This is a genomic window from Methylobacterium sp. V23 (assembly GCF_002917135.1).
Taxonomy (GTDB): Bacteria; Pseudomonadota; Alphaproteobacteria; order Rhizobiales; family Beijerinckiaceae; genus Methylobacterium.
In genome coordinates this window covers 1-54330 of sequence record NZ_PDHT01000019.1, presented here as the reverse complement: position 1 = coordinate 54330, position 54330 = coordinate 1, and the positions used below count along the sequence as shown (strand labels likewise).

Sequence of the window (54330 nt, the reverse complement as noted above, 5' to 3'; positions counted from 1 at the left end):
CCACGCCGTCGACGCGGGTGAAGCTCGAGGGCAACGACCGCCCGCTGTTCTGGTGCCACATGGGCCAGGCCCAGGGCTCCTACGTGCTGCGGGTCGACGAGGCCATCGCACAGGACAAGGAAGGCACACCCGATGACACCGTGGGTTGACACCATTCTGCTCGTGGCCCTGGTGGCGACGAGCGCCTGCGTGGTGCCGATGTACCTCAAGCTGAAGCGCCTCGACCGGACCCAGGCCGAGTACGGCCGCATCCTGACGCAGTCGGGCCAGGCCCTGGCCCAGGCGGGCGATGCGGTCCGCAACTTCAGCACCGAGGGACGCGAGATCCTGGAGGCCCTCGACCAGCGCATCGGCGAGGCGCGCCAGACCCTCGCCGAGCTGGAGGCCAGCCGACGCGATCTTGCGGCCACACGCGCCACCCAACTCGGCTGAGGCCGGCCGATCGGCTTGCGCCCCGGCCGACTTTCCCCGATCCTTTCCCTTCCGCTGCCAGACGACTCTTCCCCTGACGTTCGATTGCAGCCCCTGACGAGCGGACGATGAGCAACAGCCCCTTCGACGATGCGGACCTCGCGTCCACCGGCACCGCCCCGGTCTTTCCGACCGTTTCGCCGACCGTCTCACCCGGCGTCGCCTCCGCGGGGCCGGAGGCGGGCGACGCGCGGATCGGCGATGGCCGCAACCTCGATTCGATCCTGCGCATCCCGGTGCTGATCCAGGTGGTCCTCGGCTCGGCGACGATGCCGGTGGCCAACCTGATGAAGCTCGGGCGCGGCGCCATCGTGCCCCTCGACCACCGGGTCGGCGAGCCCGTGGACGTCACCGTCAACGGCCGCGTCGTGGCCCGGGGCGAGATCGTCGTGGTCGAGGAGGACAATTCCCGCTTCGGGGTCTCCCTGACCGAGATCGTCGGCCCGGCCGATGCCGGCCAGAACGGCTGAGGACGAACCCGTGGCGAGCGTGCCGATCCCCCACCGGACGCAGGGCGTCCTCCGGCACCTCAACCCCGTGGACGAGGTCGCGGCCCTGCTGCTCGCCATGGGCAAGCCGGCGGCCGGACGCCTGCTGAAATACTTCGATCCCGACGAGATCCGGCGCATCACGCGCTCGGCGACCCAGCTCGGCACCGTCAGCGCCCACCAGCTCGACGACATCGTCGAGATGTTCTCGCACGAGTTCGCCGCGGACGGGCGCCTCGTCGGCACCGCGTCGGAGGTGGAGAAGCTCCTCACCGGCCTGCTCCCCGCCGACCAGGTCGCCGAGATCCTGGCCGATGTCCGGGGCGATGCCACGCGCTCGGTCTGGGAGCGCCTGACCACGGTCTCCGAGGGGGTGATCGCGAGCTACCTGATCAAGGAGCACCCCCAGACCGCGGCCCTCGTGCTGTCCCGCCTGAAGCCCGCGGCGGCCGCCAAGGTGATGGCCCACCTGCCCCAGCCCACCCGCAACACGGTGATGCGGCGGATGCTGAGCTTCAAGCCGGTCTGCGACGAGGTCATCGCCACCGTCGAGCGCGCCCTGCACGAGGACCTGCTCGCCAGCGGCGCCCGCAACGGCGGCGCCGACACCCACGCGAAGATGGCCGACATCATCAACAAGATGGAGCGGACCCAGATCGACGAGGTGCTCACCAGCCTGTCCGAGTCGCGCCCGAAATCCGTGGAGATCCTGAAGGGCCTGCTCTTCACCTTCGACGACATCGTCAAGCTCCAGCCCCGGGCCCGGACCACGCTGTTCGACGCCGTGCCCAACGACCGCCTGGTCCTGGCGCTCAAGGGCACCGACACCGAGTTCCGCAGCGTCATCCTCAGCGCCCTCTCCGCCCGCGTCCGCCGCATGGTCGAGCACGAGCTGAACGGCGGCGAGCCGGCGGCGCAGAAGGACGTGACGGAGGCCCGCCGCAGCATCACCGACCTCGCCCTCGAGATGGCCGGGCGCGGCGAGCTGGAAATCAATTCCGGGGACGAGGTCGAGGCCCTCGTCCGCTAGGGACGGAGGCCTGACCCGGCACCGCGATGTCCGACGAGGATCAGGAGAGCAAGACCGAAGCCGCCTCCGAGCGGAAGATCCGGGAGGCCGTCGAGAAGGGCGACGTCCCGTTCTCCCGGGAGGCCCCGATCTTCGCCTCCATCCTCGGCCTGCTCATCGTCCTCAGCTTCGTCGTGCGCGACGCGGTCACGCCCCTGCTGCAGTCGCTCGCGCCCTTCCTCGACCATCCCCGCGACTTCGCCCTGGAGAACAACCAGGACGTCGCCCGGATTCTCGAAGGAACCGCGATGGCGGCCGCGCGCTTCCTGATCCCTGTGGTCCTGATCCTCGGACTCTGCGGCCTCGTCTCCGCCCTGATCCAGAACGTGCCGAGCCTCGTGGGCGAACGCATCCGTCCGCAATGGTCGCGCATCTCGCCGGCCGCGGGCTGGGGACGAATCTTCGGAAAATCGGGTCAGGTCGAGTTCCTGAAATCGGTCCTTAAATTTTTAGGCATCAGTCTCGTCTGCCTGCTGCTCCTGCGCTCGGAGGGCCGCAAAGCCGTGAGTGCCATGTTCGCCGACCCGAGCCAGATCCCGGATCTCATCCTCACCGTCTCGATCCGGCTGGTCTCGGTCGTCTGCATCGCCACCATCGTCATCGTGGCCATCGACCTGGTCTGGTCGCGCCTGCGCTGGCAGCGCTCGCTGCGGATGTCGAAGCAGGACCTCAAGGACGAGCACAAGCAGACCGAGGGCGATCCCCTGGTGAAGAGCCGCCTGCGCTCCCTGGCCCAGGACCGCTCCCGCAAGCGGATGCTTGCGAACGTGAAGCAGGCCACTGTGGTCATCGCGAACCCGACGCACTACGCTATCGCGCTCCGGTATGCGCGAGATGAGCAACCTGCGCCTCTCGTTCTCGCCAAGGGGAAGGACCTCGTGGCGCTCCGCATCAGAGAAATCGCCGAAGCGAACGGCATTGCGGTCGTGGAAGACAAGCCTCTCGCAAGGTCCCTGTACGACAGTGTCGAGGTGGACCAGATGATTCCCGCGGAGTTCTACAGCGCAGTGGCTCAGATCCTGTTCTTCCTGTTCTCGAAGGCTCGCTGATGACCGAAGCGTCCTCTTCCCCCGGAGCCCTCTCCGTGGACGTTCCGGACGTGCTCGCCGATGCCGAGCGCGTGTTCGCCAACGCGATCCGGGACTTCATCGCCGAGCTGTGCCTCCTCGACGGCGGCATCCTGATCGGCTGGGTGCAGGCCGCCCGGCACGGGAACATCGCCGACCTCGTCGCCTCCTCCGCGGAGCCGTATTTCAAGGAAGCGACCATCGCCTACGCGGATGGGGCCGACGTCCGGTTCGACTGGGGCCGCTCGCTCACCGTGGTGCTCGACATGGAGTTCGTCAGCGAACCCGTGACGGTGTTCTTCAAGCTCATCCTCGACGGCGTCTACGTCGGCGTCGCGATCCAGCGGATCCTGGCCGACCAAGGCCCGAGCTTCTGCCTCGACGGCTTCGAGACCGCCCTGGCCGAGGCCCGACTGACCCGCGCCGCCGCCTGAGCGACGGCCGGGCGGACAGCCTGGTTCGACTCCGCAGAATCAACTCCGCAGAATCGACCCGGCAGGATCGAACGGGTCCGGCCGCGCCGCCCCTCACCCGCACCGCGACAGTTTGCCGACGCACCGATCGCGCGATCACATCTGCGTGTGATCCGAACGTCATTGACGGTGCCGGCGATGCCCGACATTGCTGAATGATGGGCGACTCGATCAGTCGGGCTGGACTTGCGGAGTGAAGTGCAGGCTCCGCAACGACCCCTGATTGTTTCGCTTCCTGACCGTAACCCAGCACACACCCTGACCGTCGCAAGATCATCCGGAGATTGCCGATGTATGTCCTGGTCGACGAGCGGCCTTCGGTGAATTCCGGCTACAAGGCGAGCTTCGACCGCGAGGGCATCTCTTCCCTCGGCCTCGACCCGCAGGAATTCACCCACTGGTTCCAGTCCTCCTCCCGGGTCGACCGCGAGGCGATCCAGGGCTTCCTCCTGGGCGATTTCGAGGGCCGGGCGAAGTGCGCCACCCTGATCCGCAAGCTGTCGCGCGCACCCATCATCGCCCTGAGCGACGTGCGCTCCCTCGACCAGACCCTGCAGCTCTTCGAGGCGGGCATCGACGACGTGCTGCCCAAGCCCGTCCATATCCGTGAGATCCTGGCACGCTCCGAGGCGATCTGGCGCCGGGTGAATGCCCAGGCGGGCCCGGTCCGCGAGGCGCCGCCCGAGCCCGAGCGCCTGAAGGTGCATTTCGACGGCCGCGACCCCGAGGTGGACGGCGAGGTGCTGCCCCTGCCGCGGCGCGAGCGCCACATCCTCGAGTGCCTGGTGCGCAACCGGGGCCGGCGGATGACCAAGTCGCAGATCTACAACATCGTCTACGGCGTCTACAGCAACGGCGTCGAGGAGAGCGTCATCGAGGGCCACGTCAGCAAGCTGCGCAGGAAGCTCAGCCAGCGCCTCGGCTACGACCCGATCGAGGCCAAGCGCTTCATGGGCTACACCTTCGTCGGCTGAGGCCGGCGCGGCGAGCGGCCGGCGCCTGAGCCGCGCGCATCAAGGGCGCCCGCGCGACGCGGGTTTGCAACGCAACGGGCTCACCGAGGCGGATCCCGGGGGGATCGCGCGATGAGCCCGTGTTCGACGACGTCAGCGAACGGACCGCAGGGTCCAGGCCGTCGGTCGCGGCTTCAGAAAGAACCGGTCGTCTCGACTTCGCTGCCGGCCTGCGCGCTCTGCGCGGCGGTGCCGGACTTCGCCGGAGCGACGGGCTGAGGCGTGGTGGTCAGGTCGCCGAGGCTGCGCACCTGCTGGGTGTCGCGTGCCTGCTCGCGGAACAGCGGAGGCGTCAGGTAGAGGGCCTCACCCGCCATGGCCGCGCCCGTGGCGAAGGTGGCGGAGGCGAGGACGGTCAAGGCGAAGAGGCGGGTCGCGCGCATCTGAAATCTCCGGTTTGGCTGGCAACGTGCCCGCCGTTGAGGAGATAGAACCACATTTTTGTGCGCTGCGACTTGCTGATTTTGCAACGCACCATAATGCGCGCCCCGAGAAGTCCAGCCACTATAGCGCATGCTCCAGAGGAGGGGTCGCCGGGGATATGGGCCCGGAGCCATGTTATGGGCGCATGGTCGTCAAATTGAGGAATTGGCCGGCCAAATTTAATTTTCGCGCGCTTCAATTGTATTTTGATGTTTGCCGGTGAGAAACAGCACACGCCCCGGCTTTACTTAGCATCCACCGCGTCTTGCGCCGCCCCGTGCTTGCATCGGGGGCCTCGAGCACCGGCCGCTGATCTCGCGGCGCCTGCGCGGTGATTCAGCCGGCAGGCACGGACGCATCGTCGGCCCCGAACGTCGATGGGCTGGAGAACTTGTTCACCATGTTGCCCCGCTCACACATCCGTGACGGTCTCAAGCGACGACGACGGACGTTCCGCCTTCATGCGTATGTCCCAGTCGGCTCTCCCCGCGCTACATACCCTGGCCGTCCTGCCAGCCCGCGACGCAGATATGCTGCTGGGCTCCGCCGAGCGGCTGTACCTGGCCCAACCGGGTGAGGAACAGCGCAAGGCCTTGCGGCGCATCGCCGTCTATCGCCGCGTCCTCGGCCTGCCGCCGTCGATGCAGCTGATGCAGGAGCGATGGGCCGCGTCCGCCTAGCGGGCCGGCCGGGCCCGGGACGAGCGTTCAGGATCGTGCGGGCAGGGACGGCTCCGCGCCGGGCGCCGCGCGCGTCACGAGGGCCTCGGGACGCTTCACCTCGATCTCGATGAAGGCGATCGGGTGGTCGGAGCCATTCATCACATCGTGCCGGATGCCGGCCGGGCGGCTATAGGCCTGTCCGGCCTCCAGCGCGCTGTCGGTGACCCGGTCGCCGTCATGCACCCTGAGGGTTCCGGCCACCAGCATCACGACGAAGTAGGGCCAGCCGTGCTCGTGCCAGCCGGTGACCGCGCCGGGGGCGAAATCCCAGCGCGTGATGCGCAGGGTCGCGTCGTCCTGCTGGAGGGTGGCGACCGCCGGGATGGTGCAGACAAAGGCCATTCGGGTTCCTTCCTGAGCCGGGGCGCTCGCAAAGTCGGAGCCACTTCGCAGGCCCCGGAGGCCGTCCGGCCCCGGGGTCTCGGACATGACGCGAGGGACGATCCGGCGGCGTTCGCGAGCGCGCGCGACCGTCAGCAGCGGCCTACTGGCAGAAGCTGCGCGCGGCCGGCGTCCAGGCGCCGAAGCCCGTGGCCACCATGTTGGTGATGACCCGGCAGACATACTGCTTCTGGGCCGGATTGTTGTTCGGACCCGCATGATAGCGCGCCACCGCCAGGGTCCAGCTGCCCTCGCGCGCCTTCAGCTGCTTCAGGAACAAGGTCGCGTACTCGACGTTCTGGCGCGGGTCGATCATCGCCTCCAGGCTGGTGAACTTCTCGCGGTGATAATGATGGTTGATCTGCATGCAGCCGAGGTCGACGAGCTTGATCCCGCTCGCCCACGCCTGGGCGAGCTGGCTCATCACGTCGGCGGCGCTGGTGCCGAAATAGGCCCGGCCCTGGATGTTCATGGCGTAGGGCTGCAGCGAGCCGCGCTTGCCGCTCTCCGTGAGGCCGACGGCGTAGAGGACGCCGAGCGGAACCCCGTGCTTGGCCGAGGCCCCCGCCATCTCGCGCTCGCAGATATTGGCCGAGGCCGGCAGCGCCGCGGCCTTTCCCGGCATAGGGGGGGCGCTGTTGGCCAGGGCCGCGCCCGGTCCGGGCACGGCCAGCCCGGGGAGGCCCAGGCTGGGGTTAAAGGTAAACGCCGCTGCGATCAGGGCTGCTCGAAACGCTCTCATGCTTCCGCTCGTGGAGGTCGGAGGCGGCCGGATCGCCGCCCGGGGAGGACCGGCGCCCGGCCTGGTCCTGGGTGGGGCGGCCCTGGTTCGCGCCGGACTCGCCCTGACCCGGGAAGCCCTGTGCGCCCTGTCCCTGTTGCGAGCCTGGATTCCCCGATTCGCCCCGGCTCTCGGCCGAGGCCGACGTGACGGTGACGGTGACGCTCTCGGGCCGGTAGCCGCCCTGGCGCAGGAGGTCGTTGAGGACCTCGCCGCCCTCGCGGAGCAGGCGCGCCGAATCCTCGCGGCTGGCCTGCAGGTTCATCTCGAGCTGCCCGTCGCGCAGGCGCATCCGCACCAGCACGGTGCCGAGATCCGCCGGATGAAGCTGCAGCGTGAGGAGCTTCAGGGGTCCCTCCCCGGCCGGAGCTCCGGGCAACGCGCCGGGGACGACCCCGGCCGGTCCGCGCGGCAGTTCCGCCAGGACGGCCGAGGCCACCTGCTGGGCCGGCGCGGCGGCCGGGCCGGACAGGGCCCCGGCCGGCAGGGACGGGGTGGTGGACAGGTTCGCTTCGGCAGCGCCCGGGAGGGCCGGCTCGAGACCGCCGCGGGCCGCGCGCGCGGCCGCGGTGCCGGCCTCGATGGGCGCCGCGACCGGTTCGACGCGCAGGATCGGCGACGGCGTCGCGGCAGGCCGTTCGGCCGCGACCGGTCCCTCGCCGCCACGGACCGGATCGCGCCTGGGCACCGCGCCGTCGCCCGTGGGCGACCCAGGTGCGCGCGGGGGAGCGGCAGCGGCAGCAGCAGAGGCAGCCGCGGCAGAAGCGGCAGGGGAGGCGAGTGTGACCGGCGCCGGAGCTGGTGCCGGAGCCGCGAGGGCCGGCGGCGGCGCGGCGGGCTGCGCCGGAGGGACTGGAGCGCCCGATGCGGGCGGGCTCGCCGGGCCGGCCGACGGCAGGGCCGGCATCGGGAGGATGGGACCCGGCCCCGGTCCGGCCGCAGCGGCGGCTCCGCCGGGGGCCTGGCCCCCCGCGGCATCGGGCAGGAGGGCCGCGGCAGTCGGCAGGCCGGACGCACCCGGCCCCGGGACGGCCGCCGGCGATCCGCCGACGAGGCTCGGGAGCACCGGCGCGAAGTGGGTCTCGCGCTGGAGCACGGCGATCCGGGGCCGCGCCTCGGCGCTCGCGGCCTGCGGCACGAGGCCGGCCGCGCGCGGATCGGTCCCGGCGAGCAGGCTCGGCCCGGCCAGCGGGTTCGTCCCAGCCAGCGGGTCCGTCCCTGCTAATAGGTCCGTCCCGGCCAAGCCGTCGGCTCCCGCGGGCGGGGTCGCCGGCCCGGCGGTCACGGCCTGCCCCGGGGCCTGAGCCGGCAGGGCGCGGGCGACCAGGGTCTCGAGGGAGATCGCCTGCGGCTTCGGGGCCGGGGCGCCGGCGGGGACGGCCGTCGGAACCACGAGGGCGAGCAGGGCCAGGGGATCCGTCTCCTCGCCGGACGGTGCCGGGGCGGCCTCGTCGTCGCGGCGGCGTCCCGGACGGTCGGGCTCGGGCGTGGTCGTCGCGTCGGCGTTGCGTCCACCCGCGAGGGCGCCGAGCACGGCCCCGAAGGCGTCGCGGCTCGCCTCCAGCGTCTCCGCGCCCGCGCTGCGGGGGCCAGGCGCGTCCGGCAGAGCGCGGGGACCGGGAGAGGTGGCACCGAGGGTATTCAACGCTCGCTCCTGCGCATGATCTCGTCGATGCGCCCGATGGCGTCCTGCGCCCGGGCGATGGATGGCGCGACCGGCAGGACGCGGGGACCCGTCGGTTCCGCCCGGACCGGCATCGGGGCGGGCGGCCCGGCCCGGATCTCCCGCGCGGTCGAGAGCGCGGCGTCCAGGAGGTCGCGGTCGGCCGCGTCCAGCACGGCACGGTCGGTCATCCGCAGGGTCTCGACGGAGTCGTCGAAGCGCCCCTCCACGACGAGGAGGGCCGCCGCCCGGTAGAGGCGCGCGCGCACCATCTCCGGCGAGCCGGATTCCGCCAGGGTGACGCCGCGCTCGGCGGAGAACACCGCCGTGGTGGTCTTGCCCTGATCGAGGGCGGCCCGGGCCAGGAGGAGGTAGAGCTCGCGCCGCCCCTCGAGCTCGATCTCGTCGAGCATGGCCTGCAGGCGGGCGAAGCGGACGTCGTCGCCGGCGAAGTCGAGGCGGGTGAGCGCGGCGGCGAAGCGCTGGCGGAAGTTGCCGGCATAGACCGAGTGGCGGAAGCGCCGCAGGTACTGCACCGCCAGGGTCTCGAATTTCACCAGGTCGTTGGCCTGGGCCAGCACGAAGATCTCGCGGCGCAGCGCCCCCTCCTCCACCAGGGTCCCGGGGGCGAGCAGGCGCGCGAGGTCGAGGAGCCGGATCGACTGCGTGGGGTCGTCCCGCACCACCAGGGCGGATTGCGCCAGGGCGAGCTGCGCGCCGAGGCTCACCGGAACCGTGAGCGGGTCGATCTTCACGAGGAGGGCGCGGGCCTCCTTCTCGCGTCCCTCGAGATAGGCGAGCGCGCCGAACACCACCGGCCGCTCGGCCTCCGGCACCTTGCCCGAGGCGACGAGGTGGCGCAGCAGCGCCGGCCCGCCGCCGCCGAGCCCGAAGGTCACCGCGGCGTGCACGCTGACGGGGTCGGCCCAGACCTCGGGATCGAGGCCGATCATGCGTGATTCCGCCAGGGACAGGAAGGCGCGCTGGCCGTGATGGGCCTGGGCCGAGCCCTGGGCGATCCGGTCCTGGAGCAGCTGCAGCGTGCGCACCAGCTCCACCGGAACCGTGCGCGGGGCCACCGGCAGGGGCTCGATCGGGGCGGCCGGGGCGGCGCCGTGCCCGCCTCCCTGATCGCCACCCGCGCCATGATCGCCCCCGCCGTGGGACTCCGCGCCCCAGGCGGCCGGGACGAAGCCCAGGCCGGCGAGCAGGAGGCAGGCGATCCACGCGCGGCGCAGCCCGGCGGCCCGCATCACTCGGGCCGCGCCCGCAGCAGGATCTCGATGCGCCGGTTCTCGGCCGCCTTCGGATCGGCGGGATTGCGCGGCTGACGGTCGGCATAGCCCTCGATGCGTTCCAGGCGCGCATCGGGCACCCCGCCGCGCACCAACATGTAGGAGGCCATCTGCGCCCGGGCCGAGGACAGCCGCCAGTTGTCGTAGACCTCGGAGCGGAAGGGGCGCGCATCGGTGTGGCCGCGCACGACGATCCGGCCGGGCCGGTCCTTGAGGATGCGGGCGACCTGCTCCAGGGCCCGCACCACCTTGGCCTGCGGCTCGGCCGAGCCGACGCTGAACATTGCGAAGTTCACCTCGTCGGTGAGGCTGATGAGGATGCCCTCGCCGGTGCGGCGGACCTCCATGTGGGGCGCCGGAGCGCCGCCCTGCGTCGGCAGGGCCTTGGCGATCTCGGCCTTGATCTCGGCCATCGTCGCGGTCTCGGCGGCATCGGCCGCCTGCCGGGCCGCATCCGCGGATTTGGCCTCGGCGGATCTGGCCCCCGCCGGCACCGTCTCGACGGCGGCCTTCTCGACGGCAACCTTGTCGACGGCGGCCTTGTCGGCGGCAGCCTTCTCGACGGTAGCCTTGTCGGCGGCGGACTTGTCGGCAGCGGATCTGGCCTCCGCCTTCGCGTCCCCGGGCGCTTCGGCCTTGGCAAGCAGAGCCATCACCTTGGCGTCGGTCTCGCCCGGCAGGGCCGAGGCGACCTTGATCGCCGCGGGCTTCGCCCCGGGGGCGGCCGCGCGCACGTCGGGGCGGGTTTCCTGCGGCAGGGGCGTCACCGTGCCGGTGGACCCGGCCTGCTCGGTGCGCGTCTTGGCGAGCGGCGCCACCTGCCAGTAGAGCGGATCGAAGGGATCGCGGGCCGCCTCGCCGCCCTTGATGCCGGGCTCGCCGGTCTCGGTCACCACCGCGTCGGCCGAGGCCGTCTCCGGGCCGGGTTCGAGCTCGGCGGCGAGCTTGGCCAGGACCGCGTATGGATCCTGGAACAGGGCCGCCTCGCGGGCACGGCTGCCCGGCGGGCCGGACGCGCCCTTGCCGTCGGTCTTGGCGTCCGACTTGGCGTCGGACTTCCCGCCCTTGCCCTCGGCGCTGCTGTCGCCGGTGCCGCCGTCGGGCTTGCCTTCATCGGGCGTGGGCTCGCCGGGCTTGTTCTGGGGATCGCGCAGGCCCTTGCGATCGAAGCTCACGTCGGCGAGCTTCACCGGGTTGAAGTACTCGGCGATGGCCGACTTGGTCTCCTTGGTGGTGGAGCCGATCAGCCACAGCACCAGGAACAGCGCCATCATGGCGGTCATGAAGTCGGCGAGCGCGATCTTCCAGGCGCCGCCGTGGTGACCGTCCTCGTGGTCGCCGTGGCGCTTGATGATGATGATCTCGTGGTGGCCCTCGTCCGCCATCGGGTCAGGCTCCCTGGACCGCAGCGGTCATCAGGCGGCCCCAGGCGCCGAGCTGGGTCTCGATCACGGTCTGGTCGGCCTGCACCGAGACGTCGACGGCGTCGGAGGGCTGGAACGCGACGGTGGCCTCGAAGGGGCCGAGCTTGCCTGCCACGGCGTCGAGAATGTCGGCCGGTCCGCTCACCCGCACGGGCGCACGGGCATCGCCGAGGATGCGGGCGAGGCTCTGGGCCAGCTCGTCGACCGCCTGGCGGCGCAGGGCCTCGGTCAGCACGGGCACGAGCAGATGCCCGACCCGGTCGGTGAGCCCAGCGCCGAGGGCCTGGAGCGCGTCGGAGAAGCCGGCCGCCAGGCGGTCGCCCTCGTCCACGCACCAAGCCTGGCGCATCTCGACGAGGCGGGCCTCGTGATCCGCCTGCAGGCAGGCGATCACCGAGGCGGATTCGGCGGCGGCCTCGGCCCGACCGAGTTCGCGTCCGCGCTCCAGGCCCCTTGCCTCGGCGGCGCGGAGCAGGGCCTCGCGGTCCTCCGGCGGTTCCACGGGCCGGCGCAGCAGGGCCGCGAGGCCTTCGGAGGGACGGGGCGTCGCGGCAGCGGCAGCGGCAGGCGCGGCGGCGCGGGGGGCCGGAGCGCCGCGGACCGGCACGACGGCGTCGGAAAAATCGGGAAGGAGGCGGGCGATCGCGGGGGCCATCACGCGGCCTCACGCAGGAGCCAGCGCTTCAGGATCTCGGCGGCCTGCGCCTCGTCGGCCTCGATCATCTGCTCAAGTCTCTTCTGGGGCGAACGATTCAGTTTCTCGGTGAGGTCCTCGATCATGCTGGCGACCGGGCTCTGGCCGGGCGCCGCGAGGCTCGGGACCGCGTCCGGATCGGCGCCGAGGGCGGCGTTGGGACCGGCGAGCGCCGCATTCGGCGCGGCTGCGGCGAGAGCCTGGGCCTCTGCCGCCGCGGCCAGGGCGCGGGCCTCCTCCTGCTGGGCGGCCGGGATCTCCAGGATGGCCCGCATGGCGGGGCGCAGGCCGAACCAGATCAGCAGGCCCGCGACCAGCAGGATGGTCCCGGCGTTGATCAGGGTGGCCGACTGGCGCATCAGCACGTCGGTGAGGCTGAGGGGGGCCACCGGCTCCAGGGGCTGCCCGTCGTTGACGAAGCCGACGGCGGCGACCTTCACGTTGTCGCCGCGCTCCTTGTTGAAGCCCGCGGCGGAGCCGACGAGTTGCTCGATCTCGGCGACCTGCGCGTCGATGGCGGCCTTGCTGGCATCCGGCCCGGCCAGGGCGGTGAGGCGGGCGCGGTTGACGAGGACCGCCACCGAGATCTGCTTGATGTTGTAGCCGTCGCTCACCGTCTGGATCGTCTTCGAGGAGATCTCGTAGTTCGTCAGATCCTCGCGCTTCTGCGTCTCGTTGCTGGCGGTGTCGCCGCCATCCGAGCGGGCGCGCTGGTCGGGCAGGTTCTGCTGCGTGGTGGTGGGCCGCTGGGCGGCGTTGCGGTTCTGCGAGTTCTCGGTCTCGCGCACGGCCCGGGTCGAGCGCTCGACGCGCTGGTCGGGGTTGAAGATCGTCTCGTTCTGCACGGTCTTGTCGGTGTTCAGACGCGCCGCGACGCTGACCTCGAAGTTGCCGACGCCGAGATAGGGAGTCAGGGTCCGGCGAATGTTGTCCTGGACCTCGTGGCCGATGGTCTTCTCCAGGGTCGCCATCTTGCCGGTGGGCACTGCGTTGGCATCGTCCCCCGAGAGCAGAAGCGAGCCGTCCGAGCCGATCACGGTGACGCGGTCGGGCTTCATGCCGGGCACCGCGGAGGCGACGAGGTGGCGGATCGACTGGGCGCCGCTGACGTCGTCGGCGGGCTCGGTCCGCACCACCACCGAGGCGGAGGGGGGCTGCTGGTCGCGGCGGAACGAGCCGCGATCGGGCAGGACGATGTGCACGCGGGCGGCCTTGACGCCCTTCATGCCCTGGATCGTGCGGGCGATCTCACCCTCCAGGGCGCGCACGCGGGTCACCTCCTGCATGAAGGAGGTCATGCCGAGGGAGCCGAGATCGTTGAAGAGCTCGTAGCCGGCCTTGGAGCTCTGCGGCAGGCCCTTCTCGGCGAGCAGCATCCGGGCCTGGGCCGTGTGGCCGTAGGCGACCAGCACCGCCGCACCGTCGGCGCTGACGTCGAAGGGGATGTTGGCGTCCTTGAGCACGCTGCCGATGCGGCCGACATCCTCGCGGCTCAGCCCCGTGTAGAGCGTCTCCTGGGCGGGCCGGCTGAGGTAGAAGGCGCCGAGGCCGACGGCGAGGAAGACCACCACGCCGATCAGCGACAGGGCGGCGATCCGCCGGCCGCCGAGCGCGAGGATGTTGTTCCAGAGCCGTTCGGCGTGCTGAAGACCGGACATTCGGTGGGCTGCTCCGCTACGGATCCGCGATCCGATAGCGTCCCATCGCCCGCCAGCCTTGCGCGGAGATTGCGCCGTCGCCGCCGCGCGATCAGTAGGGGTGGCGGTCCGCCTTGTTCATCCAGGCTTCGTAGGCCTTCAGCCCCGTCTCGCGCTCGAAGTTCTCGCTGACCCGGATGCGGCGCTGATCCCAGGGCTTGGCGATATCCTCGTACTGAAAGGCGTCGTCGAAGCCGATCTTGCTCGTGTCCTCCAGGCTGGCCGCGAAGTAGACGTGGTCGATGCGCGACCAGTAGATGGCGCTCATGCACATCGGGCAGGGCGCACCGTTGATGTAGATCTCGCAGCCCTTGAGCATCTTGGCCCGCTCGGCCACCGGATCGGGCGAGCCGGGCTCACGCCGGATCATCTCCAGGATCGTGCCCGCCCCGTAATCGCTGCCGAGCAAGGCCTTCGGGTTGAGCCGGGCAGAGGCATCCATGATGGCGGTGATTTCCGCGTGGAAGACCGGAATGCCGGTCAGCAGCACGCGATTCTGGCCGCGCCCGATGATCTCCCCGTCCTTTACGATCACGGCGCCGAACGGCCCACCCCACCCCTTCGCGACGGATTCGATCGCGAGCCGGGTCGCCTCCTCCATGAACGCCGTCCGGCCGGGGGGAACCGGGGCCGCCTGCGCAACGGCGCCGGGTGCCACGGCCAGGGACATCCCGACCCCGACGGCCCTGGCCAGGAAGGCGCGCCGGCCCAGGTCGTCCGGTCCCGTGCAGTCGCCGGAATGGTTCGCCGAACAGGAACAGGACTGAAACATCAAACATCTCCGCAATCCAACCGCACGGGTGCACGATACAGGATACCGGTGATTTGGATTACGAAAAACAGAGCGTCGGCCCTGTACTGGTGATCAGCATTTCAGTCTTGTTAAAGGAACAAAGCGATCCCTTATTGGGTCGGAGCGACAAGTCGTTCCGCAGTTCATGACCGGCGGACGAGCGCCCCGTCAGAAGAACGAGCGCACCAAGCCGCCGACCAGCATGTTCCAGCCATCGATCAGGATGAAGAACAGCACCTTGAACGGCAGCGAGATCACGGTGGGCGGCAGCATCATCATGCCCATCGACATGACGATGGTGGAGACGATCATGTCGATGACCAGGAACGGCAGGGCGATCAGGAAGCCGATTTCGAAGCCGCGGCGCAGTTCCGAGATCATGAAGGCCGGGATCAGGATGCGCAGGTCGATCTTTTCCCCGCCCTCGGCCTTCGGGATGTTGCGGCTGGCCAGGTCCGTGAAGGTCTGCAGGTCCTTCGGGCGGACGTGCTGGGTCATGAATTCCCGGAACGGCTCGACGAGCTTGGGGATGGCCTCCGTCTCGGAGATCCGGTTCTCGGTGAGCGGCCGCAGGCCCTCGTTCCAGGCGCGGTCGAAGGTCGGCGCCATGACGTAGAAGGTCATGAACAGCGACAGGCTGACGAGGAAGATGTTGGCGGGCGTGCTCTGGAGGCCAAGGCCCGAGCGCAGGAACGAGAATGCGATGGCGAACCGGGTGAAGCTCGTCACCATGACGAGGAGGCCGGGGGCCAGCGACAGCACGGTGAGCAGCGCCACGAGCTGCAGGATGCGCCCGCTCGCCGCCCCGTTTCCGGCCGGCAGCAGCGCATCGAGGGCGGGCAGGCCCGTGGCCGACTGGGCCAGCGCCGGCCCCGTGAGGGCGAGGCCGGCGGCGAGGACGAGGCCTGCGGTGGTGAGCGGTTTCATGGTTCTTTCCAGCGGCCGAGGGTGACGAGGCTCCGGCGACGGCGCCCTACTGCACCACCAGCATCTCGACGATCAGCTCGCGGACCTGCCCCTTCGTGCGCAGGGCCACCCGCTCGTTGAGGTCCTCGCGCAGGTGCAGGAGCCCGCTGGCGCCCTCGAGCTGCTTCAGGGAGACGGTGCGCAGGTAGGCGACGATGTCGGAGCGGATCTCGGCGAGCGCCACGTCCGGGTTCGGCACGGAGCCGGTCTTGAACACGACCGAGGATTCGAGGCGGACCCAGGCATCGTTGCTGTCGGCGAGGTTGGTCACCACCGAGCCGACGCTGCGCAGGGCCACGTCGCCGGTGTATTTCAGGACCTTCACCGCCTTGTCGTCCTCGTCCTTCTTCTTCACGTCCACCGCCTTCTCGACGGTGGACAGGAGGTACATGCCCAGGCCGCCGCCCGTGCCGATGGCGACGAGGCTGGTCAGGGCGAGGGCCAGGATCCAGCCCTTGCCGCCGCCCTTCTTCGCCCCCGTCTTGTCGTCCTTGGCTGCCATGGTTCCGCTCCCGCTCGCCCGATCTCAGAACGGCGCCAGGGTCTCGAAGACCTGCTGGCCGAAGGTCGGCGCCTGCACGTCCGAGATGCGGCCGCGCCCGCCATAGGAGATGCGCGCCTCGGCGATCTTGTCGTAGTCGATAGTGTTCTTGCGCGAGATGTCGCGCGGCCGCACGATGCCCGCCACGGTGAGGACGCGGACCTCGTTGTTCACCCGCACCTCCTGCGAACCGCTGATCACGACGTTGCCGTTGGGCATCTGCTCGGTGACGATGGCGGCGACCTGCAGGCGCAGCACCTCGGAGCGGTCGATGTTGCCCGCGCCCTTGGTCTCCGTGGAGGAGCGGATGCCGGCATCGGCGGTGGCCGTGTCCTTCAGGGCCGAGACGCCGTAGCCGAAGTCGAAGCCGAGGCCCGATTTCTGGCTGCGCGAGCGGTCGCTCGAATTGCCGAACTGGGCCTTGTCGTCGATGAGGATCGAGACCGTGATCACGTCGCCGATGTTGCGGGCGCGCGGATCCTGGAACATCTCGGCGCTGCCCGGCGCCCAGGTCGAGTGATAGGTGCGCCGTCCGAGGGACCCGTAGGTGGTCGGCAGGGCCTCGCGCGGCGGCTGCAGGCCGGTGCCGATCGGCGTCAGCAGCGGCGCCTGGCCGATCCGGTCCACCGGCGTGTTGCAGGCGCCGAGGGCGGGCGCCGCCAGCACCAGGATCAGGCCGGCCCGGAACGTGTTGGGAAGCATCAGGATTTCTCGCTCGTGCGGGGCTTCTTGTTCGGATCGGTCCTGCCGCTTGGATCGGTCTTGCCGCTCGGATCGATCTTGGACGCGCCGGTCTTGCCCATCTCGGTCATCATGCGGGCCAGCTGTGCGGCGCGCGCGGCCTCCATCTCGCTCAGGATTCCGCTCGCCGTGCGGGCGTTGAGCTTGGTCAGGATCGCGGCGGCGCCCTCGTCGGGCATGTTGGCGAGCTGGAGAGCGGCGGCATCCGCCCGCATCTTGGTGTAGATCGCCACCACGCCCTCGTCGGCCTTGGCCAGGAACGCGTCGCGGCGGGCGAGCCAGGTCTCGTACTCGGCGCGCTTGGCCTCCAGGGCGGCGATCCGCTCCTCGACCTGCTTTTCCAGGGTCGCCAGCTGCTCCTTCTGCCAGGCGAAGCGCGCATCGGCGGCGGCGTCCGCGATGCTGGCGCAATAGGCCGGCGGCTTCGGCGCGGGCTTCGCCAACTCGGGCTCGGGAGCCCGGACCTCGGCGACCTGTGCCGGCTCGGACGGCTTGACCTCGGACGCCTTGACCTCGGACGCCTTGGCCTCGATCGCCCCCGTGGTCTCGATCGGCTGGGACACGACCGTGACCGGCTCGGCCACGCCGGCGACGGGTTTGGCCGCGACGGCGAGGCGGGGCGCGGCCGGCTTCGGCGCGGCCTTCGGCAGCGGGCCGGGGTTCAGCCCGGAGATCGCCGGGCGGCCGCCCTCGAGGGCGCCGGCCGGACCGAGGCCGAAGGAGGCGAGCGCCAGGAGGCCGACGAACAGCAGGACCCGCAGCGCCATCAGGGCGAGCCAGCGGGTGGGCGGCGTCGGGCCGGGCGGGCGCACGACGAGGCGGGTTGCCTCGCCCGGCAGGGGAAGGTCGGTCACCGCGCTCATTGCACCACGAGCTCCGCCTGAAGCGCCCCGGAGGTCTTCACCGCCTGGAGGATCGAGATGATGTCGCTGGGCTTCAGCCCGACATTGTTGAGGCCGCGCACCAGGGTCTGGAGATCCGAGCCGCCGATGATCGCCATCCGGCCGGGCTGCTCGTTGATCGCGACCTCCGTGCGGGGCACCACGGCCGTCTGCCCGTTCGAGAACGGGGCCGGCTGCGAGACCTCCGGGGCCTCCGTCACCCGCACCGTGAGGTTGCCGTGCGTCACCGCCACGGTGGAGATCTGGACGTTGCGGCCGATCACCACCGTCCCGGTGCGCTGGTCGACGACGACGCGGGCCGGGGTGTCGGGGTTGACGGTGAGGTCGCCGATCTCGGCCACAAACCGGGTCTGGGCGATGTTGCTCGGCCGCAGCAACGTGATGGCCCGCTGGTCGCGCGGCGACGCGACCCGGCGGTTGAAGCGCGCGAGGGCGTAGGCGTTGATAGCGTCGGCCACCATGGTGGCGGTCTTGAAGTCGGGGTTCTTCAACTCGAATACCAGTTCGGGCAGGTCCCGGAAGGTCCCCGGCACCTCGCGCTCGATCAGGGCGCCGTTGGGAATGCGCCCGGCGGTCGGCACGCCCTGCGTCACGGTCTCGGCCTGGCCGCCGACGCTGAAGCCGGAGACCGCGAGGGGTCCCTGCGCGGCCGCGTAGGTCAGGCTGTCGCCGCCCATCAGGGGCGTCATCAGCAGGGTGCCGCCCTTGAGGGAGGTCGCGTCGCCGAGCGAGGTCACGGTGACATCGATGCGCGAGCCGGTGCCCGTGTAGGGCGGCAGGTCGGCGGTCACCATCACGGCGGCGACGTTGCGGGTGCGCAGGCGGGCGTCGCGGACGTTGATGCCCATGCGGTCCAGCATCGACTGCAGCGACTGCTCGGTGAACTGGGCGTTGCGCAGGGTGTCGCCGGTGCCCTGCAGGCCGGTGACGAGGCCGTAGCCCACGAGCTGGTTGTCGCGCACGCCCTTGAGGGTGGCGATGTCCTTGATCCGGGTTCCGGCCAGGGCGGGCGTGGGCAGGGCGAGGAGGAGGGCTGCGACGAGCGCCGGAATCCTGGCCGCCAACTTGGCTGCGATCTTCGCCGGGATCTTGGGAAGGTGGCGGCGCATCAATGGTCCCCGGTCCGGATTCGGCCGTCGGCCATCACGGTGCCGAGGACGATGCGGTTGGTGTCGGTGTTGCGCACGCGGATGACGTCGCCGAGGCCGCCGTTCTGGAGCGGCGCGCCGACGGCGGTGATGAGCAGGCCGTGCTCCTCGAACACGATCTGCGTCGGCGTGCCCCGGCTGACGAGGCGGGGATCGTCGATGGCGTTGACCGGCACCGGCTCGCCCGGCAGCAGCATCCGCTTCGCGACGCGCCCAGAGATCGCCAGGGCGGCGTCGACCACGGCGGTCCGGGCCTTGAAGGTCTCCGGATAGGCCTGCATCCGCAGCATCGACGGCTTGATGGTGTCGCCGGGATAGATCGTCACCGTCGGCACCGGCAGCAGCAGGTCCTCGGCCGCGGCCGGCCCGGCCAGCAGCGCGAGCCCGACGGCGGCGAGGCGGCACCGGCTGCGCGGGGACAGGCCCGGAAGGTGAATACCCATGACGTGGTCGCGCCCTTGGAGAATGCCCGGACGGGCGGCCGCGGCCCCGGCGGAGAGCCGATGCCGCCCGTAGCCGCCGCGCGGAGGTGGGAGTGTGGGGCTCAGGCGGCGGCGCCGCCCGACGCGCTTAGCGGATGCCCTTGGAGATCGTGCCGGCCATCTCGTCGGCGGCCTGGATCACCTTCGAATTCATCTCGAAGGCGCGCTGGGCCGTGATCATGTTGGTGATCTCCTTGACGGGATCGACGTTCGAGCTTTCCAGGTAGCCCTGCTGCAGCTTGCCGAAGCTCGGGTCGCCGGGCACGCCGGTGACGGGGGCGCCGGAGGCCGCGGTCTCGCGGTAGAGGCCGTTGCCGAGGGGCTCCAGGCCGGCATCGTTGGCGAAGTTCGCCAGCGTGATCTGGCCCAGGTTCTGCGCCTGCACCTGCCCGTCCACCTTGGCGAAGACCTGGCCCGACTGGTTGATCACCACGTCGACGGCCCCGTTGGGGATGAGGATCGCCGGGTCGAGGGCGTAGCCCTCCAGGGTGACGATCTGGCCGGTGTTGTTGCGGTTGAACGAGCCGGCGCGGGTGTAGTTGATCTCGCCGTTCGGGTTGGTGATCTGGAAGTAGCCCCGGCCGTTCACTGCGAGGTCGAGCTGGTTGGCGGTGTTGGCGAGCGGCCCCTGCCGGTGCAGGTTGCGGATGGCGGCCGTGCGCACGCCGAGGCCGAGCATCGCGCCCTCCGGCACCGGCTCCTGGCCGGCCTGGTTCGGCACGCCCTGCTGGCGCTCGGCCTGGTAGAGCAGGTCGGTGAACTCGGCCCGCGCGCCCTTGAACCCGGTGGTGTTCAGGTTGGCGATGTTGTTGGCGATGACCTCGAGGTTCATCTGCTGGGCGTTCATGCCCGTGGCCGCGATGGCGAGCGCTCTCATGGTGTCACGGTCCCGTCGAAGCGTTTAGCAGGGGGTTTCACGCGATCGGATCGTCAGATCGGCATGCGGCTGAGTTCGAGATAGGCGGCGACCACCTTGTCCCGGACGGCGATGGCGGTCTGCAGGCTCTGCTCGGCCGACATCACCGCCTCGACCACCTGCTGCGTCGAGGCTTTGCCCTGGATGCCCGAGATGGCGGTGGCCTCGCCGGAGCGCAGGGAGGTGCGCAGGCCGCTGGCGAGCTGCGCCATGACGTCCCCGAAATCGGTGCCGGCACCGGCCGTGGCGGTCGGCGGGCTCACGGGGAAGCTCGTGCGCGCCAGCGGCGCGGCCGAGTCGGTGCGGGTGATGCCGGCGGTCCGGTCGAAGGCGGCGAGCGAGGTGAGGGCTTCGATCATCGCGGGTCTCAGCTTCTCAGGAGGTCGATGACGCTGGCGACCATGGCGCGGGCCTGCTTGATCACCTGGACGTTGGCTTCGTAGGAGCGGTTGGCCTCGCGGATGTCGGCCATCTCCACTAGCACGTTGACGTTGGGCATCTTCACGTTGCCGTCGGAATCGGCCGCCGGGTTGCCGGGGTCGCGCTCGATGCGGAACGGCGCGTCGTCGGTGCCGATCTTGCGCAGGGCCACGGTGGGGCCGCCGGCGGCCCGGTCCAGAGCGGCCCGGAAGGTCACGGTCTTGCGGGCATAGGGGTCCGCCCCGGGGGCGTCGCCGACGGATTGCGCGTTGGCGACGTTCTCGGCGGCGATGCGCAGGCGCAGGGACTGCGCCTCCATGCCGGCGCTGGCGAGACGGGTGGAGGCCGCGAGGGGGTCGATCATCAGGACTTCACCGCCGCCTTGAGCATCCGGTCGAAGGCCTTGACGATGCCCATGTTCAGGTTGTGGTCGCGGCTGACCTCGCCGGCCTTGAGCATCTCCTGCTCCAGGCTCACCGAGCTCGAGGTCGAGAGCGCGTCCCAGGCGTCGGCCGCGGCGACCGGCTTGGTCGGGATGCGGTTCTCGCCGGAGGTGACGTGGGCGCTCTCCGTCATGGTTATGCCGGCGGAGGCCGTGCGCGCCATCACCTCGGAGAACGGCACCACGTCCCGGGCCTTGTAGTCGGGCGTGTTGGCGTTCGCGACGTTGCTCGCGATGGTCGACTGACGCACCGCGAGGTAGCGCGCCTGCTGCGAGGCCAAGTCGAAGAGGTAGACGCCTGTCACGGTCGGCTCCGGTCCCGATCATTCATGACCGAAGCTTTAGGGAGCCAATCTTGTCCGAGGCTGACGGGGGCGGCGCGCCGGGGCCGCCCCTCAGCGGGCCTCCGCGTTCGCCTCGAGGTCCCGGCCGCGGGTCTCGGGCATGAGGAAGGCCGCGATCGTGCCCACGATGCTGAAGGCCACGAGGTAGTAGGCCGGGGCGAGCTTGTCGCCCGAGAGGGCGATGAGCTTGTTCACGACGTAGTTCGTGCTGCCGCCGAAGATCGAGACCGAGAAGGCGTACACGATGGAGAGCCCCGCGCTGCGCACCGCCCGCGGCAGGGCCTCGGGGATCGCCACGATGATCGCCGCCGCGTTGATCGATGACAGGGCCGAGAGCAGGAAGGTTACGGCGTAGACCGACGGGCCGGTCGGGTCGCGCACGAGCCAGGCGAAGGCCGGCACGGTCAGCACGACGATGAGCGCGCGGGGCCAGATCATCACCGGGCGCCGGCCGAACCGATCGGCCAGCCAGCCGCCGAGGAGCGGGAAGGCGATGGAGGCGAGGCCGAGGGCGATGGGCACGGCGGTGGAGATCGTCTCCGTGAGGCCGAGCGTGGCCTGGGCATAGACCGGCATGTTGGTGCCCACCGCGTTGGAGACGGTGGAGGCCGCGATGATGAGGAAGGTCAGGACCAGCATCCGGCCGTGCTCGCGCACCAGGCGCCGGACCACCGCGAGGGTGGACTCGGCCGCGGCCGGGTCGGCGCGCTCGCCGGCCGTCTCGGGCAGATGGCTGCGGATGATCAGACCCACGGGCACGACGCCGATGCCCAGCGCGAACATCACCCGCCAGCCCCAACTCGCCATGGCGTCGTCGCCGACCGCGTAGGTCAGGACCGAGGCCACGAGGCCGGCGATCAGGGCGGCGCAGCCCTGGCTGGCGATCTGCCAGCTCGCCACGAAGCCGCGGTGCTGTCCCGGGGCGGCCTCCAGGAGATAGGCGGTGGAGGGGCCGACTTCGCCGCCGAGGGCGAGCCCCTGGATGAGCCGGCCCACGATGACGATGACCTGCGACCAGCCCCCCAGGGTGGCGTAGCCGGGGGCGGCCGCCAGCATCACCATGCCGATGGCCATCAGCGCGATGGTGATCAGCATCGCTGGCTTGCGCCCCGCCCGGTCGGCGAAGGCCCCGATGAGGATGCCGCCGACGGGCCGCATGACGTAGCCGATGCCGAACAGGGCCAGGGAGGCGAGCAGGCTGTCGGTGGCGTTCTCCGAGGGGAAGAACGCCTCGCCGATGGGCTTCGCGAAGAAGGCGTAGATGGTGAAGTCGTAGAACTCGAGGGCGTTGCCCAGCACCACGGCGGCGACCGCCTTGCGTTCGAGGCGCGGGGCCCCCTCGGTGGTCCCGGCCGTCTGCATGGTGGTCTCCCGTTGCGCGTCCCCGGCCAGGCTCATGGCACCGGCACATCCTGCGTCAGGGCGTCGATGGAGAGCAGGTAGCCCAGCAGCGCGTCCTGGTCGGCGGGGCCGTAGCCGGCGGCGGCATCGACCCAGTAGCGGTGCCCCTCTCCCGTCACCCGCGCCGTGCGCGCCATGGCGGAGGCGCGGTTGGCGGCCACGACCCGCCCGCGCAGATCCCGGTCCACCAGGGCGCGCAGGCTGTTGCGCGGATCCGGCGCGCGACCGCGCTCCAGGGTGCCGGGCACGCCGAGCGCGCCGGCGAGGTCGGTCCCCGCCGCCACGCCGCCATCGTGCAGGTAGGGCGCCGACCAGGCGAGGCCGACGAGATTCGGGACCTTGTAGCCGCCCTCGGTCCCGGCATGGGCCCAGCCGAGCTGGACCTGTTTCAGGGCCTCGCCCTCCAGGGGGATCGGCACGATCCTGGGGTCGGCCGGCAGCGGGAAGGGCGTGTCGGTCGCAAACATCGCGGGGGCGGACAGGTGCGCCTCCATCTTGGCCCCCGCGCGGGCCCGGGTCGGCTCGGTACCGATCTCGCCCACGGGCACGATCCGGTTGTTGGTCAGCGCCGGGCCGGCATGGCAGCCGGCACAGCCGGCCCGCGCGAACACCGCGCGGCCGGCCTCGGCCTGTGCCTTCGGCGCCGGCGGCGGACGCAGGAGGTTCTGGAAGGCCGACATGGCGTTGTTGGCGAAGTTCGCCGGCTCCCCAGCCGCGGAGGCGAAGAGCCCGTTATCGGTCATGTAGTTCGTCGCCGGAAAGCTCGGCAGGACGGCGTAGCGGTTGAGGCCGGGGGAGGCCGGCGTCGGGTCGAAGGCGGCCAGGATCGCGCTCGGCCGCTGGGCCGCCTGCGGATCGTAGCGCAGGGCCGGGTTCGCCGCCCCCTGGAGCAGGATGCCGAGGTAGAGGTCCGGATCGATGCCGAACAGCCAGGGCGCGGCGGCCGCGAGCTGCGTCGTGTCCGAATTGGCCGTGTGCACGTTGTTGTTCAACGACGACAGGCCGTGGAAGGGCCCGACCGCCTCGCGTCCGCTCCAGCTGTAGGGCTCGCCGTAGGCCGAGAAGCTCGACGGGATCGAGGTCGGGTTCGTCACCAGGTCGGCGGAGGAATCGAAGCTGCCCGGCGGCCAGCTCGCGACCTCGACCTTGGCCGCCGCCTCGAGCCTGTCCCGGTCGGGCAGCACCGCGGTCCCTCCGCCGGCGGTCGGAACGGTTCGTGACGGATCGCCCGCGAGGGCCGCGAGGTCGATGCTGCCGTGCATGAAGTAGGCGGAGGCGTTGGCCGAGAGGGCGAGGAGCAGCCCGGCATTCAGGTCGGTGTTCGGGGCGCCCTCCACGACCTTACCGGACTGGGGGTCGACGGCCGCGTGGCAGAGGGCGCAGGTGATGCCGAGCCGCAGGTGGCCCCGGTCGTAGAAGGTCTTCAGGCCGATGATGCCGAGGCCGCCCGCCTCGACGTCGAGCCCGGTCGAGACGAAGTCGCCCTTGCCCCACTGACGCTCGCCGATCCGCACGTCCTGGGCGACGCGGACCTGGAGGTTGTTGGTGGCCTTCCCGCCCAGCAGCAGCACGGCGCGGGCGACCTCGTAGGGCGTCAGGGCACCGTCGAGCATCCCCATCACGTCGGTGAGGAAGACCTCGTTCCCGAAGGTCTCGGTGTAGAAGGCCTCCCGCCCGCGGGCGATGACCGCCTCGTCGATGGTGAAGGCGCCGGCCTCGGGCGACAGCGTCCGGCGCCCCGCCTCGGTGGTGCGCAGGGTCGCGGCCTCCTCCCGGCCGATGCGGCGCCCGAGGACGTCGTAGGCCGTCGAGATCGGGTAGCGGTCGGGGTTCGCGAGGGCCTCGCGCGAGGGCGTCGGCGCATAGCTGACGCGGCCGAACCCGGCGAGGCCGGCCCCGGCGGCGAGGATGACGACGATGCCGAGGAGAAGGGAACGGGAACGCATGCCGAGGGGGTGTCTCCGGCCTGCAGGGGCCGGCGGATAACGGATGCCGACGGCCAAGGTTCGATGACAGATGCGCGAGGCGCCGCGCCGCGCCGATCGGGTCTTCGGGACCGCGCGCGTCCGGGCCCTCGGAACCGGCGATCCATGCCGGCGCTTGCATTCCCGGACGGGTCATCCGTCCGGCCGGGAGGACAGCCATGTCGCGTGACACCGAAACGCATCAAGCCCTGCTCAGCGCCCTGAAGGCCGCCCAGGGGCGGTCCGACGGCAGCTTCGAGAAGGCCGTCACGGACGCCTTCGCCCATGTCTTCGAGCATCTCCAGCGCCTGAACGCCGTGAGCGGGCCGGACGAGGACCGCCCGCTGGAGCCCGGCGAGTCGGCGACCCTGCGCTGAGCCTCGCCGCGGCGACTCCGGGGCTCGCGTCCCGGAGGTTTGGCGCATCGCCCCCGGCGGCGACGGGACGGCGTCAGGCCCGCTGCGCCGAGGGCTCCGGCATGCGGGTGAGGAGCAGGGCTGCGCCCAGGCCGATGCCCGCCGACACCAGGAACGCCGCCGTGAAGCCGCTGGCATCGACGAGGCTGCCGGCCAGCACGTTCGAGAGGGCGATGGCGACGCCCTGGACGGTGGCCACCACCCCCGAGGCGAGGTTGTAGCGGGCTTTGTCCTCCATCAGGTCGGCGATCACCAGAGGCTTGATGGCGCTGTAGAGGCCGGTGCTCACGCCCTCCAGGGCCTGCACCGCGAAGAGCCAGAGGGCGTCGTCCGACACGGTGTAGAGCAGCGCCCGCACCGGCAGCATCGCGAAGGCGAACAGGAGGATCGGCTTGCGCCCCCAGCCGTCGGCGAAGCGTCCGACCAGGATGGCCATGGGCAGCATCACCGCCTGCGCCGCCACGATGGTCGTCGAGGTGATGGCGGCCGACCAGTTCTCGTGCGCCAGGGAGATCTTTTGCGCGACCAGGGAGGCCATCGGCCCGTTGGCCAGCTGGAACAGGAAGATCGACGCGGCGAAGACGAGGAGCGGGCGGTTGTCGAGGAGCACCTTGAAGGCCGCGCCCGAGCGCGGCTTCGGCTTCACCCCCTCGGCGAGCTCGCGGCCGACGATGTCGCGAGGGATCGACAGGACGGCCGCGGCGGCCGCGAACGACAGGGCGGGCACGAGGAAGAACACCGCCCGGTCGGGAAAGCCGTAGCCGACCAGCGCGATCAAGATTGCGATGACGACGTTGCCGGCCCGGTACCAGGCGCTGTTGCGACCCATCCGGCGCGACAGGCGGGCCTTCGGGAAGATGCCGAGGGTGAGGCCCGCGATGGTCGGGGTGAAGCTGCTGCCCGCCGCGGTCAGGACCGTGAAGGCCAGGAGCACCGGCCAGAATTGCGGCCAGAGCGCGATGACCACAGCTCCGGCCGAGGCCGCCATCAGGGCGGCCACGATGGCCAGGCGCTTGTCGCGCGCGCGGTCGATCACGGCCCCGAGCGGTGCCTGCAGGCCGACGCCGACGAGGCCCGCCAGGGTGGTCACGAGGCCGACGGTGGTCGCGCTCCACTCGCGGTGTACCAGCAGGAAGACGTTGAGGTAGGGCCGCAGCCCCCCGTTCACGTCGACCAGGCTGAGGTTGAGCAGATCGAACTTGCGCGGATGCAGGTCCGTCGCGGTGCCGGCCGCGTCGTGTCCCTTCGCTTGCCGGTCGCCTCGTCCGCCGACCGGTTCACCGTCTTGCCGGTCACCTTGCCGGTCACCTTGCCGGTCACTTTGCCCGTCACTTTGCCGGTCACCTTGCCGTTCGCCTCGCCCCGCCCTGTGCGCCATCGCTCTGTGTTGCCCGTTCCGGTCCCGCTGTGACCGGGTGTGACGTCCCTGCGGTCAATGTGTTCCCGGGCCGGCGATCGGCACGAGGGCGAGGCGGTCGGACATCGCCGCGTCGGGGCGGACACGGCGCGACCCGCCGCGGCGGAGGCCGGGCGGGTCGGTGGGGGATCCTGTCGGTCCAGGCACGGCTTACAGGTTGAGGTAAACCTGGGCCGAACCGACGATGGTGAAGACGAGGCCGCCGGCAAAAGCCGCGACCATGGCGTAGGAGAAGCCTTTCAGCAGCATGTGAGTCTCCTTCGCGGGTCCGATCAGCAGCGGTTACCGCCCGAGGTCTGGCCGTACTGCTGGGTGGGGAAGTTCTGCTGGTTGGCGTTGCCCTCGGCGGCCGAGCTCATCGGGCAGCTATAGGGGTTTCGCAGGGGCACGCCGCCACGAAACTCGAGCGAACCGGTCGTTTCGACCTCGTAGGGCGAGAAAGCAGTGTAACGGGACGGCCTTTCGAAAGCCATGGCGGACGAGATCGGAGCAACGCCGAGGACGAGAGCGGCGGCGAGGGCGGCGATACGGGTCTTCATTAAGGCTATCAGGCTCCTATACAGTGCGAACCGGTTTTCTTGGTTCGCTTCATCTGTCTGAACCGAATATGGGGCCTCGATCTCATCCATGACGTGCGTCCAGGCACGTGGAGGGCAGGATTAAACGATGGGGCCTGAGATGAGGGTCTGATCAAGTCTCGATGCATCATGAATACATCTTGGACAAAGCCGTCGTTAGTCCTGCCGGCGCTCTCCCCGCGCCGGTCGGCCCGGTGCCCGCCGGACTAAAGCGTGGCGGGCGATCGTCTGACAGGAAGACGCTGGGTTGCCGGCCGCCGACCGGCGGCACCTGTCCCCGGGCAGCCGAGCCAGGGAGACATGCGTGATCCGCACCATCGCTAAGGCCCTCCGTCGGTCCACCCGCCGCCTGCGCGGCGGCAAGATCCTTGTGGCCTCCTCACGCGTGGCCTCCTCACGCGTAGCCTCCTGGCTGATGGCCTCCTCGCTGGTGGCCTTCCCGCTCCTGGCACCGGCTCCGGCCCGGGCGGGCTCCGCGGCCCAGCCGGGCCAGACCATCGGCCTGCCGGCCGGCGCCCAGCTCCCGGTGGGGCTCTACTTCGTCAACACGTCGAGCTTCGGGGTGCGCGACACGCGCCCGCTGGACTCGGACTCGAACGTCAACCTGCCGGCCTTCGTCTGGGCGACGCCCTGGAACCTGCTCGGGGCGCGCCTGAACCTCATCGCGATCCAACCCGTCGTGGCGTCGAGTCCCCGCGGCACGCCCTACCAGAGCGGCATCGGCCAGCCGCTCCTCGCCGGGCAGCTCGCCTGGGACCTCGGCAACAACTTCGGCGTCAGCTACCTCTTCGGCGGCTACCTGCCGATCGAGACCCGTTTCCTGACGCAGAACGCGTCGCTGAGCCACCGCTTCGCCGCCAGCTACACCGGGGACGGCCTGAACCTCACGGCCAACCTGCTCTACGGGATCTTCCTCGACCCCGTCTCACCGCAGGGCGGGGTCTATCCCGACTACCTCAACCTCGACCTCACCGCGACGAGGAAGTTCGGGAAGTGGGAGGTCGGCCCCGTGGCTTTCGCCTCCACGGACCTGCCGACCCGGTTTCCGGGCTACCAACGCCAGGGCCAGATCGCGGTGGGCGGCCTCGTCGGCTACAATTTCGGCCCGGTGAACCTGCAGGCCTACGTCACCCAGGACGTGGTCGAGCGCCGGTACGGCGGACGCGAGACGCGCGGCTGGCTCCGGGTCATCGTGCCGATCTACAAGGAGAGCACCAACGCCGCCGCGCCCACCCGGCCGGTCGCGGGTCCGGGCCGGCTCGCCGGCCGATAGGCGCTGCCCGTGCGTGGTATACTGAATTCTTTCTGAACTCGACAAGTCCACGTCCAGGCCAAGCCTGATAATCCATGACAATAAAGTCAAGCAACACCGCGGAACATGCGAGCCAGGATAGACTTACAGCCGCACTGTGCCGCTCGTGAGCACATGACTGGAAGTCAAACATGAAAACCCTCGCAATGGTTCTGGCATCGAGCCTGATGTTCGCCAGCTTTTCCCTCGGCTCCGCCTCGGCCGCCCCGGGCCTGACCCAGGCCGAGCGGATGCGCGCCAGCTCGTCCATCGGCCATGCGGGCAACTACAAGGCGCGCAAGTACCACATGCGCCATCGCGGCCATGGCCATGACGCGATCCATCAGTCCCGCGCCCATCGTCTGCACCACACCCGCAACCGCCTGATGCATGGCGATCCGAACGCCCGCAATCCGATGCTGCCCGGCTACGCCCAGCAGCGCGGCAACATCTCTGGCGGCCCGCGCTACTGAGCGCTTCCGGGCGGGTCCGAGACCCGCGGCGCCGTTCATCGTCCGCGCGGGGTTCCGGCTTTGCCCGGAGCCGCTTCGCGGACCCGTCCGGCCCGGCCGGCCGCGCATCCCGCCGCACGGGGTGACGCCGGCCGGCCGCGTCGGCTAAGCACGGGGCCGGCGCGGCCCGGACCGTGGCGCGCCGTCGGCGTGAACGAGGACCGGAACCGATGCCCCCGTGGCCGCCGAGCCTGCAGGACGCGCGCTGGCGGGTCGGCCTCTTCACCCTGCTCTACCTCTACCAGGGGCTCGTCGCCGGCTTTGCCCTGACGGCGCTGGCCAACCACTTCGCCGCCATGGGCGCCTCCACCGCGGAGGTGGGCCGTCACCTCGCCGTGGTGGGTCTGCCCTGGGTCCTGCAGCCCCTGCTCTGGGGACCGGTGATCGACCGGGCGACGCCCGACCGCATGGGGCCACGCCGCCGCTGGCTCGTCCTCGCCCTGGCGGGCGCCCAGGCGAGCCTCGCCGGCCTGCTCCTTCTCGGCGGCGCCCCGAGCCTCACGGCCGTCAGCCTCGTCCTCCTCCTGCACAGCCTGGCGGCCTCCCTGGCCGACACCGCCACCGACCGCCTGATCGCCGACAGCGTCCCGGCCGGCGAGCTGGGACGCACCAGCGCGGCCACGCGGGCGGGCTTCGTGCTCGGCAGCGCCGCCGGAACCGCGCTCTTCGCCTGGGTGCTGGAGGCGGGGGGCTTCGCCGCCGCGGCGGGCGCCCTCCTCGGCCTGACCACCCCCATCGCCCTGGCGGCCGCGCTCGTGCGCGAGGTCCCGGGGGACCGGCTCCTCGCCTGGCCGCGGCCCGGGCCGGCCCGCGCGGCCGGAGCGAGCCGGATCGCCGCGGCGACCGCCTTCGTGCGCGCGCTCGCCGACGGCTTCCGGAGCCGCGACGCGGCGCGCCTGCTGGCGCTGTGCTTTGCCATCGATTTCGGTCTGGCGCTGTTCCAGGTGCCCTTCGCCGTCGCCCTGGTGCAGGCGCATGGCTGGGACGCGGGCGGCCTCTCGCGCCTGCAGGCCCTGCTCGCCCTCCTGGGCGGAACCCTCGGAGCCGCGGGCATCGGCGCCTCCGTCGACCGTCTCGGTCCGGGGCCGGCCCTGCGCGCCCTCCTGGTCGCCTGCGCGGTGGCGTTCGGGATCGCGGCCGGGTTGATCGCGGCCGGGCTGGAGGCCGTCACGGGGCCCGTCATCCTGGGCCTCGCCAACGTCGTGCCGGCTCTCCTCTACGTCGCCCTGCTGCCCACCGTGCTCCTGGCGACCCGCACCGGACGGGCCTCGGCCACGCAGTTCCAGATCTACATGGCGGCGATGAACCTCGGCGACGTCGCCGGCTCGGCGCTCGCCGGCGGCCTCGCCGCGGCGGTTCCCCCGGCCCTCGTCGCCCTCGGTGTCGCCCTGCTGTTCCTCCTCGGCACTCGGGTCGCCCGGGCGCCCGCCGGGTGACGGGTCGGCGGCTCAGGCCGCCGCGACGGGGGGCCGGTCCCGGACCAGCCGGGGCGGCCGACGTTCTACCAGCCGTTTCGCGCCCGCCGCGCCCGGTTCCTGCGTCGGCGAGAGATCGAGGCCCGGAGCGCGTAACCCAGCCCGACGTGGAGGGCGGCGGCCGCGCGGTCCGGTCAGGGCCCTGTGAGGTCTCTTCGGGGCGCCGCGCGCCACCGCCCCGGAGTGCACAGGTCCGGCGGGGGATGTCGGGCCGCGGGAGAGCGAGCCGCGGGGTCCGGCCAAGAACCGCCGGTCGTGCGGGAGGGGCTGCCCTTCGGGAGGCCGGCGCGGGCTGCGGCCTCGTGGGGCACGGCCAGATCGACGCGCCGCGCCCAAGTCTCCGCGCCGCGGCTGGAACCCCACACGGCCCCGGCCCGCCGCGCCGCCCGCGATCGTTCCGGGGCGGCGCTCGACCCAGCCGGTCCGCCCCCATGACGGGCGCGGCCTCAGACCCGCTCGCCCTGCGCCGTCCCCCGTGTCGCGCGAGACCGCCTCCGGTCCAACCCGGTCGGCGACCCGGGTCTGAACGGGCCCCTCTCCGTCCTGCAGAGGGGGTCCGCGCGCAAGAGGCCGACGGCATCGACCGGACCCGCTCCGATCCGGGACGGCGCGCTGAGGCCGCCCGAACGGTCGTCAGGAACCGCCGCACCTCGCCGGACAGGTGTTCGGATTGGCGGGAGACCTCGGACGCGGAGGTGAGCACGTGGGCCGCAGCCGTCCCGGTGTCGTCGGAGGCGCGCGCCACACCGGCGATGTTGTGGGTCACCTCGGCCGTGCCGCTCGAGGCCTGGGCCACGTTGCGCACGATCTCCTGGGTCGCGGCGCTCTGCTGCTCGACCGCCGCCGCGATCCCGGCCGCCACGTCGTTGATGTCGCGGATCCGCCCCGTGATGCCGTGGATGGCCGAGACGGCCTGATCGGTGACCCCCTGGACCTGTCCGATGCGCTGGCCGATCTCCTGGGTGGCGCGCGCCGTCTGGTTGGCCAATTCCTTCACCTCGGCGGCCACCACGGCGAAGCCGCGGCCGGCCTCGCCGGCGCGCGCCGCCTCGATCGTGGCGTTGAGCGCCAGGAGATTGGTCTGGCCCGCGATGTTGGAGATCATCCCCACCATCGCGCCGATCTGCTCGGCCGCCTGGCTGAGCGCCCGCACGAGCTGCGTCGTCTGATCGGCCTCCGACGCCGCCGCCTGAGCCAGGTTGGCCGAGCTTGCCACTTGCCGGCCGATCTCCTGCACGGACGTCCCGAGTTCCTCCGCGGCAGCCGCCACCGTGCCCACGTTGGCGGCGGCTTCCTCGGCCGCCGCCGCGACCGTGGCGGATTGGACGGCCGTCTGCCGGGCATTGACCGTCATCTGCTGGGCGGTCGCCTGCAAATCGGTCGACGACGACGACACCAGCCCGACGATCCCCCCGACCGCCTGCTCGAAGCTGTCGGCCAACTCGACCATCGTGCGCCGACGTTCCGCCGCCGCGGCCGTGTCGGCGACCCGGCGAAGGTCCGCCTCCTCCGCCGCCTTGCGCGACACCATGGCCTTGATGTTGTCGACGGCGCGGCCCAACGCCCCGATCTCGTCGCCGCGCCGGCTCTCCGGGATTTCGGCCTCGATCTCACCGGCCGCCATGCGCTCCAGCACCGCCACGAGGCGCGTGATCGGGCGCTGGATGTTGAGCATCAGGAGAATCGCCGCCGCAAGCAGGCTCATCAGCATCGCGGCGCCGGCGAGCAGACCGACCTGTCGCGCGCCGCTCACCTGCTCGGCGCTGCTCTGCATCGCCTGATCGGTGAAGCCGCGGGCGTTGGCCACGGCCTGGTCGATGATCCCCTCGATCTGGACGATCTGGTCCATGATCGCCTTTCGGGCGGCACCGGCGGTGTTCGCATCGACCCCCTGGCCGCGCAGGTCGGCGCGCCCGATCACGGCATACCGGCCCACGGCGGCGGCGAGGTTCTCCAGAGCCGTCCCGCTCTCGCGCAGGACTTCGGGCTTCAGCGCCAGCGCGATGGGTCGTTCCAGCCCGCGCTTGGCACGCTCAGCGTCCCTCACGGCGCTGGCAGCGGCGGCATCAACCTCAGACTTCGTTCGCGACAGATCCACGTCCTTGAAGTTGAGCTGGATGCGATTCAAGGCGACCTGTGCTTGGGAGATCCCCGACAGAATGGTCTGCTCCCGCGCGACAGCCTCGATCGCGTCGGAGATTTGGTGATTACTGTTCCATTGGTAGCCCATGACGCCGAGGGCGAACAGCGCCGTCACCGAAGACGAGAGAATAAGCTTACGCCCTATAGTCATGACAGGCATAACAAACACTAATGCAAAAGGAAATTTGACACTATTTTCTCGTCTTATATCGCCGACAACACATGAAACATTCCTTACGATTGCCACTTTGACGGGTGATAGACTGAAATAGACCATCGGCGTGATACGATCGGTCTCATTGGCGTTCCCCAGGGCACGACGGCAGGGCCGATATCGGGCCCTCGGGGAAGCGGACCGGGCGGTGATCCGGGTCCCGCAACAGCGCCCGCTCAAGATCCGGCACTCCGTCGCACGCCGGTCGGTTCCGGGCGCCGGCTTTCGGGGCCCCTGGAGGCCGGAGGATGCTTGACACGGAGCGACCCGACCGCCTCAGTGCTCCCATCGCGCCGACACCGGGGCGCCCTCCACCACGACGTCGGCCCGGCCGACTTACCCCCGCTCCGCACCCCGCCCTGCCGATGTCCCCTCCCCCCGCCTCCGCCCGGTCCGCCCCGTGAGCGAACCGAGCGCGCCCGGCCTTCGGGTCCTGCTGCCGGAGGCCGCCCGCTATGCCGGGGGGGCGCATGTCGGGCCGGGGGAGAACGAGCATTGGATCCCGGCCAAGAACCGCTGGTCGCGGGTGGTGCTGCCCTTCGGAGGCCTGGTGCCGGAGGCCTGGTGCTGCCTCGGCTTCCGCCTCGCCTGGGCGGCGGAGGAGGCCGCCGGGTCCGCCCTCGACTTCGCCCTGGTGGGGATCGACTTCCTGGCCGAGGACGGGTCGAGCCTCGACTTCGACCACGTGCCCGGCCTCGACCGGACCCTCCTCGACCCGCACGGGACCTGGATCGCCGGCCCGTCCGCCCTGCCGCCGGAGACGCACGGCGCGCGGGCCGGGCGCCTCCAGCTCGCCTTCCAGGTGCCGGCCCCGGCCACCCGGATCACGGTGACGCTCCGCTCCTGGCGCAACACCCATGCGTTCACGGTCGCCGAGGCGCGCCTGACGCAGGGGACGGATCTGCCGCCCGCCGCCTCCCTGATCCCCCGCACGCGGCACCGCCTCGGGCCGGAGCCGGCCTGGCGCGACCACGCCCTGGTGCCGGGCTGCGGCCTCGTGCTGCGCGGCCAGCTCCACACGCCGCATCCGGGCACCCACGCGGCCCTGGCCCGCATCGTCTACCGCGACCGCTCCGGCGCGGCGCTCGACCCGCCCTATCCGGGGACCATCTCGGTGCCGGGGCTCGGGGCCCTCGTCGACCTCTCCGCCCACCAGCAGGCGCGCCGCTTCACCCTGGAGCTCCAGCCCCCCGCCGGGGCGGCGCAGGTGGCGGTGGGCTTCGCCACCTGGGAGGCGGACGGGCCGGAGGCGGAACTCCTCGTCCCTCCGGAGGTGGCCCTGGAGGACCGGATGCGGCTGGAGAGCCTCTGCGCCGACGATCTCCTCGCCGCCCCCGATTTCCTCGCCCGCCTGGCCGAGCGCCTGTCCCTGCCCGGGGCCGCCTTCTCCGGCTGGTGTCCACAGCCCGAGGCGGTGGCCACCGTGCCGGCGGTGCTCGCGCGCGCCCGGGCGATTCAGCGCGGCGAGGGCCACCGCGCCGCCGGTCTCGACCGGACCCTGCGCCTCGCCGGCCAGCCCGCCTGGACCCTGCCGGAGGCGCCGGACTGGACCGAGGATCCGTTCCGCTCGGTGCCCTGGCGCCTGGAGTACCAGTCCCTGGCCTGGCTCGGGGCGCTGGCCGAGGCACCGGGCGGCGCCGCCACCGCCGTCGGCCTCGCCCTGTCCTGGTCGCGGGCCAACCCCTGGGGGGCGCCCACCGACGGCCTCGCCCTGCACCCGGCGGCCCTCGCCGCCCGCACCGAGACCGTCGTGCGGCTCCTCGCCCGGGCCGGCAAGCCCGGCGGCCCGGCCTCCCTGACCCTCACGGGCGAGGCGGTGCGTCACGGCTTCGCCCTCGCCGAGATTCTCGGTCAGAACACCTTCGGCCGCTCGATCCACCAGCTCCAGGCGGCAGCGGTCCTGCGCATCGTCGCCCGGGCCCTGCCGCTGCTGCCGCTCGCGACGCACTGGCGCTCCCTGGCCGACGCCGCCCTCGAAGCCGGCCTCGCGCCGCTCCTCGATACGGAGGGACGGTTCTCCGACCCCGCCCTGCATCCGCGCCTCGAACTCCTGACCCTGCTGCGCGCCCTCGGGCTCGGGCTCGATGCCGAGGACCCCGCCGAGTCGGCTCTCAAGTCCCGCCTCGACCGGCTCGTGGCGGCCGGGCTCCCGGCGGTCGCCGGTCTCCTCGATCCGTCCGGGCGCCTGCCGCCGTTCGGGGACGCCCCCGCCGGCGAGGATGCCGCCGGCTGGATCGGGCGTCTCGGCGCGGAGGCGGGTCGCGCGCTCAGCGCCGAGCGCTGGTCCGGAGACGCGCGACCGCGACGCGACCGTCCCAGTATACCACGCGTCACTCTCGAGCCCGCCGCGGGCCGCGTCGACCCGTCCTCGGGCATGATCGCGCAGCGCCACGACGCCCCCGGTCGGGGCTGGGGCCACTTCGCCTGCACCTTCGCCAGCCAGGGCCAGGGTCCCGGGTCCGGCCACCGGGACGTTGGCTCCTTCGTCTACGCCTGCGAAGGGGTGCGCTGGATCGTCGAGGCCGGCGGCTCGAGCCAGGTCGAGACCGGCGCCGCCCGCCATCACCTCCTCTCGGGAGCCGGCCACAACGTGGCGGCCCTCGACCAGCGCGAACCCATGGCGGGCCCGGCCCTCTCCCTCGGGGCGGAGCGCCTCATCGGCGCCACCGCCCACCGCCTCGCCACGCAGGCCTACGGTCCCGAAGTCGCGCACCGGCGCGTCTTTCTCGTCCTCGACGACCTCTCGGGACTGGCGGTGTTCGACCGCTTCAGCGGCTCGGGCAGCCTCAGCTTCGAGGGCGCGGTCCACCTGTCGCCGGAGATCCTGCTGGCCCTGGCGGGTCCGCGCCGGGCCATGGCCCAGGCCGGGCGCCACCGGCTCTCGCTATCCCCCCTGGCCGTGCGTGGACGCTGCGCCGGCCTGACCCTCCGCAACGGCTGCAATGCCCATCCGGGCGCCCTGCGGGGCTTCGTCGCCGCGGCGGCCGGGGGCCTGCAGCCGACGAGCGTGCTCGGCTACGCCTTCGCGGGTGCGGGCACAGTCTGCGGCGGCCTGGTCCTCGCGGCCGATGCGGATGCCGACCGGCGGCTCACCGCGCTGCTGGGCGAGGCTGCCTTCGAGCGCCTGCTGACGGAGGCGTAGGGTACGTCCTCAAGAACGGACTTCGCGCTTGGCGACGAAGTTGAACTCCTCGACCAGCACGTCCTTGACCACATCGGAGCCGAGGCGGGCGTTCACCTGCTTGCGGATCTCGGCAAGGCGCTGTGTGACGTTGTAGCGGGACAGGCGTTTGAAATCGATCGCCGGGTCCGTGTAGATCTGCCGGAAAGTCTCATCGACCACGAAGGCGTTCGGCGGCACCGAGAGCGTGTGCATCAGCCGCGCATCGGCGGTGAAGACCAAGATAGCGACGATGTAACCTTGCACCTTGCCGTCGACGACCATCGGAACATTGATGGGCGGCAGTTTTTGGTACTGGAGGCCTTCGAGGTAGGGTTCGGTCTTCTTAGAAAACAGCCCCGCCCCCCAGGTCACTGCGCCGTAGCAGGACAGGATGGTGAGGCCGCAGATCCACAGGCCGGTGACGAGGATGCGCATGGCGGGGAGCGAGCCTCAGCGCCGGACGTGGCCGGAATAGGTACCGTCGGATTCCGCCTCGCGCAGGGACTCCGCGACGATGCCGGAGATCTCCTCAACGGCCCGCAGGTGCAGGCCGACAGCGTCCTGGTTGCGCTCCAGGACACCGCGCAGGCGCAGCAGCTGGTCGCGCACCGGCCCGTCGAGTTCGGCGGGGTCGAGGTCGCGGGTCAGCCGGGTCAGTTCGAGGAGGCTCTGGCTCTTGCGCCGGTTCACCGCCTCCTGGTCGACGGGGTGATGCGCGAGCAGCGCCTCGGTCTCCGCCGTCACGGTGGCTTCCAGGCGCTTCAGGGATGCGAGCAGCATGGGGTCTCAGCTCTCCGAGGTCTTGGCCGACGGCGCGACGGTCGCCGCGGGCGGGTTCAGCGGACGCGCCGCCTCGAGCATGCGGGCGATCCCGACACCGCCGGCCTTGGCGACCTGCGTCCCGACCTGATCGGCGAGCATCGACTTCCAGATCCCGCCGGCATTGCCCTTGCCGAAGACGGCGCTGGCCTTCGAGGGCATCATGGTCTCGACGAACTGGCGCAGGACGAAGGCCTCGAACTGCTTGTAGGGATCCCCGGCCTTGCCGGCGCCCGAGATCGCGTTGTCGGTCTGCAGGGCCGTCAGGGCTCCGCGGGCGTCGAGGGGCATGTGCACCGAGGCGCCGGCCATGCGGTAGGCATCGCCGAACGCCGCCGGATCGGTTCCGGGAGCCGACAGCTTGGCGGCGGCCTCCTGCACGCGGCCGGGATCGGCGGCGCGGGCCACATCGAGGACGATGTCGGAGGGAGGCGAGATGCTCATGGCAGGCGCTTCAGCGGGTTCGGGGAGCCGGTCCCTGGGAGGCATAGGCCCCCTGGCTTTCGGCAGGCTTGCATCTCGGCAGGCTTGCATCTCGGCAGGCTTGCTTCTCGGCAGGCTTGCATCGTGGCCCTGGGGATTGGTTCGGGGGCCTCGGGGATCAGTCCGGAGGCCTTGGCCCGCGTGCGGTCATGAGGTCGAGCTGTTCGAGCAGGGCGTGCTGCTCGCGCTCGTGGTCGCGCCGCTTCAGGAGGCTGTCGGCCTGGCGCTCGGCGCGCTTCTCGGCGAGGCCACGGGCCTTCAGTATGTCAGACAGTCGTGTCGAGGTCGCGCTGAGTTCGGTCGCTTCCGTCGCGAGCGCGCGCAGGCGCCGCGCCGCGGCGTCGAGGAACAGGCCGTGCATGGTCTCGCCGGCCAGGGTCGACAGCATGGCCGCCCGGTCGGCCTCGACCCGCGCGACCTGGGCGCGGTTGGCGGCGAGGTCGCGCTCGGCCAGGCCCCGCATCTGCTCCTGGACCTTGAGCAGGCGCTGGGCGCGGAGGAGCCGGAGGCGGGTGGTCATCGGCTCAGCCCCGGCGCAGGTAGTCGAAGTAGCCCATGACGAACTGCATCATGAACTCGTTGCTGATGGCGTAGAGGAGCAGCAGGCCGCCGGCCATGATGAACGGCGTGGCGATGAAGTAGACCGGGATCTGCGGCACGAGCTTGTTCACGAAGCCGGCGGCGAGGTTCACCGCCACCGCGTAGACGAGGAACGGCGAGGTGATGCGCAGGCCCAGCACGAAGGCGGTCGTGACCTGGTCGACGATGCGCACCAGGGCGGCCTGCGAGCCGATGCCCTCGCCGGGCGGGATCCGGCCGTAGGAATCGACGAGGCCGCGGAACAGCTCCCAGTGCAGGTCGGCGGCGAACAGCAGCGCGGCCGCCGCCATCATGATCATCGCCTCCACCGCCGGGACCGGGTCCATGCCCTCGGCCACCGACCCCGGCATGCCGCCGAAGCCCACCATGGTGACGGCGGCGTTCACGACGGTCTCCAGCACCACGTAGTAGACCCGGCCGAGGAAGCCGAGGACGAGGCCGGTCAGGCTCTCGGTGACGATCCAGCCCAAGGTGGCGCCGGGATCCTGGGCCGCGAGCTTGCCCTGGAACAGGGGCAGCAGCATCGGGGTCAGGGCCAGGGAGACCGCCAGCGAGATGAGGAGGCGGACCTGCGCGGGCACGCGGGGGCTGGAGAAGCCCGGCACGATGAGGAGGCAGGCGCCGACCCGGCAGAAGATCAGGAACACCCCGAGAAAGCTCTCGGGGCCGAGCACGGCCAGGAGCGGCGCCGTCACGAGATCGTCCCGAGGGAGCGGATCTCGACCCCGCGCGCGATCTCCAGGTGCGAGAGGACGGCGAGCGTCGGGTAGAGCCGCTCGATGATCATCCGCACGTAGGGGCGGGCATCCGGCGCGGTCACCAGGGCGAAGTTGCGGGTCTCGCGCATCTGCTTGCGGATCGCCTCGGACGCCTCGGTGCCGAACTGCTCGACGAGGCGCGGGTCGATGTCGAACTCGATGACCTCGCCCTTGCCGTCGCGCTTGAGGCTCTGGTGGAAGGAGAGGTCCCAGGCGCTGCCGAGGCGCAGCACCGCGAGCACGCCGTTCTCGGCGAGGTCGCCGCAGATCTGCTGGGCGATGCGCATGCGGACGTGCTCGGCGATCTGCTCGGCCCGGCGGGCATGGGGCGTGATCTCGGCCACGGCCTCCAGGATGAGGTGCAGGTTGCGGATCGACACCCGCTCGGAGAGCAGGAGCTTCAGCACCGCCTGCAGGCCCGAATAGGAGATCTGCGAGGGGCAGATCTCGTCGAGCAGGCGCTTGTACTCGGGGTCGAGCCGGTCCAGCAGGTTGCGCATGTCCTTGTAGGACAGGAGCGTGGGCAGGTTGTTACGGATCACCTCGGAGAGGTGGGTCAGCAGCACCGAGGAGCCGTCGATGGGCTCGAACCCGCCGCGCCGCACCTCGCCCGCATAGGCGTCGAGGACCCAGCGCGCCTTCATGCCGAAGGCGGGCTCGCGGACCTCGTCGCTCGGCACGTCCGGCACGGGGCCGTCTCCGGTGACCACGAGGAGCTCGCCGGGGCGCAGTTCCTGGGTCGCCACCACGGTGCCGTGGATGAGGATCTGGTAGCATTTCGGCGGCACCGCCAGGCTGTCGGTCAGCTTGATGTCGGGCACGACGAAGCCGTATTGGCGCGCGAACTTGCGGCGCATCTTGGCGACCCGGTGCGACAGCTCGGACTGCGTTCCCTGGACCTGGGCCGAGATCTGGCGCCCGAGGCAGAGCTCGATCTCCGGCGTCTTCAGCGATTCCTTGACGGATTCGCGCAGCGCGACCTGCTTCTTCTCCTCGTCGGCCTCCGCCTTGGCATCGACGATCGCCTTCTGGGCGGCGAGCTTCTTCGGGATCGCGTAGGCGGTGAAGGCCATCAGCACGGAGAGCACCATGAAGGGCACGAAGGGCAGGCCCGGCACCAGGGCGAACATGAACATCAGGGCCGCGGCCACCGAGAGGGCGCGGGGATAGGCCCCGAGCTGGCCCAGCACCGCCTGCTCCGCGGTGCCCCGCGTGCCGCCCTTCGAGACCAGGAGGCCGGCGGCCAGCGAGACGATCAGGGCCGGGATCTGTGAGACTAGGCCGTCGCCCACCGACAGCTTGGTGAACACGTCGGCCGCCTGGCCCAGCGGCATGCCGTGGCGGGTGGTGCCGATGATGATGCCGCCGAACACGTTGACGGCGATGGTGATGAGCGAGGCGATGGCCTCGCCGCGCACGAACTTCGAGGCGCCGTCCATGGAGCCGAAGAAGGCGCTCTCCTCCTCCAGCTCGCGCCGGCGGTGCTGGGCCTCCTTGTCGTCGATCAGGCCGGCATTGAGATCGGCGTCGATCGCCATCTGCTTGCCGGGGATCGCGTCGAGGGTGAAGCGCGCCCCCACCTCGGCGATGCGGGTGGCGCCCTTGGTGATGACGAGGAAGTTCACCGTGATCAGGATCAGGAAGACCACGATTCCGATGACGAAGTCGCCGCTCATCACGAACTGCGAGAAGCCCTGGATCACGTGGCCGGCCGCCGAGACGCCGTGCTGTCCGTTGGCCAGGATCAACCGGGTGGTGGCGATGCCGAGGGCCAGGCGCAGCAGGGTCGCGATCAGCAGGACGGTGGGGAAGGCCGAGAATTCCAGCGGCTTCTTGATCCAGAGCGCCACCATCAGGATCAGCACCGACAGGGCGATCGAGAAGGCGAGCCCGATATCGAGCAGGATCGCCGGCACCGGCAGGAACAGGATCGCCAGGATGGCGACGATGCCCGCCGCGAAACCGATGTCCCTCTGGGACCGGCGCTCTCCTGCGATCGTGGCGCTTGCCGCCATGGCGGATACTCAACCCCCGTGAATCAACACCGGCTTGTCGCGCCGCAAGCTTGTGCGAGGGTCGCCTGGCACCGGCCGCGGCATCGGCGAAGCGACCGAACGGGCGCGGCGCGCGTTGAAGGGATGTCGATTCCACCCTGCGGGTGCGTGCGTGCTAAGATCATTGTCTGCATCGGCGCCGTACGTTGGGATTTCGGACCCAGCCCGCAGCGTCCGCGTTGTGTTCTTCGAAAGACTCGATTGCCTCATGCCTGATCTTCGCCTCGCCCTCCCCCTCCTCGGTGCTCTCCTGGTTTCGGGAACCGCGGCCGCCGAACCCACGCCGATCCGCGAATTGCTCAAGCTCTCCTGCACCGGAGACTACCTGGAGCATTGCAGCATGCATCCGCCCGGCGGCCCGGAGGTGGAGGCCTGCTTCCGGCAGAACCTGCGCAAGCTCTCGCCGGACTGCGCCCGGGCGATCCGGACCTATCAGCGTGAGAAGAAATCCACGCGCTGAGGCCGGCCCAGCCCGAAAGCCGGCTTCCGGATCGGATCCCGAACCGGATTCCCGACCACCCGCGTCGCCGGCGTCCAGGCCGACGCGCAGCAGGATCAGGCCGTGTCGCAGGCAGATGCAAGCACGCCGACCGATCGGGATGCCGTCCGGTTCCGCGATGCCGGCGAGGCGGCGCTCGTCGTCGAGTTCGGCGCGCGGGTCGACCCGGACCTGAATGCACGGGTGCTCGCCCTGGACGCGGCCCTCGGACGGGACCCGGTCGCCGGCATCCTGGAGACGGTGCCGACCTATCGCTCGCTGATGATCCATTACGACCCGCTGAGGCTCGACCGCGACGCTCTCGCGGCCCGGGTCGGCGCTCTCCTCGATCGGCCTCCGGCAGGACCGCGCGCCGGCCGCACCTGGACGCTGCCCTGCTGCTACGATCCGGCCTTCGCGGAGGATCTGGCGGCGGTCGCCGACTGGGCCGGCCTGCCCGCTTCGGCCGTCGCCGCGCGCCACGCCCAGGGGACGTACCGGGTCTACATGTACGGATTCGCGCCGGGCTTCGCCTATCTGGGCGGCCTGCCGGACGCCCTCGCGATCCCCCGTCGCCCGACGCCGCGCCCGCCCCATCCCGCCAACGCCCTCCTGGTGGGCGGCGGTCTCGCGGCCGTGGCGACCTTTCCGATGCCGACCGGCTGGTACGTCGTCGGACGGACGCCGGAGCGGCTCTATTCCGAGGACCGTCCGCAGAGCTTCCTCGTCGAACCCGGCGACGGCCTCCGCTTCGAGCCGATCGACGCGGCGACCTTCGCCGCCCTCGAGGCCCGGGCCGCGCAGGGGGAAATCCTCGCGCGGAGAAGTCCGTGAGTGCGGAGCCGATGCGGGAGGAGCCCATGCGGGAGGAGCCCATCAGCGAGGGAGCCGGCACGGGGCAGGCCACGCTCCGGATCCTCGCGGCCGGGGGCGGCGTCACCCTGCAGGATGCCGGCCGGCACGGTTTCCTGCGCTACGGCATCACGCCGGCCGGGCCGATGGATCCCCTCGCCCACGCCACCGCCAACCGGGCCCTCGACAATCCCCCCGGCGCCACCCTGATCGAGGTCTCCCTCGGCGGATTGTCGCTGACGACGGCCGGGGCCGCCGTCGACGTCGCCCTGGCGGGTGGGGACCTGCGCATCGACCTCGACGGGCGCGCGCTGCCCGGCGCCGTGGCCCTCACCCTGCGGCCGGGCGCGCGGCTCACCCTCCGGGCGGGCCGGGGCGGGGCCTGGTGCAGCCTCGCGGTGGCCGGGGAGATCGCCGTGGCGCCGGTGCTGGGCTCGACGGCGACCCACACCCGCTCCGGGCTCGGCGGCCTGCACGGGCGCGGCTTGCTTGCGGGCGACACCCTCGCGATCCGGACTCCGCGCGCCTCGGTCGGCGACCCCTGCCGCCTCGCGGCGCCCTGGCTCCATCGGCCGCCGGACGTGATCCGCGTCGTCCTCGGGCCCCAGGACGACCTCTTCGCGGCGTCCGTCCACGACGCCTTCCTGGCGGGTCCCTGGCGGATCGGTCCGCGCGGCGACCGCATGGCCAGCTTCCTCGAAGGTCCGTCCCTCCAGGCCCGGAGCCACGACATCGTCTCCGACGGCATCGCCATGGGGGCGATCCAGGTCCCGGGCTCGGGCCAGCCCCTGGTGCTCATGGCCGACCGCCAGCCCACCGGCGGCTATCCGAAGATCGCCACGGTGATCGGCGCCGATCTCGGCCGTCTGGCCCAGGCCCAGGCGGGCACGGCGCTGCGCTTCGCCGCCGTCGACCTGGCGCAGGCGGTGGCGGCGCGGCGGGCCGAACGCGACGCCCTGGTCCCGGACATCCGGCGCGAGCCCGTCCTGCGCACCGAATTTCCCTCCGAATTCCTGCTCGGGACCAACCTCATCGACGGCGTCGTCGGTTAGGATCGCCCCTCCCGCGGCCGCAGGACCGCGTCGCTGCCGGATGCACGCCGATGCCGACTATCGACCTGAATGCCGATCTGGGGGAAGGCTTCGGCGCCTATCGCTGCAGCGACGATGCGGCGATGCTCGCCCTCGTGACCTCGGCCAACGTCGCCTGCGGATTCCATGCCGGCGACCCGGAGATCATGGCCGAGACCTTCGCCCTGGCGCGGGCGCGGGGCGTCGCCGTGGGCGCGCATCCGGGCTTTCCCGACCTCGCCGGCTTCGGGCGCCGGCCGATGCCGTTCGGCCCGGCCGAGATCGAGCGGCAGGTCGCCTACCAGGTCGGCGCCGCGCAGGCGCTGGCCGCCCTGGCGGGCCATCGCCTGACCTACGTCAAGGCGCACGGGGCGCTGGCCAACCGCGCAGCGGCGGAGCGGGACGTGGCGGATGCGATCGCGCGGGCGGTGCGCGCGGTCGATCCCAACCTCGGCCTCCTGGCCATCGCCCGGACCGAGCAGGTCGCCGCCGGCGAGGCGGCAGGCCTCGCCATCCATGCCGAGATCTTCGCCGACCGCGGCTATACCGAGGCGGGCCAGCTGATCCCGCGCGGCCAGCCCGGCGCCCTGATCACGGCGGCCGAGGCGGCGGCGGACCGGGTCCTGGCGATGGTGCAGGCCGGCGGCATCCTCACGGCCGAGGGCACCCTGCTGCCGACGCGGATCGACTCGGTCTGCGTGCACGGCGACAGCGCGCACGCCGTGGGCATGGCGCGGGCGGTGCGGGCGCGGCTGGAGGCGGCCGGGATCACCCTGCGGGGCCTCGGTCAGAATCCGGTGACGATGCGCCCGTAGGTGGCCTCGGCGAAGGTGTAGATCTGCGCCCCGATGAAGGAGCTGGTCACGAGGAGCACCAGCAGGATCACCACGATCTTGGGCACGAAGGTGAGCGTCACCTCCTGGATCTGCGTCAGCGCCTGCAGCAGCGCCACGGCGATGCCGATCAGCATCGCCGCGCCGATGGCCGGTCCCGCCGCGACGATCACGGTCCAGATCGCGGCGCGCACGAGTTCGAGGGCGTCGACCTCGTTCATCCGGGGAGCGGCCTTGTCCTGGGGGGGTTCACGTCCACTCTACGCCGGAATGCCGTCACCGCGACAGGGAAATGCCCTGCGACAGGAGCACGTCCTGGCCGTTGGTCAGGCGGGCCAGGGCGCCCTCGCTGGTGATCTTCACGGACTGGACCTCGCCCGTGACCGTGCCGTCCGAGGAGGTGATGGTCCGGCCGATGATCTGGTCGGCCTGCGACAGGAAGCTCGACGAGAGCAGGGAGTCCAGCTTTGTGTTGGTCTTGGTCGCCTGCTCCACCTGGGAGAAGGTCGCCAGCTCGCTGACATAGGCCGTCGAATCCATCGGCTTCGTCGGATCCTGGTTCTTCAGCTGCGTCATCAGCAGGGTCAGGAAGGTGTCGGCGTTCATCGAGGCGGCGACGCCGGTCGCGGATTTGGTGGCGGCCGCGGTGGCGGCCGTCTGGGATGTGCCCGTGCTGGGGACGCTGGCGACGCTCATCGGCGGGCCTCCTGGTTCGATGGCCCGGTCAGGCCGGGTGGACGGGGGATTCGACGGGCACGGCCCGACGCACCGGGGCGAGCGCATCCCCCGGGGCGGGGGCGGTCATGGGGGTGGTCATGGGGGCAGCCATGGGGGCAGCCATGAGGGCGGCCTCCGCCGCGTAGAGCCCGCGGATCAGTTTGAGCGCCTCGATCAGCCGGCCCGCCTCGACGAGCTGGCCGGCGCCGAGGACCCCTTCGCGGATCTCCGGATCGGCGACGACGGCGAGGAGACCGGCCTGGAGGCTGCGGCAGAGCTCGCGGGCGGGGTCCGCGTTGGCCGGATCGATCACCAGCGCCTGGACCGCGAAGTAGAGCTGGCGCAGGGGCGTGGTCGCCGCCTCCGCCTGCAGCACGTGGGTCTCCAGCAGGAAGGTGGCGTCGTTCAGAAGCTCCAGGGAGACCTTCCGATCGACGCGCAGGACTGCGCCGTTCACGTAGACGCGCTCGCCGGCGCGCAGGGACAGACGCATGGTCCGGCTCACCGCAGGCCATCCCGGATCGAGGTGTTGACCGCGATCAGCGCCGACAGGGTGCGGTCGGGCTCGGCGATGACCGCGTTGGCCTCGTGCATGCTCCACAGGCCGATGGAGACGAGGTCGGCGCGCAGGTCCGGCGGCAGGCCGTTCTCCTCGCTCTGGAGGTCCTCGATGAGCACGCCCCAGAGGCTCTGCAGGAAGCCGGCCGCCATGGCGCGATCCGCCTGCTGGGCATCGGGCCGGTCGGCGATGCGCATCAGGTCGAGGGCCCGGTCGAAGGCGGCGCGCTCGCGCTCACGCGCGATGGCCGGGGCCTCCTCCAGGATCTCGGCATAGGAAAACTGGTACATATCGGTCCTGTCCCGTGTATCCGCGGTCCGCCGCGCCGGGGCGCGGATCGGACCGATGAGCCGTTGGGGCCGGCAGGCCTTCCGGGGAAGGCACCCGCCGCCGGGTCGTGACGGGGCTCGGCGGCCGGAGCCCCGCGCCGCGCTAGAGGTAGTTGACGAGGGAGAGTTGCCGCAGCTGCGCGGTCAGGGCGTAGGAGATCTGCACCTGCGTCGACAGGCGGTCGACCCGGGTCTTGGCCTCGGCCCGGTCCACGCCCTCCAGGTCGCCGATCTGCGAATCGAGCAGCGCCGTCTGCGACTCGAGCCGGGTGTTGGCCGAGGTGATGGCGGCCTGCGAGCGGCCGAGATCGGCCTGGAGGGTGATCAGGCCCTTGCTCGCCTCGCCCAGCAGGCCGGCGACCCGGGTCGTCAGGACGGTCTGCGCCGCCGCCGAGAGGTTCGTGGACCCGAGGTCGGAGGCCATCACGTAGGCCATGGCGAGCTTGCGCATCGCGGGTGCGTTGGCGCTCGCCGAGGTCTCCGCGGTCTCGCTGAGGGAGATCTGGTTGACCAGGGGCGCGGTCCCGGCAGCGGACCAGGTCGTCCCCCACGCGGCTTCGTCGAACAGGCCCTTGAAAGCCGGCCCATCGAGGAAGCCCGCCATGTCGGCGGCCGAGATCGCGCTCGCGCCGGGGTTGTCCTGCGACATCCCGAAGGCCGCGCGGAAGGCCGCGTCGACGGCGGTCTTCGCCGGGGAGGCCGGACTCGTCGCGTAGGGGGTCATCGGGGCCTCGGCGGTCCGCGCGCCGCCGAAGACGAACTGGCCGCCCGCGGAGGTGTTGAGGAGCGCGGTCAGGGTGCCGAGCCCGTTCGCCGCCATGTCCTTGAGGACGCCGGCACGCTTGTCCTCGGGAACGCCCGTTAGCGCCTTCAGGGTGGCGTCGGCCCCATCCTGGATCTGCTTGAGGACGGCCTGCGAGGTGCCGAGCCGGAGGCTCGCGGCGTCGTTGCTGTCGCGCAGGGCCGCGAGTTCGGCGATCTTCTGGCGCAGCCCGACGGCGAGGCCGGTGCGGCTGCCGAGCGTCAGGCCGACATCGGCATAGCGGCCGGTGACGATCTCCTGGTTGGCCTGCGCCATGTCGGTCTGCATCCGGGCCAGGCCGATGCGCGGCGTGTTCCAGAAGCTCAGGGTGGAGAGGGCGTTGGTCCGCATGGGGTCTATCGCACCGCATCCATCAGGGTTTTCAGGAGATCGTTCACGAGCGTCAGCAGCTTGGCCGAGGCCGTGTAGGACCGTTCGAGCGCGAGGGTGGACGCCGTCTCGTCGTCGGTGTTGACGCCGGTGGCGTTGGAATAGGCATCGGAGGCGCGGGCGAGCAGCGTCGACTGGTAGTTCGACTCCGCGGTGGCAGCCTGCCGCTTGCCCGCGAGCCAGCCCACGGAGGCGGTCGCGAAATCCTGGAGACTGCCGCGGGTGGGAAGGCCCGCGGAAGCGTCGAAGGAGCGGTCGGCCGTCACGAGCGAGGCCAGCGTCCGCAGGCGGTCGGCGAAGGCGTTGCCGCCCGTGGCCGCCGGGTTCGACCGGTAACCGGGCCCCGCGATGCCGCCGTCCCGCAGCAGGGCGACGTCGCCGCCGCGCTGCGGATCGACCGAGGCGTTGATCCGGAGCCGGGCCGCCAGCCCGGTCGCGGCGAAGGGGCCGCTGGGGACCGATCCGCCGGCATCCGCCACGAACAGGCCCGCCGCCCGCGGCGGGACACCGAACGCGACGCCGAAGCCGACATCGACCAGCATCCTGCCGGACGTCGGCGCCATGTTCTGGACGGTGAGCCGCGCGGCGGCCCCCGTGGCCGCCGCGGTGGTGAAGGTGAGGCGCCCGGCGGCGTCGAGGCCGGCGGTCACCTTGCCGGCGAGCGAGGGCGTCGCGGTATCGGCGGCGATCCGACCGTTGATCGCCGCGACGAGCTCGGCCGGCGTCACCTTGGACAGGTCGGCCGCCGCACCCACCATCGTGCTCGCATTCAGCACGATCTTGACGGCGGAGCCGTCGGCGAGGCCGAGGGAGAACGCCACTTCCTTGGCGCCGCTCAGATCCGCCGTCCCGGCCGTGCCCGCGGCGGCACCCGGGCGGAAGGCTTCCGTCGTCGCCAGGGCGGAAAGGCCGCTCACTTGGCCCGTGGACTGGTTCAGGACGCTTGTCCCGATCTCGGAGAAGGCGTCGACGAGGTTGGCGGCGATCCCGTCGAGCTGGGATTCGTAGCGAGTGGCCACGCCGTCGCGCAGTTCCGCCAGGCCGGCGATGCGGCCGGATTGCACCGGCATCGGGGAATTGGCGCCCGTGACCGGCACGCCGTCGACGATGACGGCGCCCCCGGTCGTGCCGGCCGAGAAGGCGGGTGTGGGCGTGAAGGAGACGCGCCGGGCGGCGCGCTCGAACAGCGGGACGCCGCTGTCGGTGTAGATCGCGACGTCGTTGCCGGCGCGCACGACCGTGGAGATGCCGATCTCCTGGGACAGGCCGGCGAGGATGCGGTCGCGGTCGTCCAGGGCGTCGGTCACGTCGCTGCCGTTCGCGGTCCCGCGGGTCACGACCTGGTTGGCGGCCTCGAACTGCGACAGGAGGTCGTTGATGCGCGAGACCGACTCGGCGAGGTCGGCGTCGGCCTGCATGCGCACGGTCTCGACGGCGGCCGCGCTGTTGTTCAGGCTCGTCGCGAGGTCGCGCGCCCGGTCGACCGCGTCGCGCGCGAGCGCCACGTCGTCGGGCTGGTTGGCCGCGGCCTTCAGGGCGGCGTTGAGGGCGCCGAGGCGCGCGGCCGGAGAGGTGCCGTCGCTGGTGTCGCCGATGGTGCCCTGGAGGGTGGTGAGACCACCGAGCACGGCCTCGCTGGCGGCCACGGAGGAGGTCCCGGCGAGCTTTCGGTCGAAGAGGGCGACGTCGGTCGCCCGCTGGATCGAGACCGCGCTGCCCCCGCCGGCCGCCACCAGGTTGGCGATCTTGCGGCTGTAGAACGGATCGCTCGCCCCGGCCGTGTTGCGCGCGGCGACGGCGATTTGCGCCGAGGTCGCGAGCAGCGAGGTCCGGGCGGAGTTGAGGGCGAGGGCGAGGCCCATCGGGGATATCCTGGAAAGGGGGCGGGTGGTGGGCGACAGGAGCCGCCGCACCGGGAGGCGCGGCGGACGGGGCCCGGAGGCCCGGGCGCCGAAGTCCGGTCTGGCTTCAGCGCTTGAGGTTCATCAGGGTCTCGAGCAACTCGTTGCCGGTCATGAACACCTTCGAATTGGCGGTGTAGACCGTCTGCGACTCGATCATCGAGGTCAGCTCGGAGCTGACGTCGACGTTGGACTGCTCCAGCGCGCTCGCCTTGATGGTGCCGAGGCCGCCGAGGCCGGCGAAGCCGATCTGGAGGTCGCCGGAGTTCAGCGAGGGCAGGTAGACGTTGCCGGCGCGCGGTTCGAGATTGTCGGGGCTCTTCACCTCGGCGACCGGGATCTTGAAGGCTGCGAGGCGGGTGCCGTCGGCGTAGGTGGCGTAGACGAGGCCGTCCGAGCCGAACTCCGTGCCGGTCACGGCCGAGGGCGCCTTGCCGTTGGCCGTGCCCTTGAGGGCGTCGGCACCGGCGAGCTGCGTCATGCCGCTCATGTCGAGGGAGAAGGGCTCTCCGCCGGGAATCGTGAAGCTCGTGGTGGTCGGGCCGGTCAGCTTGCCGTTCGCGTCGAACGCGAGCGTCACCGGCGGCGCGGTCAGGGCGGTCCCGTCCGGGGCGTAGACCGATGCGGTCCAGGTGTTGGGGAGGACCGGAGGGGTAGCGGCCGGATCGACGGGCGCGTGCTTCAGGTAGATGTCGAGGGTGACGCTGTTGCCGAGCTTGTCGTAGGTGACGAGCGACGTCTTCTTCGAATAGTTCGTCGGCGACAGGGCTCCCCCGAGCGCCGGCGTGTCGGCGGCGAGGTTGCCGCCCATCGTCGCCTTGGTGGAGGGCGTCGCCCGCAGGCCGAGGCTCGCCATGTTCACGGGCACCAACCCGTCGGTGCTGTTCAGGGCGGGCGTCGGATCCTGGCCATCGACGAGGCTGTAGCCCATCAGGGTGAAGCCGCCGGAATTGATGAGGTTGCCCGTCGGACCGTCCACCACGAAGTTGCCGGCGCGGGTCAGGTAGGACGCCTTGTTATCGTCCTGCACCACGAAGAAGCCGTTGCCCTGGATGGCGAGGTCGGTCTTCGACGAGGTGAAGGTGACCGGCCCCTGGCTGCCGATCGACCGGCGGATCGTGGTCTCGACCGCACCGGAGGTGTAGTTCGCCGTGGAGCCGCCGTCGATCAGCAGGGACGAGAACTCGGCCGCCGAGCGCTTGTAGCCCGTGGTGCTCGCGTTCTGGACGTTCTCGGCGACGGTGGAGATGCGGTTCGACTGCGCATTCATGCCGGAGACGCCGGTGCGCAAAACGCTGATGAGACTCATGACGTCACCTCGAAATCGGGGGCCGCGGCGCGGCGCGGCGGTTCGGCGGGCACTAAAGGAAGACAGGCTTGCGCGGGGCTGGGTCGCCGCGCGCGGGGGATGAACGGGAGGAAACGGAGCGGAGGGGGCCGCGGGCGGCATGATCCCCCTCACGTCCGCAGGGACTGCGCGAGCTCCAGGAACGCGTCCTGGCTCGCCGCCATGCCGGGTTCCTGACGCAGGGCCTCGTAGATCCGCGGAACCAGGAGGATGGCCTGGTCGAGCTCGGCATCCTCGCCGGCGCGGTAGCCGCCCATCAGGCGCAGGTCGCGGGTTTCCTCGAAGCGGGCCATCATGGCCTTGAGGCGCCGGACGAGTTCGCGCTGCTCGGGCGTCCAGACCTCGGAGGCGAGGCGCGAGATCGACCCGAGGAGATGCATTGCCGGATAGCGGCCCTGCTCGGCGATGGCCCGGTCGAGGACCACGTGCCCGTCGAGGGTGCCGCGGATCGAATCCGCCACCGGGTCGTTGTGATCGTCGCCGTCGACCAGCACCGAGAAGACGCCCGTGATGGTGCCGGCGCCGTCGAGGCCGGGGCCGGCCCGCTCGAGGAGGCGGGGCAGGTCGGAGAACACGCTCGGCGGATAGCCCCGCGCCACCGCCGGCTCGCCGGACGCCAGGGCCACGTCGCGGGCCGCATGGGCGTAGCGCGTCACGGAATCCACGATGAGCAGCACGGATTCGCCGGCGTCGCGAAACGATTCCGCGATGGCGAGCGCCATCTTGGGCGCCTGCCGGCGCATCATCGGGCTCTCGTCCCCGGTGGAGACGACGATGACGGCCCGGGCCCGGTTGGGCGCCATCGCCCCGTCCAGGAATTCGCGCACCTCGCGGCCGCGCTCGCCCACCAGGGCCACGACGACGCTGTCGAAGCCGGTGGCTCCGGCGAGCATCGCCAGCAGGGTCGACTTGCCGACGCCGGAGCCGGCGAAGATGCCGATGCGCTGGCCGAGGCAGAGGGGCGTGAACAGGTCGAGGGCGCGAACCCCCGTGCGCAGGGGCTGCGTCACCCGCGCCCGTTCCATGGCGGGCGGCGGCGCGGCTTCCAGCGGCACGGCGCGGGCGCCCGGGACGAGATCGCCGAGGCCGTCGATGGGACGCCCGAGGGCATCGATCACCCGGCCCTTCCAGCTCGGATCGGGGCGCAGGGTCGGGTCGCCGAGGCGATAGGCCAGGGTTCCGATCCCGGCCTCGATCCGGGCATCGAACGGCTTCACCGTCACGCCGCCGGCATCCACGCGCACGACCTCGCCGATCTGCTCGCGGCCATTGGCCCGGAAGCCCATGCGGTCGCCGAGGGTCATGAACGGCGCCACGCCGGCGACGCGGGCCGCGCTGGCGGTGACCTCCTGGATCGGCCCGCCGACGCGCACCAGGGGCAGGGCCTCGCGGCCCGTCGCCAGGGCCGCGCCGAGGCGGTCGAGGACATCGGGCATCGGCTCAGCCCTGCGGGCTCAGGGAGCGGATCGCCCCGGAGAAGGTGGTCTCGGTCTCGGAGCTGAGGGTCGCGGCGCTCTCGAAGGCGCGCTGGATGGTGATGAGCTTCGTCATCTCCAGCACCGGGTTGACGTTGGCGCCCTCCACGAAGCCCTGGACCATGCCCATGCGGGTGAAGTCCTGCACCGGGGTCGCCGGCAGGCTGGTGCTGACGCCGTTTGGCTCGGCACGGGTGAGCGTGCTCTTCGGGTCGAGGGTGAAGAGGCCGATGGCGCCGACCTGGTTGATGCCCTGCGAGACGCTGCCGTCGCGCCCGATGGTGGGCGGACCGGCCTGCGGATCGAGCAGGATCGGCGCGCCGCCGGGATCCAGCATCGGCTGTCCGGTGAGGTTGCGCAGCTGGCCCAGCGCATCCATCGTCATGCGGCCGTCGCGGGTATAGACGGGGCCCTTGGCACCGCGCACGGCGAACCAGGCCTCGCCCTGGACCGCCACGTCGAGGGGGCTGTCCGTCTTGATCGTCGGTCCGGCGCGCTGGGAGATGTAGGTGTCGCCGGAGGACGCGAAGGCGATGGCGCCCTTGGTGGCCTGGGCGAGGAGCGCGGTGAACTTGGTGTCCTCGGCGCGGTAACCGCTGGTGGAGAGGTTGGCGACGTTGTTGGCGACCGCGTTCAGCCGCTTGTCCATCGCGATCTGCGCGGAGAGCGAAACGTAGAGGGCGTTCTGCATGGCGCCTCAGTTCCCCGTTCGGATGCGCTGGAGGCTGAGCAGCAGGCTCGCGTCGAGCCCCTGCGTCGACGAATCGGCGAACAGGTTGAGGACAGGCGCCGAGGCGGCGTTGTTCTGGGCGTCCCAGATCGCGGTGAAGCGCTGCACGAAGCGCTGCAACTTGTCCGGGTCCTTGAAGCTCGCCAGATCCACCCGCTTCTCGATGATCGCCGCCTGGCTGGCGATGCCGTCCGCGCTGGAGCTATCGGGCAGACCCAGGACGGTCTTAACCACCTGGGACAGGGCCGGGTCTCCCAGCACGCCGTAGCCCGAGGAGACGGTGGGCGCCTTGCGGGCGAAGTACAGGGCGAGGCGCACGCCGGAATCCTCGCTGCCCGCATCGGTTTCCAGGCTCTGGCGCAGGTAGGCGGTGGTGGTCTCCGAGGTGGCGGCGGGCAGCGTCGTGGTGAAGGCTCCATAGGTGTTAAAGTCGAAAGCTTTGGCGAAGGCGACGTAGCGGTCGTCCGCGAGTCGGTTGGCGAAGGCCTTGCCGTCGGTAACACCCTCGGTCAGGACCTTGCGCATGAAGGCCTTGGCGTAGGTCATGTCCTCCAGGCCATAGGCCTTCATCGCATAAGTGTAGAGGCGCCGGTCGCCGAGGAAGTCGTCGATGGATTTCACGTCGCCGATCTTGGCCTTGTAGTAGGCGGTTTCGCGGGCGACGTCAGGCTGTGCGGCCTTGCGCGCCAGGGTCGCGTCGAGGTCGCGGGCGAGCAGACTGTAGCTCGTGAAGGTGCTCGTCATGGCAGGACGCGATCGCTCGTGCGGCGCGGTGGCATCGCCGGATGGAAGGATGAGGGCGGAAACGGCCGGCCCGGGAAGGCTCCTGGCAGCGGAGCCAGGGCGGCGCCCGTTTGCTCTAGAGCGCATGGCTTGCGGCAGGCTGGTGCCGGGGCAGGGCCTCGCCCGGACGTCACAGCGGGGACGGCCCGATGATCGTCTCCGAGGTGATCACGACCCAGCCGGACCCGGTGGCGCGAATGGAGAGGATGCGGCCCGCGCCCGGCAGGACGGCGCCCGGCACGACCTGGCGCAGGCCCTCGGGGCCTTCCACCAGGGCCGCGCCCTCGGTCACCCGGCGCAGGACGTAGCCGCGCGCCTTCGCGGGGGATTCGCTCCGCTCCTCGTCGGAGGGCGGCGGGACGGGATCGGGCAGCGCGCCGGTGGTGGTCGGATCGAGATCGAGGGCCGCCTCGCGGGTGGGGGCGACGGTTCGCTTCCAGGCGAAGCCGCCACCCACCGCCGGCAGGAAGGGCTGGACCGAGTAGGTGTTCGTCGCCCCCGTGATCGCGTAGGCCGCGAAGGTGCCGGAGACGACGGCGAGGCCGAGGCAGATGCCGATGGCGGCGCGCTCCACGGCGGCGGCTCGGGACCGGCGCAGGACCTCGGCCCCGGCCGAGGGACGGGTGTAGCCGGGACGCGGCGAGAGCGGGGTGGCGGCGCGACGGGAGAGGGTCGTGGTCATGGCCATCGCAAGAGGAAGCGGGCGGACGTCACTGAACACTCCCAGGTTATAGTTACCAAAGCGTTAAGACTCGGCCTGGATCGACAGTCCGGACACCCGCTGTTAAGCCTGCGCGCAGGTTGCAGACGGGACAGCGGGACGATGGCGGATTGGCAGGAGGCGGTTGCCCGGGGAGACCGGCCCGCGCGCACGCCCGCGCCGAAGCGCTTCCGCGTGATGCAGCAGGGCCGCATCGTCCTCGGCCCGGAACGGCTCGTGGCCTGCATCGTCCGGGACCTCTCGCCGAAGGGCGCCAGCCTGCGCCTGCCGCGCCCGACCCCGCTGCCCGAGCGCTTCGACCTCGTCATCGCCGGCCACGAGCTCCGGACCGTCGCGGTCCAGCTGCGCTGGCAGCGCGCCGACTTCGCCGGCGTGACCTTCCTGACGCAGGACTGAGAACAGGCCCGCAGCACAACCCAGACTGGCATTCGGTGCATCCGGGACAGGCCCGGGCGATCGGCCTTAAGCTCCTGCTAAGTCGGACCGGGCATAGTCGCCTCATCGGCAAGCGACTGTCCCAGATCAGGACGGAAGCCCCTCGATACGAGCGCGGTGGATAGGTTTCGTGAACCTATAGACATGATGTCGTCCCACCGGTCCGGTGAAAATCCGGGATGTATGGAGCAATACTAGGCTCTGGACCGATAAGTTTGGCTTAGCAGGTGTGTCTGTGATTCCTTCTGGGTGGAGGAGGCGCCG

General features: G+C 71.3%; 58 protein-coding genes and 1 pseudogene (1 of these 59 only partly in view). 18 read left to right on the top strand and 41 right to left on the bottom strand.

Translation table 11 applies throughout. The annotated features are described in order from the left end of the window. The 7 genes from CRT23_RS17855 to CRT23_RS17825 all read left to right on the top strand — a co-directional run. A protein-coding gene (locus CRT23_RS17855) for a FliM/FliN family flagellar motor switch protein (RefSeq protein WP_103710732.1) crosses the window boundary here: on the top strand, nt 1-149 show its final stretch. The gene continues 784 nt to the left of window position 1, outside the view; only the last 149 of its 933 coding nucleotides appear in the window; its start codon lies beyond the left edge, outside the window; it ends in the stop codon at nt 147-149. After that, a complete protein-coding gene (locus CRT23_RS17850) occupies nt 133-432 on the top strand; it encodes a hypothetical protein (protein ID WP_055957304.1) in 300 nt (99 codons plus the stop codon). The genes CRT23_RS17855 and CRT23_RS17850 overlap by 17 nt, the downstream gene beginning before the upstream one ends. Before the next feature lie 107 nt (nt 433-539). Continuing rightward, entirely contained in the window at nt 540-941 is a 402-nt protein-coding gene (fliN, locus tag CRT23_RS17845; protein ID WP_055957308.1) for a flagellar motor switch protein FliN, read from the top strand. A 10-nt stretch (nt 942-951) separates the two neighbouring features. Continuing rightward, on the top strand, nt 952-1989 hold the full coding sequence (locus CRT23_RS17840) for a flagellar motor switch protein FliG (protein WP_245436324.1): 1038 nt from the start codon (nt 952-954) through the stop codon (nt 1987-1989). Between the two features lie 26 nt (nt 1990-2015). Continuing rightward, nucleotides 2016-3077 carry a flagellar biosynthesis protein FlhB gene (gene flhB, locus CRT23_RS17835; RefSeq protein ID WP_055957312.1) on the top strand — a complete coding sequence of 354 codons (1062 nt, stop codon included), beginning with the start codon at nt 2016-2018 and terminating at the stop codon, nt 3075-3077. Between the two features lie 35 nt (nt 3078-3112). Continuing rightward, a complete protein-coding gene (locus tag CRT23_RS17830) occupies nt 3113-3529 on the top strand; it encodes a hypothetical protein (RefSeq protein WP_245436323.1) in 417 nt (138 codons plus the stop codon). 329 nt (nt 3530-3858) lie between these two features. Beyond that, a complete protein-coding gene (locus tag CRT23_RS17825; RefSeq protein ID WP_103710729.1) occupies nt 3859-4542 on the top strand; it encodes a response regulator transcription factor in 684 nt (227 codons plus the stop codon). Nucleotides 4543-4715: 173 nt separating this feature from the next. Here the strand turns inward: CRT23_RS17825 and CRT23_RS17820 are convergent, their stop codons facing one another. Next, nucleotides 4716-4964 (bottom strand): hypothetical protein, encoded by a 249-nt coding sequence (locus CRT23_RS17820; protein WP_103710728.1) that lies wholly within the window; start codon nt 4962-4964, stop codon nt 4716-4718. Between the two features lie 501 nt (nt 4965-5465). Here CRT23_RS17820 and CRT23_RS17815 point away from each other — a divergent pair. Further along, nucleotides 5466-5684 carry a hypothetical protein gene (locus CRT23_RS17815; RefSeq protein ID WP_146056414.1) on the top strand — a complete coding sequence of 73 codons (219 nt, stop codon included), beginning with the start codon at nt 5466-5468 and terminating at the stop codon, nt 5682-5684. 27 nt (nt 5685-5711) lie between these two features. Here CRT23_RS17815 and CRT23_RS17810 read toward each other — a convergent pair whose 3' ends face one another. The 20 genes from CRT23_RS17810 to CRT23_RS17715 all read right to left on the bottom strand — a co-directional run bounded on the left by CRT23_RS17810 (nt 5712) and on the right by CRT23_RS17715 (nt 24703). After that, nucleotides 5712-6068, bottom strand: a complete 357-nt coding sequence (locus CRT23_RS17810; RefSeq protein WP_055957323.1) for a cupin domain-containing protein — start codon at nt 6066-6068, stop codon at nt 5712-5714. Nucleotides 6069-6210: 142 nt separating this feature from the next. Next, nucleotides 6211-6732 (bottom strand): transglycosylase SLT domain-containing protein, encoded by a 522-nt coding sequence (locus CRT23_RS17805; protein WP_245436330.1) that lies wholly within the window; start codon nt 6730-6732, stop codon nt 6211-6213. A 70-nt stretch (nt 6733-6802) separates the two neighbouring features. Then, the gene (locus CRT23_RS17800; RefSeq protein ID WP_103710725.1) at nt 6803-8533 is read right to left on the bottom strand and encodes a flagellar hook-length control protein FliK; all 1731 of its coding nucleotides are present in this window, start codon (nt 8531-8533) and stop codon (nt 6803-6805) included. After that, nucleotides 8530-9804, bottom strand: coding sequence for a chemotaxis protein MotC (locus tag CRT23_RS17795; protein WP_103710724.1), 1275 nt, complete (start codon nt 9802-9804; stop codon nt 8530-8532). Before CRT23_RS17795 ends, CRT23_RS17800 begins: the two co-directional genes overlap by 4 nt. After that, on the bottom strand, nt 9804-11231 hold the full coding sequence (locus CRT23_RS17790; protein ID WP_103710723.1) for a MotB family protein: 1428 nt from the start codon (nt 11229-11231) through the stop codon (nt 9804-9806). The genes CRT23_RS17795 and CRT23_RS17790 overlap by 1 nt, the downstream gene beginning before the upstream one ends. Before the next feature lie 4 nt (nt 11232-11235). Beyond that, nucleotides 11236-11925, bottom strand: coding sequence for a hypothetical protein (locus tag CRT23_RS17785; protein WP_103710722.1), 690 nt, complete (start codon nt 11923-11925; stop codon nt 11236-11238). Next, the gene (gene fliF, locus CRT23_RS17780; protein ID WP_055957336.1) at nt 11925-13622 is read right to left on the bottom strand and encodes a flagellar basal-body MS-ring/collar protein FliF; all 1698 of its coding nucleotides are present in this window, start codon (nt 13620-13622) and stop codon (nt 11925-11927) included. Before fliF ends, CRT23_RS17785 begins: the two co-directional genes overlap by 1 nt. Nucleotides 13623-13713: 91 nt before the next feature. Further along, nucleotides 13714-14433, bottom strand: a complete 720-nt coding sequence (locus CRT23_RS17775; RefSeq protein ID WP_103710721.1) for a nucleoside deaminase — start codon at nt 14431-14433, stop codon at nt 13714-13716. Between the two features lie 189 nt (nt 14434-14622). Continuing rightward, nucleotides 14623-15381 carry a flagellar type III secretion system pore protein FliP gene (gene fliP, locus CRT23_RS17770; RefSeq protein WP_055957338.1) on the bottom strand — a complete coding sequence of 253 codons (759 nt, stop codon included), beginning with the start codon at nt 15379-15381 and terminating at the stop codon, nt 14623-14625. Between the two features lie 46 nt (nt 15382-15427). Beyond that, the gene (locus CRT23_RS17765) at nt 15428-15922 is read right to left on the bottom strand and encodes a flagellar basal body-associated FliL family protein (protein WP_055957341.1); all 495 of its coding nucleotides are present in this window, start codon (nt 15920-15922) and stop codon (nt 15428-15430) included. Nucleotides 15923-15946: 24 nt separating this feature from the next. Then, a complete protein-coding gene (gene flgH / locus CRT23_RS17760) occupies nt 15947-16663 on the bottom strand; it encodes a flagellar basal body L-ring protein FlgH (RefSeq protein ID WP_055957344.1) in 717 nt (238 codons plus the stop codon). Further along, complete coding sequence (locus tag CRT23_RS29185; RefSeq protein ID WP_348628874.1) at nt 16663-17265, bottom strand: MotE family protein; 603 nt, start codon at nt 17263-17265, stop codon at nt 16663-16665. Before CRT23_RS29185 ends, flgH begins: the two co-directional genes overlap by 1 nt. 296 nt (nt 17266-17561) lie before the next feature. Then, nucleotides 17562-18713 (bottom strand): flagellar basal body P-ring protein FlgI, encoded by a 1152-nt coding sequence (gene flgI / locus CRT23_RS17750; RefSeq protein WP_103710720.1) that lies wholly within the window; start codon nt 18711-18713, stop codon nt 17562-17564. Then, entirely contained in the window at nt 18713-19195 is a 483-nt protein-coding gene (gene flgA, locus CRT23_RS17745; RefSeq protein ID WP_082513226.1) for a flagellar basal body P-ring formation chaperone FlgA, read from the bottom strand. Before flgA ends, flgI begins: the two co-directional genes overlap by 1 nt. Nucleotides 19196-19322: 127 nt before the next feature. Next, nucleotides 19323-20111 carry a flagellar basal-body rod protein FlgG gene (gene flgG / locus CRT23_RS17740; protein ID WP_055957351.1) on the bottom strand — a complete coding sequence of 263 codons (789 nt, stop codon included), beginning with the start codon at nt 20109-20111 and terminating at the stop codon, nt 19323-19325. Nucleotides 20112-20164: 53 nt separating this feature from the next. Further along, nucleotides 20165-20509, bottom strand: a complete 345-nt coding sequence (locus CRT23_RS17735) for a flagellar hook-basal body complex protein FliE (RefSeq protein ID WP_103710719.1) — start codon at nt 20507-20509, stop codon at nt 20165-20167. Nucleotides 20510-20517: 8 nt separating this feature from the next. Further along, the gene (gene flgC / locus CRT23_RS17730) at nt 20518-20934 is read right to left on the bottom strand and encodes a flagellar basal body rod protein FlgC (protein ID WP_103710718.1); all 417 of its coding nucleotides are present in this window, start codon (nt 20932-20934) and stop codon (nt 20518-20520) included. Next, entirely contained in the window at nt 20934-21317 is a 384-nt protein-coding gene (gene flgB, locus CRT23_RS17725; protein ID WP_103710717.1) for a flagellar basal body rod protein FlgB, read from the bottom strand. The genes flgC and flgB overlap by 1 nt, the downstream gene beginning before the upstream one ends. Nucleotides 21318-21407: 90 nt before the next feature. Next, the gene (locus CRT23_RS17720) at nt 21408-22718 is read right to left on the bottom strand and encodes an MFS transporter (protein WP_103710828.1); all 1311 of its coding nucleotides are present in this window, start codon (nt 22716-22718) and stop codon (nt 21408-21410) included. A 32-nt stretch (nt 22719-22750) separates the two neighbouring features. Beyond that, nucleotides 22751-24703 (bottom strand): cytochrome C oxidase Cbb3, encoded by a 1953-nt coding sequence (locus CRT23_RS17715; protein ID WP_103710716.1) that lies wholly within the window; start codon nt 24701-24703, stop codon nt 22751-22753. 197 nt (nt 24704-24900) lie between these two features. On the opposite strand from CRT23_RS17715, the gene CRT23_RS17710 reads away from it, so the two are divergent. Continuing rightward, nucleotides 24901-25098: a hypothetical protein gene (locus CRT23_RS17710; RefSeq protein WP_055957369.1), complete on the top strand. Its 198-nt coding sequence runs from the start codon at nt 24901-24903 to the stop codon at nt 25096-25098. A gap of 73 nt (nt 25099-25171) precedes the next feature. On the opposite strand, the gene CRT23_RS17705 is transcribed toward CRT23_RS17710, so the two are convergent. Both CRT23_RS17705 and CRT23_RS17700 read right to left on the bottom strand, forming a co-directional pair. Continuing rightward, nucleotides 25172-26515 carry an MFS transporter gene (locus tag CRT23_RS17705; RefSeq protein ID WP_103710715.1) on the bottom strand — a complete coding sequence of 448 codons (1344 nt, stop codon included), beginning with the start codon at nt 26513-26515 and terminating at the stop codon, nt 25172-25174. 311 nt (nt 26516-26826) lie between these two features. Next, nucleotides 26827-27093, bottom strand: a complete 267-nt coding sequence (locus CRT23_RS17700) for a hypothetical protein (RefSeq protein WP_103710714.1) — start codon at nt 27091-27093, stop codon at nt 26827-26829. A 454-nt stretch (nt 27094-27547) separates the two neighbouring features. Here CRT23_RS17700 and CRT23_RS17695 point away from each other — a divergent pair, with 454 nt between their 5' ends. From CRT23_RS17695 to CRT23_RS17685, 3 genes are all read left to right on the top strand, one after another. After that, nucleotides 27548-28405, top strand: a complete 858-nt coding sequence (locus CRT23_RS17695) for a transporter (protein ID WP_103710826.1) — start codon at nt 27548-27550, stop codon at nt 28403-28405. 170 nt (nt 28406-28575) lie between these two features. Next, nucleotides 28576-28896 carry a hypothetical protein gene (locus CRT23_RS17690; protein ID WP_146056413.1) on the top strand — a complete coding sequence of 107 codons (321 nt, stop codon included), beginning with the start codon at nt 28576-28578 and terminating at the stop codon, nt 28894-28896. Nucleotides 28897-29105: 209 nt separating this feature from the next. Next, nucleotides 29106-30371 (top strand): MFS transporter, encoded by a 1266-nt coding sequence (locus CRT23_RS17685; protein ID WP_103710712.1) that lies wholly within the window; start codon nt 29106-29108, stop codon nt 30369-30371. A gap of 655 nt (nt 30372-31026) precedes the next feature. On the opposite strand, the pseudogene CRT23_RS17680 reads toward CRT23_RS17685, so the two are convergent. Beyond that, a pseudogene (locus CRT23_RS17680) lies at nt 31027-32712 on the bottom strand (HAMP domain-containing methyl-accepting chemotaxis protein); the annotation flags it as partial. A 454-nt stretch (nt 32713-33166) separates the two neighbouring features. On the opposite strand from CRT23_RS17680, the gene CRT23_RS17675 reads away from it, so the two are divergent. Then, nucleotides 33167-35908, top strand: a complete 2742-nt coding sequence (locus CRT23_RS17675; protein WP_103710711.1) for a heparinase II/III family protein — start codon at nt 33167-33169, stop codon at nt 35906-35908. A 9-nt stretch (nt 35909-35917) separates the two neighbouring features. On the opposite strand, the gene CRT23_RS17670 is transcribed toward CRT23_RS17675, so the two are convergent. From CRT23_RS17670 to flhA, 6 genes are all read right to left on the bottom strand, one after another. Beyond that, complete coding sequence (locus tag CRT23_RS17670) at nt 35918-36364, bottom strand: hypothetical protein (protein ID WP_103710710.1); 447 nt, start codon at nt 36362-36364, stop codon at nt 35918-35920. A gap of 15 nt (nt 36365-36379) precedes the next feature. Beyond that, on the bottom strand, nt 36380-36709 hold the full coding sequence (locus tag CRT23_RS17665) for a hypothetical protein (protein WP_055957395.1): 330 nt from the start codon (nt 36707-36709) through the stop codon (nt 36380-36382). 6 nt (nt 36710-36715) lie between these two features. Then, nucleotides 36716-37192: a rod-binding protein gene (locus CRT23_RS17660; RefSeq protein ID WP_103710709.1), complete on the bottom strand. Its 477-nt coding sequence runs from the start codon at nt 37190-37192 to the stop codon at nt 36716-36718. Between the two features lie 157 nt (nt 37193-37349). Continuing rightward, nucleotides 37350-37751, bottom strand: a complete 402-nt coding sequence (locus tag CRT23_RS17655; protein WP_055957401.1) for a hypothetical protein — start codon at nt 37749-37751, stop codon at nt 37350-37352. Between the two features lie 4 nt (nt 37752-37755). Next, the gene (gene fliR, locus CRT23_RS17650; protein WP_055957405.1) at nt 37756-38526 is read right to left on the bottom strand and encodes a flagellar biosynthesis protein FliR; all 771 of its coding nucleotides are present in this window, start codon (nt 38524-38526) and stop codon (nt 37756-37758) included. Next, nucleotides 38523-40604 (bottom strand): flagellar biosynthesis protein FlhA, encoded by a 2082-nt coding sequence (gene flhA, locus CRT23_RS17645; RefSeq protein ID WP_103710708.1) that lies wholly within the window; start codon nt 40602-40604, stop codon nt 38523-38525. Before flhA ends, fliR begins: the two co-directional genes overlap by 4 nt. Nucleotides 40605-40851: 247 nt before the next feature. On the opposite strand from flhA, the gene CRT23_RS17640 reads away from it, so the two are divergent. The 4 genes from CRT23_RS17640 to CRT23_RS17625 all read left to right on the top strand — a co-directional run bounded on the left by CRT23_RS17640 (nt 40852) and on the right by CRT23_RS17625 (nt 43858). After that, a complete protein-coding gene (locus tag CRT23_RS17640) occupies nt 40852-41103 on the top strand; it encodes a hypothetical protein (protein ID WP_103710707.1) in 252 nt (83 codons plus the stop codon). A gap of 102 nt (nt 41104-41205) precedes the next feature. Then, entirely contained in the window at nt 41206-41955 is a 750-nt protein-coding gene (locus tag CRT23_RS17635; protein WP_055957414.1) for an allophanate hydrolase subunit 1, read from the top strand. 26 nt (nt 41956-41981) lie between these two features. Further along, a complete protein-coding gene (locus CRT23_RS17630) occupies nt 41982-43025 on the top strand; it encodes a biotin-dependent carboxyltransferase family protein (protein ID WP_103710823.1) in 1044 nt (347 codons plus the stop codon). A 50-nt stretch (nt 43026-43075) separates the two neighbouring features. Continuing rightward, nucleotides 43076-43858: a 5-oxoprolinase subunit PxpA gene (locus tag CRT23_RS17625; RefSeq protein WP_103710706.1), complete on the top strand. Its 783-nt coding sequence runs from the start codon at nt 43076-43078 to the stop codon at nt 43856-43858. Here the strand turns inward: CRT23_RS17625 and CRT23_RS17620 are convergent. The 11 genes from CRT23_RS17620 to CRT23_RS17570 form a co-directional block, all read right to left on the bottom strand. After that, complete coding sequence (locus CRT23_RS17620) at nt 43831-44097, bottom strand: flagellar biosynthetic protein FliQ (protein ID WP_055957424.1); 267 nt, start codon at nt 44095-44097, stop codon at nt 43831-43833. The genes CRT23_RS17625 and CRT23_RS17620 overlap by 28 nt on opposite strands. A gap of 55 nt (nt 44098-44152) precedes the next feature. Further along, the gene (gene flgD, locus CRT23_RS17615; RefSeq protein ID WP_103710705.1) at nt 44153-44572 is read right to left on the bottom strand and encodes a flagellar hook assembly protein FlgD; all 420 of its coding nucleotides are present in this window, start codon (nt 44570-44572) and stop codon (nt 44153-44155) included. Between the two features lie 28 nt (nt 44573-44600). Beyond that, complete coding sequence (gene flbT / locus CRT23_RS17610) at nt 44601-45086, bottom strand: flagellar biosynthesis repressor FlbT (protein WP_103710821.1); 486 nt, start codon at nt 45084-45086, stop codon at nt 44601-44603. An 8-nt stretch (nt 45087-45094) separates the two neighbouring features. Continuing rightward, nucleotides 45095-45442 carry a flagellar biosynthesis regulator FlaF gene (gene flaF / locus CRT23_RS17605; RefSeq protein ID WP_055957431.1) on the bottom strand — a complete coding sequence of 116 codons (348 nt, stop codon included), beginning with the start codon at nt 45440-45442 and terminating at the stop codon, nt 45095-45097. A 142-nt stretch (nt 45443-45584) separates the two neighbouring features. Beyond that, nucleotides 45585-46634: a flagellar hook-associated family protein gene (locus CRT23_RS17600; RefSeq protein WP_103710704.1), complete on the bottom strand. Its 1050-nt coding sequence runs from the start codon at nt 46632-46634 to the stop codon at nt 45585-45587. A gap of 5 nt (nt 46635-46639) precedes the next feature. Beyond that, nucleotides 46640-48535: a flagellar hook-associated protein FlgK gene (gene flgK, locus CRT23_RS17595; protein ID WP_103710703.1), complete on the bottom strand. Its 1896-nt coding sequence runs from the start codon at nt 48533-48535 to the stop codon at nt 46640-46642. A 106-nt stretch (nt 48536-48641) separates the two neighbouring features. Next, nucleotides 48642-49883 (bottom strand): flagellar hook protein FlgE, encoded by a 1242-nt coding sequence (locus CRT23_RS17590; RefSeq protein ID WP_055957440.1) that lies wholly within the window; start codon nt 49881-49883, stop codon nt 48642-48644. Nucleotides 49884-50032: 149 nt separating this feature from the next. Continuing rightward, nucleotides 50033-51358, bottom strand: coding sequence for a flagellar protein export ATPase FliI (fliI, locus tag CRT23_RS17585; protein ID WP_103710702.1), 1326 nt, complete (start codon nt 51356-51358; stop codon nt 50033-50035). Between the two features lie 4 nt (nt 51359-51362). Next, on the bottom strand, nt 51363-52088 hold the full coding sequence (gene flgF / locus CRT23_RS17580) for a flagellar basal-body rod protein FlgF (protein ID WP_055957446.1): 726 nt from the start codon (nt 52086-52088) through the stop codon (nt 51363-51365). Between the two features lie 6 nt (nt 52089-52094). Then, the gene (locus tag CRT23_RS17575) at nt 52095-52871 is read right to left on the bottom strand and encodes a DUF1217 domain-containing protein (RefSeq protein WP_103710701.1); all 777 of its coding nucleotides are present in this window, start codon (nt 52869-52871) and stop codon (nt 52095-52097) included. Between the two features lie 169 nt (nt 52872-53040). Next, nucleotides 53041-53592 carry a hypothetical protein gene (locus CRT23_RS17570; protein ID WP_103710819.1) on the bottom strand — a complete coding sequence of 184 codons (552 nt, stop codon included), beginning with the start codon at nt 53590-53592 and terminating at the stop codon, nt 53041-53043. 141 nt (nt 53593-53733) lie between these two features. On the opposite strand from CRT23_RS17570, the gene CRT23_RS17565 reads away from it, so the two are divergent. Next, nucleotides 53734-54027, top strand: coding sequence for a PilZ domain-containing protein (locus tag CRT23_RS17565; protein WP_055957452.1), 294 nt, complete (start codon nt 53734-53736; stop codon nt 54025-54027). The last annotated feature ends 303 nt before the right edge of the window (nt 54028-54330 follow it).

What these genes read in the sequence shown, in the direction of transcription:
- CRT23_RS17695 (WP_103710826.1), top strand. Translation starts at nt 27,548, where the DNA reads ATGGCCTCCTCGCTGGTGGCCTTCCCGCTCCTGGCACCGGCTCCGGCC.
- flgD (WP_103710705.1), bottom strand. Translation starts at nt 44,572, where the DNA reads ATGAGCGTCGCCAGCGTCCCCAGCACGGGCACATCCCAGACGGCCGCC.
- flgI (WP_103710720.1), bottom strand. Translation starts at nt 18,713, where the DNA reads ATGCGCCGCCACCTTCCCAAGATCCCGGCGAAGATCGCAGCCAAGTTG.
- CRT23_RS17715 (WP_103710716.1), bottom strand. Translation starts at nt 24,703, where the DNA reads ATGCGTTCCCGTTCCCTTCTCCTCGGCATCGTCGTCATCCTCGCCGCC.
- CRT23_RS17720 (WP_103710828.1), bottom strand. Translation starts at nt 22,718, where the DNA reads ATGCAGACGGCCGGGACCACCGAGGGGGCCCCGCGCCTCGAACGCAAG.
- CRT23_RS17765 (WP_055957341.1), bottom strand. Translation starts at nt 15,922, where the DNA reads ATGGCAGCCAAGGACGACAAGACGGGGGCGAAGAAGGGCGGCGGCAAG.
- CRT23_RS17735 (WP_103710719.1), bottom strand. Translation starts at nt 20,509, where the DNA reads ATGATCGAAGCCCTCACCTCGCTCGCCGCCTTCGACCGGACCGCCGGC.
- CRT23_RS17565 (WP_055957452.1), top strand. Translation starts at nt 53,734, where the DNA reads ATGGCGGATTGGCAGGAGGCGGTTGCCCGGGGAGACCGGCCCGCGCGC.
- flhB (WP_055957312.1), top strand. Translation starts at nt 2,016, where the DNA reads ATGTCCGACGAGGATCAGGAGAGCAAGACCGAAGCCGCCTCCGAGCGG.
- CRT23_RS17705 (WP_103710715.1), bottom strand. Translation starts at nt 26,515, where the DNA reads ATGGCGCACAGGGCGGGGCGAGGCGAACGGCAAGGTGACCGGCAAAGT.
- flhA (WP_103710708.1), bottom strand. Translation starts at nt 40,604, where the DNA reads ATGGCGGCAAGCGCCACGATCGCAGGAGAGCGCCGGTCCCAGAGGGAC.
- CRT23_RS17825 (WP_103710729.1), top strand. Translation starts at nt 3,859, where the DNA reads ATGTATGTCCTGGTCGACGAGCGGCCTTCGGTGAATTCCGGCTACAAG.
- fliF (WP_055957336.1), bottom strand. Translation starts at nt 13,622, where the DNA reads ATGTCCGGTCTTCAGCACGCCGAACGGCTCTGGAACAACATCCTCGCG.
- flgC (WP_103710718.1), bottom strand. Translation starts at nt 20,934, where the DNA reads ATGATCGACCCCCTCGCGGCCTCCACCCGTCTCGCCAGCGCCGGCATG.
- CRT23_RS17850 (WP_055957304.1), top strand. Translation starts at nt 133, where the DNA reads ATGACACCGTGGGTTGACACCATTCTGCTCGTGGCCCTGGTGGCGACG.
- CRT23_RS17670 (WP_103710710.1), bottom strand. Translation starts at nt 36,364, where the DNA reads ATGCGCATCCTCGTCACCGGCCTGTGGATCTGCGGCCTCACCATCCTG.
- CRT23_RS17795 (WP_103710724.1), bottom strand. Translation starts at nt 9,804, where the DNA reads ATGCGGGCCGCCGGGCTGCGCCGCGCGTGGATCGCCTGCCTCCTGCTC.
- CRT23_RS17700 (WP_103710714.1), bottom strand. Translation starts at nt 27,093, where the DNA reads ATGAAGACCCGTATCGCCGCCCTCGCCGCCGCTCTCGTCCTCGGCGTT.
- CRT23_RS17590 (WP_055957440.1), bottom strand. Translation starts at nt 49,883, where the DNA reads ATGAGTCTCATCAGCGTTTTGCGCACCGGCGTCTCCGGCATGAATGCG.
- CRT23_RS17620 (WP_055957424.1), bottom strand. Translation starts at nt 44,097, where the DNA reads ATGAACGAGGTCGACGCCCTCGAACTCGTGCGCGCCGCGATCTGGACC.
- flgK (WP_103710703.1), bottom strand. Translation starts at nt 48,535, where the DNA reads ATGGGCCTCGCCCTCGCCCTCAACTCCGCCCGGACCTCGCTGCTCGCG.
- flgF (WP_055957446.1), bottom strand. Translation starts at nt 52,088, where the DNA reads ATGCAGAACGCCCTCTACGTTTCGCTCTCCGCGCAGATCGCGATGGAC.
- fliI (WP_103710702.1), bottom strand. Translation starts at nt 51,358, where the DNA reads ATGCCCGATGTCCTCGACCGCCTCGGCGCGGCCCTGGCGACGGGCCGC.
- CRT23_RS17810 (WP_055957323.1), bottom strand. Translation starts at nt 6,068, where the DNA reads ATGGCCTTTGTCTGCACCATCCCGGCGGTCGCCACCCTCCAGCAGGAC.
- CRT23_RS17815 (WP_146056414.1), top strand. Translation starts at nt 5,466, where the DNA reads ATGCGTATGTCCCAGTCGGCTCTCCCCGCGCTACATACCCTGGCCGTC.
- flgG (WP_055957351.1), bottom strand. Translation starts at nt 20,111, where the DNA reads ATGAGAGCGCTCGCCATCGCGGCCACGGGCATGAACGCCCAGCAGATG.
- CRT23_RS17600 (WP_103710704.1), bottom strand. Translation starts at nt 46,634, where the DNA reads ATGCGGACCAACGCCCTCTCCACCCTGAGCTTCTGGAACACGCCGCGC.
- CRT23_RS17665 (WP_055957395.1), bottom strand. Translation starts at nt 36,709, where the DNA reads ATGCTGCTCGCATCCCTGAAGCGCCTGGAAGCCACCGTGACGGCGGAG.
- CRT23_RS17575 (WP_103710701.1), bottom strand. Translation starts at nt 52,871, where the DNA reads ATGACGAGCACCTTCACGAGCTACAGTCTGCTCGCCCGCGACCTCGAC.
- CRT23_RS17625 (WP_103710706.1), top strand. Translation starts at nt 43,076, where the DNA reads ATGCCGACTATCGACCTGAATGCCGATCTGGGGGAAGGCTTCGGCGCC.
- CRT23_RS17660 (WP_103710709.1), bottom strand. Translation starts at nt 37,192, where the DNA reads ATGAGCATCTCGCCTCCCTCCGACATCGTCCTCGATGTGGCCCGCGCC.
- CRT23_RS17685 (WP_103710712.1), top strand. Translation starts at nt 29,106, where the DNA reads ATGCCCCCGTGGCCGCCGAGCCTGCAGGACGCGCGCTGGCGGGTCGGC.
- flgH (WP_055957344.1), bottom strand. Translation starts at nt 16,663, where the DNA reads ATGCTTCCCAACACGTTCCGGGCCGGCCTGATCCTGGTGCTGGCGGCG.
- CRT23_RS17805 (WP_245436330.1), bottom strand. Translation starts at nt 6,732, where the DNA reads ATGCCGGGAAAGGCCGCGGCGCTGCCGGCCTCGGCCAATATCTGCGAG.
- flaF (WP_055957431.1), bottom strand. Translation starts at nt 45,442, where the DNA reads ATGTACCAGTTTTCCTATGCCGAGATCCTGGAGGAGGCCCCGGCCATC.
- fliN (WP_055957308.1), top strand. Translation starts at nt 540, where the DNA reads ATGAGCAACAGCCCCTTCGACGATGCGGACCTCGCGTCCACCGGCACC.
- CRT23_RS17775 (WP_103710721.1), bottom strand. Translation starts at nt 14,433, where the DNA reads ATGTTTCAGTCCTGTTCCTGTTCGGCGAACCATTCCGGCGACTGCACG.
- fliP (WP_055957338.1), bottom strand. Translation starts at nt 15,381, where the DNA reads ATGAAACCGCTCACCACCGCAGGCCTCGTCCTCGCCGCCGGCCTCGCC.
- CRT23_RS17710 (WP_055957369.1), top strand. Translation starts at nt 24,901, where the DNA reads ATGTCGCGTGACACCGAAACGCATCAAGCCCTGCTCAGCGCCCTGAAG.
- CRT23_RS17630 (WP_103710823.1), top strand. Translation starts at nt 41,982, where the DNA reads ATGCGGGAGGAGCCCATCAGCGAGGGAGCCGGCACGGGGCAGGCCACG.
- CRT23_RS17785 (WP_103710722.1), bottom strand. Translation starts at nt 11,925, where the DNA reads ATGGCCCCCGCGATCGCCCGCCTCCTTCCCGATTTTTCCGACGCCGTC.
- CRT23_RS17655 (WP_055957401.1), bottom strand. Translation starts at nt 37,751, where the DNA reads ATGACCACCCGCCTCCGGCTCCTCCGCGCCCAGCGCCTGCTCAAGGTC.
- CRT23_RS17690 (WP_146056413.1), top strand. Translation starts at nt 28,576, where the DNA reads ATGAAAACCCTCGCAATGGTTCTGGCATCGAGCCTGATGTTCGCCAGC.
- CRT23_RS17790 (WP_103710723.1), bottom strand. Translation starts at nt 11,231, where the DNA reads ATGGCGGACGAGGGCCACCACGAGATCATCATCATCAAGCGCCACGGC.
- CRT23_RS17570 (WP_103710819.1), bottom strand. Translation starts at nt 53,592, where the DNA reads ATGACCACGACCCTCTCCCGTCGCGCCGCCACCCCGCTCTCGCCGCGT.
- flbT (WP_103710821.1), bottom strand. Translation starts at nt 45,086, where the DNA reads ATGCGTCTGTCCCTGCGCGCCGGCGAGCGCGTCTACGTGAACGGCGCA.
- CRT23_RS17640 (WP_103710707.1), top strand. Translation starts at nt 40,852, where the DNA reads ATGCCTGATCTTCGCCTCGCCCTCCCCCTCCTCGGTGCTCTCCTGGTT.
- CRT23_RS17820 (WP_103710728.1), bottom strand. Translation starts at nt 4,964, where the DNA reads ATGCGCGCGACCCGCCTCTTCGCCTTGACCGTCCTCGCCTCCGCCACC.
- flgA (WP_082513226.1), bottom strand. Translation starts at nt 19,195, where the DNA reads ATGGGTATTCACCTTCCGGGCCTGTCCCCGCGCAGCCGGTGCCGCCTC.